Source organism: Rhodanobacter thiooxydans LCS2, from assembly GCF_000264375.1.
GTDB classification, from domain to species: domain Bacteria; phylum Pseudomonadota; class Gammaproteobacteria; order Xanthomonadales; family Rhodanobacteraceae; genus Rhodanobacter; species Rhodanobacter thiooxydans.
In genome coordinates, this window is the sequence record NZ_AJXW01000003.1 from 56,138 (window position 1) to 111,145 (window position 55,008).

The window sequence follows — 55,008 nt, forward strand, 5'->3', positions numbered from 1 at the left end:
CCGGCAGCGACTTGGAAATGATGATCTCCGGCGTCGAGGTGGGCGACACCAGCAACTGGTCGAAGGTGCCCAGCTCGCGTTCGCGCGCGATCGACAGCGACGTGATCAGCAGCGCGCTGAACAGCGCCAGGATGCCGGTCAGCCCCGGCACGATGAACCAGCGATAGACCAGGTTCGGGTTGAACCAGTGGCGCACGACCACCGGGTTCGGCGCCTGCGCGCCCGGTACGACCGCGGCGCCGACCTCGGCGGCAATGGTCGAGAGATAGGCGACGGTGATCTGGCCGGAGTTGCTGCGCCGGCCATCGACCAGCACCTGCGCGCTGCCGCTGCCGCCGGCGGCGATCGTGCGCGAGAAATCCACCGGAATGGCCAGCGCCGCGATGACCTCGCCGCGGTCGATCAGTTCGTGCAGCTGCCGCTGGCTGTCCACGCGCCGGACGTGGGTGATGAAGCGGGCGCTGTTCAGCCGCTGCACCAGCTCGTGCGACCAGCGGCCGGCGTCCTGGTTGTAGACGGCGATATCGACGTTGCGTACTTCGAGCGTGGCGGCGAACGCAAACACCAGCAGCTGCAGGATCGGCGGCACGAACACCACCATGCGGCTGCGCGGGTCACGCAGGATGCTGAGGATTTCCTTGACGAACTGCGCGCGCAGGCGGGTGAAGCTGAGCAGGGAACCGGACACGGGCGCTACTCCAGGTTCTTGCGCGTGGCGCGCTTGGCCAGCAGGAAGAACACCGCGCCGATCGCCGTCATCGCCAGCAGGTTGGGCACGAATACCGCCCAGATGTCTCCGGCCAGGAATACCGTCTTCAGCGATTCGACGAAATAGCGCGCCGGGATCAGCCTCGTCAGGGCGCGGATCGGCGCCGGCATGGCGTCGATTTCGTATAAAAAACCCGACAGCATGAAGGCCGGCAAGAAGCCGGTGAACAGTGCTATCTGTGCTGCCAGGAACTGGTTGCGTGCCAACGACGAGATCAGCAGGCCCTGACCCAGCGCTGGCACCATGAATACCGCCGACAAGAGCAGCAATGCTGCCAGTGAGCCGTGCAGCGGCACGCCGAACACGAATACGGCCAGCGCCGCCGCGCCCAGCGTGGAAAGCATGCCGAGCACGAAATAGGGCAGCAGCTTGCCGATCAGGATCTCGGCCACCGAGGCGGGTGTGGAGAGCACCGCCTCCATCGTGCCGCGCTCCCATTCGCGCGCCACCACCAGTGCCGTAAGCATGGTGCCGATGATGGTCATGACGATGGCGATGGCGCCGGGGATCAGCGCGCGGCGGCTCTCCAGTTCGGGGTTGAACCAGTAGCGCGGCTCCAGCACCACGGCCTGCACGGGCGATGCGGCGCCGAGCCCGGCGCGCCAGGACTGCACCACGCCGCGGGCGTAGTTCTCGACGTAGTTGGCGGTATTGGGGTAGGAGCCATCAGTGATGATCTGCACCAGCGGCTCGCTGCCGCGCCGGGCCAGGCGCTGCTCGAAATCCTGCGGAATCACCACGTAGCCGCGCAGATCGCCGGAGACCAGCTGATCGGCTACTTCGCGCCGGTCCTGCACGATGCGCGCATTGAGGAAACGGGTGCCCGTGAAAGCGGCGGCCAGGGACTGGGCGGACGCGCCGGGCGATTCCAGCACCACACCGATGCGGACTTCCTTGGCATCCAGCGATACCGCATAGGCAAACAGGAACAGCAGCACCACCGGCAACACGAACGCGATCAGCAGCGTCGACGGGTCGCGCAAGGCCTGGTGGCTTTCCTTGGCAACCAGGGCCATGAGGCGGTGCAGGTCGAAACGACGCAACCCAGCCGACATCGCGCCATTCCCGTCGTTGCGCTTTTCGGCGGTGTTCATGCGGCAGCCTCCGCTTCGCGCTCGGTGGATTCCACCAGGTGGATGAAGGCGTCCTCCATGGTCGGATCGGGCCGCTGTGGGCTGACGGCCATGCGTTTGAGCGCATCGGGCGTGTCCAGCGCGATCAGTCGCGCACGCGAGAGCATCGCGACCCGGTCGCAGTATTCGGCCTCGTCCATGAAGTGGGTGGTGACCATGATGGTCACGCCCTTGCGCGCCAGCCCGTTGATGTGGGTCCAGAATTCGCGGCGGGTGATGGGGTCCACGCCCGAGGTGGGTTCGTCCAGAAACAGCACGGGTGGTCGATGCATCAGCGAGCAGGCCAGGGCGAGGCGCTGCTTGTGCCCGAGCGGAAGGGAATCGGGCGTGGCGGACAACCAGTCGCCCAGGTCGAAGGTCGCGATCATCTCCTCGATGCGCTCGCGTCGCGTGTTGCCTTCCAGCTCGTACACGCCGGCCGAGAACTCCAGGTTCTGCCGCACCGAAAGCAGGCCGTAGAGCGAGAACTTCTGCGCCATGTAGCCCAGCCGGCTCTTGGCCGCGCCGGTAGCGTGGCGCAGGTCGAGTCCCACCACATGCGCCTCACCCGCGGTCGGCTTGAGCAGGCCGCAGAGCATCTTGAAAGTGGTCGACTTGCCGGCGCCGTTGGGGCCGAGCAGCCCGAAGATTTCGCCCTTGTGTACCTCGAAACTGACGCTGTCGGTCGCGGTGAAGGCACCGAAGCGCTTGGTGAGATTGCGGCAGGACACGGCAATGTCGGAGCCCAGTTCGACCGGAGGCAGGCGCTCGGCCAGGGTCGAGGTGCCGCCGGGACCGCCGCCGAGCAGGTCGATGAAGGCATCCTCGAAGCGCGCCGGCACCGGCGCCAGCTCTACCTGCGCCTGATCGGCCAGTGACTGGATCTGCTCCGTGCCGGCGCCTGCGCGCAGCACCACGCGCACGCCGGCGCCCTGGATCACGCCATCGCTCACGCTGGGCAGGTCGAGCGCCTCGGTCAGCACCGCCCGGCGCTCGGCGCCGACGTTTTCGAGGCGGAAGCTGCGGCCTTCGAGCTGCGCAGTGAGTTCCTGCGGCGGGCCATCGAACAGCAGCTTCCCCTGATTCAGCAGCAGCACGCTTTCGCAGCGCTCGGCCTCGTCGAGATAGGCGGTGGACCAGACCACGGCCATGCCCTCGTCGGTCAGCGCCTGCACCATGCGCCACAGGTCCTGGCGGCTGACCGGGTCGACGCCCACCCCGGGTTCGTCCAGCAGCAGCACCTTGGGCCGCGCCATCAGCGCACAGGCCAGGCCGAGCTTCTGCTTCATGCCGCCGGAGAGCTTGCCGGCCAGACGCGTGGTGAAGGGCCCGAGCCGGGTGAAGTCGAGCAGCTCGGCGAACAGGTCGGCGTTGCGCTCCGCATCCATGCCGCGCAACTGCGCGTACAGGCGCATGTTCTCCATCACCGACAGGTCTTCGTACAGACCGAAGCGCTGCGGCATGTAGCCGCTGGCGACGTGGATGGCGTCGTTGTCCTTGACCACGTCGAAGCCGGCCAGGGTGACGCTCCCGGCGTTGGGGACGAGCAGCCCGGTCATGATCCGCATCAACGTGGTCTTGCCGGCGCCGTCCGGACCGACCAGGCCAGTGAGGCGGCCATAGCGGATCGTGGCGCTGAGGCCGCGCAGCGCGTGGACTTCGCCGAAGCGCTTGCCGACGTTGTCGAGCACCACGGCGGCGGCGTCGCCATGCTGGCGCGAAGTATCGCTGGCTGGCTGCGGGCTCATCTCAGCTTCCACGCGCGGGTTTGCCGGCCGCGCCAGTGGTGTCGACGTCGATCGTCACCGGCATGCCCTGGCGCAGGCCCTGGTCGGCATCGGACACCACCACGCGCAGGCGGTAGACCAGATCGGTGCGCAGGTCGGCGGTCTCCACCGTCTTCGGCGTGAATTCCGCGCGCGGCGAGATGAAGCCGATCTGGCCGTGATAGACGGTAGCGGAGGAATCGGTGTGGACGCGTACTTTGGTGCCCGGTGCGATGCGGCCCAGGTCCGCCTCGTCGACGTACGCCCTCAAATACACCGGATCGCGCAGGCTCAGGCTGTACACCGGCGTGCTGTTAGCCACCATGCTGCCCGGTTCGCGCACGCGGGAGATCACGATGCCGTTGCTGGGGGCGACCAGCGTCGCGTCGGCCACCGCGGTGCGTGCCTGGGTCAGGGCGGCCTCGGCCGCGGCAACGCGTGCCTGGCCGGCGTCGATGTCCTCGCGGCGGAAGCCGGCGGTGGCCAGCGACAGCGATGCCTGCGCCGCGGCCAGATTGGCGGCGGACTGGTCGCGGGCGGCGCGTGCGGCGTCGACCAGGCGCTGACTGCTGGCGCCCGATGCGAGCAGGGTGTTCTGGCGCTCGAAGTTGCGCGCAGCCTCGTTGGCGCTTGCCTGCGCCTGACGCACCTGCTCGCGGGCCTGGGCGATTTCCTGCGGGCGGTTGCCGCTGTGCAGCTTGTCCAGCTGCGCCTGCGCCGCCTGGAGCTCGGCTTCGGCCGCCGCCAGCTTCTCGTGGTACGGCGTGGCGTCGAGCTGCGCCATGACTGCGCCGGTGGTGACGGCGTCGCCTTCGTCGAACGCCATGTGGGTCAGGCGGCCGGGCTGGCGAAAGGCCAGCTCCACCTCGCGGATGTCGACGTTGCCGTACAGGCGCAGCGTATTTTGGTCGCCATGGTCGTGCAACCGCCAGAACGCCAGTGCGCCACCGATGGCGATCACGACGACGGCGATCACGATCCAGCGGGTCTTTCCAGTGGGAGGGCTCGGAATTTTCATCGCGACGGGGTTCCGCTTGAGAGGGGGTGTTCAGTGCGCGGGGCCGCCGGCGCAGCGGCTGCTGCCAGGCGCTGGGCCAGGATCGCGATGCCCATCCACACCATCGTGCGCAGGGTCATGGCGATCGGCGTGCGGTGCTCCCAGGCGCCACCCAGAGCCACATGCATGGCAAAGGCGAGGAACACGAGCGCTGTGACGACGGCGATGGCGAGCGCCAGCCGTGCCGCCCAGCGCCGACGCAGCCAAAGCCCGATGCCAGCGACGACGTAGGCGAACCCGGCCAGGAAATTGAACCAGACCACGAACGGCACGTAGTGGCCGGCGGCGTGACGCGCGGCGCCGTCGACAAACAGCACCGCGCCGCCTTCCCGGAGGGTCAGCAGGCCGAAGCCGATGGCGAACAGGGACATCAGCCATGTCCAAACGCTGCGTTGCGGGTGAGCAGTCATCTTCATGGTCCTCGGTTCGCCGGGGGGGTGCCCCGGCTGCAGGATGGAAAACGCTTCATGCGGCACGCGCGATGCCGCGTCGGTAGATCGCAAACGCGCCTGCCGCTTCCTGGCGCATATGGCGGGTATCGCCAGCCAGCAGCGCCTGCATCACCAGGCCCTGGATGCTGCCGATGAACAGCGTAGCCGCCGCGGCCGGGTCCAGCTGCGGGTCCAGTTCGCCGGCGGCCTTGCCCTCCTCGATCAACGTGTGCAGGCGCTCGCCGTAGCGACGGATCATGGTCTGCACCATCCGCTTGGCGGCAGTGTCCTCGGCCCGCTGCAGCTCGCCGAACAGCATGCGCGGCACGCCGGCGTGTTCGGCGACAAAGACAATATGCGCCATGAACATCGCCTCCAGCGCAGCCAGCGGGCTGGCGGCATGGCGGGCAGCGCGCTCGACCCGCGCCAGCAGGTGGTTGGCCACCCATTCCATCGCCGCCTGCCAGATCGCGTCCTTGCTCGGGAAGTGGCGGAACAGGGCGCCCTGGGTCAGCTTCATCGAGGTGGCGATCGCCGCGGTGGTGATGTCGCTGGGGTTCTGTTCGGCCGCCAGCTTGATGACAGCCTCGATGGTGACCGCGCGGCGTTCGTCCGCAGGCAGATGTTTGCGCTGGGTGTCCATGGTCATGGTTCGTACCAGTAAGTAATCAATTACTATCTTACGCGGACCGCAGCCGTTGTCAACAACAGAAGTGACGCGGCTTTTCAGTGGAAGGTTTCTACCGGGTCACGGTGCCGCTGCAGTCCGCATGCGCGTGCTGCGCGGCGAGCCGGTGGCCCGGATGGCACAGTGGCGAGCCGGATCGCCTTTCGGTGGCGCGATGTCGCGCGCTTCAGCGCGCCGCGGCCTTTCGTGCCGTTCCGCGCGCCCTGCGGCGCAGCAGTTCCAGCCAGACGACGGCGGCAGCCAGCATGCCGATGGTGGCGAGCAGCGCGAGTGCGCCCGGTACCGCCAACCCCATCACCCCGCGCAGGAACGGCAGCCCGACCACGGCCGCCAGCATCAGCGCCACGGCGCCGAACATCCGCGGCAGCCAGGGATTGCGCGCCGGCAGGCGGGCCAGCGCCGGACGGGACAGGTCGCGGTTGGCCAGGGTCAGCAGGAACAGGCCGAGCACGAGCGCGATGAACACCGCGCTGCGGCTTTGCGCGGCATCCAGGCCCTGGTCGAGCAGCAGGCCGTAGCCGAGTAGCAGGATGGCGGCGAAACCCAGCCCCTGGATCACTGCATGGCGCAGGTTGGCGGCGGCGAACGGCGAGTCCGACGGCGCGCGCGGCGGCCGCCGCATGATGTCGTCGGCGGCGGGGTCGGCCTCGTACACCACCGAGCAGGCCGGGTCGATCAGCAGCTCCAGCAGCACGATGTGCACCGGCATCAGCAGCACCGGCCAGTGCAGCAGGGTAGGCACCAGCGCCAGCGCGATGATCGGCATGTGCACGGCGAACACGAAGCGGGTGGCCTTGGTGATGTTGTCGTAGATGCGCCGGCCCTGGCGGATCGCGCTGACGATGCTGGCGAAGCTGTCGTCCAGCAGCACCAGCGCGGCCGCTTCGCGCGCCACGTCGGTGCCGCGCTCGCCCATCGCCACGCCGACGTCGGCGGCCTTCAGCGCGGGCGCGTCGTTGACGCCGTCGCCGGTCATCGCCACCACCTCGCCGTCCTCGCGCAGCAGCCGCACCAGGCGCAGTTTCTGCTCGGGCTTGAGCCGCGCGCACAGGTCGACATGGCGCAGCCGTTCGCGCAGTGCGGTGTCGTCGAGCGCATCCAGCTCCGCGCCTGTGATGACTTCGGCGCGTTCGCTCAGGCCCACCTGGCGGGCGATCGCCTGCGCCGTGGCGGGGTGGTCGCCGGTCATCATGATGACGCGTACGCCGGCACCGCGGCACTCGGCGATCGCCGCCGGCACCTCCGGTCGCGGCGGGTCGACGAAACCGACCAGACCGAGGAAGCGGAAGTCGAAGTCGTGCTGGCTGCGCGGCCACGCCGCACCCTGCCACTCGCCGCGGGCCACGCCGAGCACACGCAGGCCGCGTTCGGCCATCGCCTCCACCTGGCGCAGGATCGCCGCTGCCTCGGCATCGGGCAGGTGGCACAGGTCGATCACCGCTTCCGGCGCACCCTTGGTGGCCAGCAGATGCGCATGGCGCACGTCGCCACGGAACACATGGGTCATCGCCAGGATGTCGGGCGACAGCGCGTACTCGAACTCGGGCGCCCACTCGGCGTGCACGTGCTCGGTGTCGGTGAGCCAGTGCAGACCGAACTGCTGGATCGCCTTCTCCATCGGGTCGAACGGGTCGGCTGGCGTGGCCAGCATGGCGAACTCCACCAGCTCGTGGAACAGCTCGGGCAATTCGGTGGCGCCTTCGCCGTGCGCGCTGTCGTCGGTCAGGCGCAGCTCGGCCACCTGCATGCGATTCTGCGTCAGCGTGCCGGTCTTGTCGGCCGCCAGCACCGAGATGGCGCCCAGCGCCTCCACCGCCGGCACGCGGCGGGTCAGCACCTTGTGCTTCGAGATCCGCCACGCGCCCAGCGCGAGGAACACGGTGAGGATCACCGGAATCTCCTCCGGCAGGATCGCCATGGTCAGCGCGATGCCGGCCAGCACGCTCTCGAGCAGGCCGTGGCCGTCCCATAGCCAGCCGAGCAGTGCGTAGGCCGTGGCCAGCAGCAGGCCGCCGACGGTGAGGTTGCGGATCAGGCGGCGCGAGGCCAGTTGCAGACCGGACACCGGCTCGACCGTATCGGCCAGTGCCTGGCCGATGCGGCCGACCGCGGTGGCGCCGGCGATGGCATGAACCTCGGCGACGCCGACGCCCTTGGTCACCACGGTGCTGGCGAACAGCTGTCCGGCCTCCCTGCCTGCCAGCTTGGTGACCGGCACCGCTTCGCCGGTGAGCAACGACTCGTTGACGTCCAGATGGCCGTCCAGCAGCACGGCATCGGCGGCGATGCGGTCGCCTTCGTGCAGCACCAGCAGGTCGCCGACCACCACTTCGCGGCCGGGCACGCGGATCTCCTCGCCGCCACGGACCACCAGCGCGCGTGGTGCGGACAGCTCGCGCAGCGACTCCAGCGCGCGTTGGGTCTTGTGCTCCTGCGCCAGCGTGATGCCGATGACCACGAACACGAACGACAGCAGGAACGCCGCCTCGGCGCGGTCGCCCAGCGCCAGGTACAGGCCGCCAGCCACCAGCAGCATCAGGAACATCGGCTCCAGCAGCACGCCGGCAACCATCGACCACAGCGTGCGCGGCGCGCTGCCCGGCAGCAGGTTTGGTCCGTGCTCGGCCAGCCGGCGCGCGGCCTCGGCCGGCTCCAGTCCGGCCAGGCTGGCGGGCTGCGGCGACCGAACAGTGCTCATGCGTGTGCCTGCGGCGCGCGTCGGGCGAGGTGCAATGGACGGGAGCGCGTCAGCGCCAAACCAGCACCGGCACGTCGCCGTTGAGGATCACCTTGTGCGTCTCGCTGCCCAGCAGCAGGCGGTCGAAACCGCGCCAGCCGTGCGAGGCCATCACGATCAGGTCGCACTGCTGCTTGCGGGCGGCGCCGACGATGGCCGAGTAGGGGCGTGCATCGATCTCGTAGCTGCCATCGCTGGGAACGCCGGCGGCCTGCGCACGTTGGTGCACGTCGGCCAGATAGCGTTCGGCGTTGGCGATGGCCTCGCGAGTGTAGCTCGGCTCGTTGGCCACGACGAACTCGGCAAAGTAGACCGAGGCGGGGAACGGCGCGATGACGTGGAATGCGTACACGCTGGCGCCCAGCTTGGCGGCCAGTTCGATGCCGGCGTCGACCGCACGCAGGGACAGTTCGGAACCGTCGGTAGGCAGCAGGATGTGCTTGAACATGGTGAACTCCTCTTGCGCGGGGTGATCAGCGGCAGGTGTAGCCGCCGTCGATGACCAGCTCGCTGCCGGTCACGAATTTCGATTCGTCGGAAGCCAGATACACCACGCCCCAGGCGATGTCGTCCGGTTCGCCCAGGTGGCCCAGCGGATGCAGCGCGCCGGTATCGCGGCGGTGCTGCTCGGGGTCGCCGCCCATCGCGGCCAGGTGCTGTTCCACCATCGGCGTCCGGATGAAGCCGGGGTGCACCGAGTTGACCCGGATGCGGTCGGCCGCATAAAGCATGGCGTCGGTCTTGCTCATCAGCCGCACCGCTCCCTTGGACGCGTGGTAGGGCGGCGAGTCCGCCGCGCCGACCAGCCCGTAGATCGACGACAGGTTGATGATGCTGCCGCCGCCGGCGGCGCGCAACGGCCCGATGGCGTGCTTGGTGCAGAAGAATACGCCCTTCACGTTGATCGACTGCACCCGGTCCCATTCGGCCTCGGTGAGTTCGTGGGTCGGCTTGTTCGCGCCGGCGATGCCGGCATTGTTGACGAGGACGTCCAGCCGTCCAAACGCGGCCACGGTGGCGGCCACCGCCGCGGCCACCTCGGCTTCCACTGAGACGTCGGCATGGAAGTAGCGCGCATCGTCGCCGAACTCCGCTGCCAGCCGTTGCCCCGGTTCGTCGTGCAGGTCGACCAGGGCCACCCGCGCGCCCGCCTCCAGCAGCCGCCGCGTGCAGGCGGCCCCGATACCCACGGCGGCGCCGGTCACCAGTGCCACTTTGCCGCTCAATCTGCCCATGGTCGTGTCTCCTCGGGAATCGAACCCTAGCATGGGTGCAGCGGCACATGCCGGTGTTGACTGGAGTCAAGGGAACGCCATGCCGCCACGTGGATGGCGCCGCCGCGATTCAGTTCAGCTGGGCGCAGCTGGCGATCTGGGCAGCGTTGGCTGGGGCGCCGCGGACGCGACCGGCAATGGAGACGGCCACGGTGAGCGCGTCCTTCGCGTTGGAGGGCTGACAGAACAGCAGGGTGATGTTGCTGCCCCCGGCGCTGCCGTCAGGGCGGAAGCGCACCTGCTGTCGGCCGTTGCTGCTGCGGATGATCAGCTTGCCGTCGTAGCCGCTGCCGACGTGCAGGGGGCGATCGTCGGGCTGGTCGTCGCCGTCGCCGTCGCGGCCGAGCAGCCAGCCGCTCTCCCACTGGGCGCCACCGCTGCAGCGGCTGCCATCCCGGCTGGGGCAGAACAACGTGCGCTTGCCGCTCATGACGGCGGCTTCGCGGGCGTGGTGCAGGGCGGCGATGAAGTCGGTCTGCGCGACCCGCAGCGCGTTGCGGCCCAGCAATTGCCGCAAGGGCGGCGTGGCGATGCCGAGAAGCACCGTGATGATGGCGAACACCATGATCTGCTCGATCAGGGTCACGCCGCGCTGCCTGCGCAATGGACCGGCATTCCTCGAAGTCGACACGGCATCGCTTCCGGCGGGGTCATGGACCTGCATGCTAGGACGCCGCTTTCGCCCGGGCAGCCGTCCGCCCGCCATCCGCATGTCGGTGCCTGCTGACGCGTACTGTCAGCAGGGGCGATTTAGAATGGCCCTTCCCGCCCACATCTGTAGCCGATGACCGACCGCTTCCAACTCGCTGCCCCCTACCAGCCTTCCGGCGACCAGCCGCAGGCGATCGCCCGGCTCGCCGAGGGTTTCGAGGCCGGCCTGGCCGCGCAGACCCTGCTCGGCGTGACCGGCTCGGGCAAGACCTACACCATCGCCAACATGATCGAGCGCGTGCAGCGCCCGACCATCGTGATGGCGCCGAACAAGACGCTGGCGGCGCAGCTGTACGGCGAGTTCAGGGAATTCTTTCCGCACAACGCGGTGGAGTACTTCGTCAGCTACTACGACTATTACCAGCCGGAAGCCTACGTGGTGGCGTCGGACACCTTCATCGAGAAGGACGCTTCGATCAACGAGCACATCGAGCAGATGCGGTTGTCCGCGACCAAGGCGCTGCTGTCGCGGCGCGATTCGATCATCGTGGCCACCGTGTCAGCGATCTACGGCCTGGGCAATCCGGAGGATTACCTCAGCCTGCGGCTGATCCTGGCCACCGGCGAGCGCATCGACCAGCGCAAGCTGATCCACCAGCTGACCGAGTTGCAATACACCCGCAACGAGACGGAACTGCGCCGCGGCACCTACCGCGTCCGCGGCGAGATCGTCGACGTGTTTCCCGCCGAGTCCGAAACCGAGGCGCTGCGCATTGAGCTGTTCGACGGCGAAGTGGAGAAGATGGCGCTGTTCGATCCGTTGACCGGCGAGACGATCCGCAAGGTGCAGCGCTACACCGTCTATCCGCGCACGCACTACGCCAGCACGCGCGAGAGCGTGCTCAACGCGATCGAGACGATCAAGGTCGAGCTGAAGGAGCGGCTGGAATATCTCTACCGGGAAAACAAGCTGGTCGAGGCGCAGCGGCTGGAGCAGCGCACCCGCTTCGACCTGGAGATGATGGCCGAGGTGGGCTACTGCCAGGGCATCGAGAACTACTCGCGCCACCTGACTCGGCGCGCGCCGGGCGAGCCGCCGCCCACGCTGTTCGACTACCTGCCGGCCGACGGCCTGTTGGTGGTGGACGAGTCGCATGTCACCGTGCCGCAGCTGGGCGCGATGTACAAGGGCGACCGCTCGCGCAAGGAAACCCTGGTGGAGTTCGGCTTCCGCCTGCCGTCGGCGATGGACAACCGGCCGCTGCGCTTCGAGGAATGGGAGGCTCGCGTGCCGCGTGCGATCTACGTCTCCGCCACCCCGCGCGACTACGAGCTGCACAAATCCGGCGACGCGGTGACCGAGCTGGTGGTGCGCCCGACCGGCCTGGTCGATCCGGAAGTGGAGGTGCGCCCGGTGCGCACCCAGGTCGACGACCTGCTCAGCGAGGTGCACAAGCGCGTGGCGATGGGCGACCGCGTGCTGGTCACCACGCTGACCAAGCGCATGGCCGAGAACCTCACCGAGTACCTGGCCGAGCACGACGTGAAGGTGCGCTACCTGCACTCGGACATCGAGACGGTGGAGCGCAGCGAGATCATCCGCGACCTGCGCCTGGGCGAGTTCGACGTGCTGGTCGGCATCAACCTGCTGCGCGAGGGCCTGGATATGCCCGAGGTGTCGCTGGTGGCGGTGCTCGACGCCGACAAGGAGGGCTTCCTGCGTTCCACCGGTTCGCTGATCCAGACCATCGGCCGCGCCGCCCGCAACGTGCGCGGCAAGGCGATCCTGTATGCCGACAACGTCACCCGCTCGATGCAGGCGGCGATGGACGAGACCGCCCGCCGCCGCGAGAAGCAGGTCGTCTTCAACGAAGCGCACGGCATCACCCCGAAAACCGTGGTGCGGCGCATCGCCGACATCATGGAAGGCGCGCGCAGCGAGGTGGGCAATCGCCGCGGCGGCAAATCCTCGACGCGCAGTCGTGCCGCGGTGGCCGAGCCTGCCGCCGAGTACGCCGGGCTCAGTCCCCAGCAGGCGGCCGGTGCGATCAGGAAACTCGAGGCGCAGATGTACAAGCACGCGCAGAACCTCGAATTCGAGGATGCCGCCCGGCTGCGCGACCAGATCCACCAGCTGCGCGAACAGGCCCTGCGCTGAGCCGGCGATGACGTTGCCCCTTGCGGGATATTGTCGAGCGTCGGCGGCTCCCGTATACTGCGCGGCTCGCGTAGTCGGTACATCGGCGCGAAGCGGGCGGTTAGCTCAGCGGTAGAGCACTACCTTGACATGGTAGGGGTCACAAGTTCGATCCTTGTACCGCCCACCAATTAGAATCAAACAGGGAGCCATCTTTCGGGGTGGCTCCTTTCTTTTGCCCTCAGAGAACGTGCACAAATCAGCCCCTCGTGCACTAGTTCCCACGGCGGTCGCCATCATGCCGGTGACAGCCTGGCGTCACTCACGAGCCACAGTGCTTAAACCGGAAGGGTCGCTCAGCGGGCTACGAAGGGTGCTGACGGTTGCTAGTGCCGAACACTGGACATAGCTGACACGCAAGGTGTTCCTATGGGTTAGGATGCCTCTCACAGGGGAGGGCAAGGTATTGGCCATTAACTCTAGATTGCCGCTTAAGCAACGGCTCTTTACTTGAGTTCGGGCGGCGGCTGGTTCGATGCGGTCGAGCAGGTGTACGACACTGCCCAGGCCGATGCCGCGATCAGCGTGGACCTGTTCGATCAGCAGGTGGCTGCGCTGGCCGGTCCACTCGATGCGCCGCGACCAGCGGCGCCGGCATTTCTGCGCGGCATCGACTGGAACGCGGCAAGCCGTTGGCACCTGCCGCTCCCGGCCAGCATCGCGGCCGCACCCTTCCTGGACGAACCATGGACGCGCCTCGCGTCGCCGTCGACGCCTGCGGCATGGCTGCCAGACGACCTCGAACTGCTGTCCGGCCTCGGCGTGGCCACGGTGGCGCGGACTTCGCCGGTGGCGTTGGCCGGGCAGGCGGCTGCAGCCCTGCTTCGCGAACGAGGCGGCGCCCCCGACGAACATCGGCGGCGATGGCGATTTCGACGACCTGCTGTTCAGTCGCGCACCGCTGGCGCCCGGACTCGGCGCGGCAGTGCCGGCGTGCGGCGAGGTGCTGTGCACCGCCGAGGCTGGCGACCGCATGCTGCTGCTGGCCACCCAGCCGCTGCTGCAGCTTGCGCCGGACGTGCTGGCCCGCGGCCTCGCGCTGCCGTCCGGCGACGAGGCCTGCCGGTACATCGCCACGGCGGCGCTGGGCACGGACGCGGCCCGCTGGCCGCTGGCGATCATCGAGGTTGATGCATGACGACTCGATACGTTTCCGCCGGGCGCACGGTGACCGGAAAGGTGCGCAAGCACAACGAGGACGCCATCCTGGTACGCGACGAAGTGGGCCTGTGGGTCGTCGCCGACGGCCTCGGCGGTCACTCGGCCGGCGACTACGCCAGCAACCTGATCATCGAGCGGCTCGGCGCGCTGCCACGGCCGGGCAACGCCGTCGACTTCATCGAGACGATCGAGGATGCACTGGTGCAGATCAACGCCGACCTGCTGCAGGCCGCCGCCACGCGTGGCGTCGACCTGATCGGTTCGACCGTGGTGGTGCTGGTATCCGACGCCGACTACATGTTGTGCGGCTGGGTCGGCGACAGCCGCGCCTACTGCTTCGAGGATGGCCGGCTGCGCCAGATCACCCGCGACCACGTGCATGGCAACGACGGTGACGACATCACCCATTTCGGCGCCGCGCCGGCGCCGCAGGCCGGCTCCGGCGTGCTCACGCGCGCGGTCGGCGCCGAGGAGAGCCTGTTCGTGGACTGGGTCGTCGCCGGCAACCGGCCAGGCACGGCGTTCGTGCTTTGTTCCGACGGCATCAACAAGGAAATGTCCGATGCCGAACTCGATGACGAATGTCGCCGCAACCCGCAGCCGCAGGATCTGGTTGCCAGCCTGTTCGACCTGGCGATGAGCCGCGCCGGGCGCGACAACATTTCCGCCGTGGTCGTACGTATCCAAGAATGATGAAAAGCCCCCAGTCATGAATGCCATCGCCGAACTGGTCAGCGCCTACCAGGCCGACAAGCTCAAACTTCCCGCCGTGTTCGATGCGCTGGGCGCGCGCGGTGCGCTGCCCGAAGCCGAGTACCAGGCCGAACGCGAATGGCTCGAACAGCAGCGCGACGCCGGCGCGCGCGACCCGATGATCGCCAAGGCGCTGCTGGCCAGGCTGGCGGCGGTGCAGACACCGCTGGTGCCCGCGGCGCCCGGTGGCGACGTCAGCATGATCAAGCCGGCCACCCAGCGGCTGGTCGCGCCGTCGACGCCGCCGCCAGGCACCGACGACGAGGCTGCCCGGGTGCAACCAGTCTCGCGCGCCGCGCCGCTGGCAGGCGACGACGTGGACGACGCCACCGTGGTCAAACTGACCTCGCACCCCGCGTCGCCGCCGGTCGCGGACGAGGCCACCATCGTCAAGCCGGCTTCGGGCACGCCGCGGTCGGCGCCCGAGGGGCATGCCATCTGTGCCACCGGCACGCAGCAGGGCAGGGCCGGCGCCAGCTCCAGCATGAACAGCTCCAGCTGGAACCACATCGCTGACGCCGAAACCGCCGACTTCGTCACCGTCGGTTCGCTGCTCGAGGGCCGTTTTTACCTGGAGAAGGAGATCGGTCGCGGCGGCAGCGTGATGGTGCGCGGCCGCAGCTACAGCTACAGCTACAGCACTACTGGTCCGACTGCAATGTCGACGCGAAGCCTGCAGATGGCGGTTCGCCGCAGCGGGATGTGGGTTTCCGGGTGCTCAGGGAACTGAAATGACCGAACGCGAACGTGCCATCAATCGGGATCTGCATGTGCTGGACGAAGCGCATCGACTGGGCCGGCTCTCGCGTGCGGAATACCGTGCCCGGCGCCGTCGCGTGCTGCAGGCGCTGCGCGACGGCAACAGCATCGTCATCGCGTGCAGGACCCTGGCGCCGTCGGACGCCATCACCACACCGCGCGCGTGTCGCGCCCATGTCATGTCGGCGGGCGACACTTTCGCCGATACTGGACGGGCGTTGACGATATTGTTGTCGATACGTCCGGCGATGGCCTGGAAGCCGCTGCTCGCCATCCTGGCGGGCGTCATCCTGCTGGTGCTGGCGGTGGGCTGGTTCGTCTTCGCGGGGTAGCACATCGGTCGCCGCCGCGAGAGCGGGTTTCGTGTATGGCGATCATTCGATGACCGGCGCGCGGTGACAGCGCACGTCTCGCGGCAAACGCGTTCGGCCTTCGGTGCGGCGGCGCGTTCGAGTGCAAGAAACTCCGGGGGCGGCTTCCAGCTCGTTACCTGCGGGAGATTCGTCCCCGATCGGTGCCAGCAAAGACTCAGGATCGTATTGCGTCATGGTTCGCACCGCCTTCCAGGCGCGGTTCCTCCCATTGTCACCGATTATCTGCGCAAAACCAGCCGGCGGCCGGCCTGCATCGGGGGCGCGCGCCGGTCGGGCAGCGGTTTTTCAGCCCTTGCCCCGCTGCGCGCGGCGGGACTGTTTCCATCGCACCCAGCACCGTTCCATCCACAGCAGAGCCCGCCGCATCGGGCGGCGCAGGAATGGCAGGTCCTGGGCCAGCAGCAGCAGCCCGAACGGCAGCATCCAGAAGCCCAGCACCGGCAGGATGCTGAAGATGCCGCCCACGATGAACAGCAACCCTGCAGGAATGCGTACCCAGCGTGCCGACGGTCCGCGCAACCAGCGCAGGCTTTGCCCGACACTCCGCGGCAGCTCTCGCTCGAAGCGATCGAGTCGCCGGTTGAGCCCGTCTACGTCTTTGTCGGTCATGCTGCGCGGGCAAGCCTTCCACGGAAACGCCCATCGTATCTGCAAACCCACGCCTGCCGTCGGTGGCGGGGCACACTCCCTATTCATCCTCCGACGAGGGCGAGGTGTAGGTCGGATCCTCCGAGTCGCGCGCATGGCGGATGGCGTTGCGCAGACGCAGGTCGAGATGGTCGAAGTCGAGGACGACCTTGCCGGAGTGGACCGCCTTGACCGCCGACATCGGCACCACGAAGTCGCCGGCGTTCTCGATGTAGACGAGCAGTTCGGGCAGTCCGTGCCGGATTTCGCGGACGGAACCGATGCCATCGCTGCCGTCGGCGACGAAAACCATGGAACCCTCGTTGATCTGTTCGTGCATGTGATTTCCCAGGGCGGGTTGGCGGAGGGGGCCCCGCCCGGCGGATGCATGGCGGGCCGCGGCGCATGATGGGCATAGCCGTCGTCTTGAAGTGGTGAAAAACATGTCTCGCGTCGGGCCGATTGCGACGTGATTCACAGCTTCCGGGCCGGCTGTGGAAGAATGGAGAACCTGCCGCCGCGGATGGCTGGTTCCAGCCCGGGACGCCATTGCCGCGGCGCATACTCCCGCCGCATCCGGCGGCTGCCACAGACGAACGAGTCCCATGCAAGCCATCGAAACCCTGATCGACGACGCCTTCGAGCGCCGCAACGCACTCACCCAGGCCGAGATCGAGACGCGCCTGCGACCGGCCATCGACCAGGTGCTCGACCTGCTCGAGTCCGGTGAGCGCCGCGTCGCCGAGCCAGACGGCCACGGCGGCTGGACGGTGAATCAGTGGATCAAGAAGGCGGTGCTGCTGTACTTCCGCATCAACGACAACCGCGTGGTGAACGGTGGCGCGGCGCAGGCCTTCGACAAGGTGCCGCTGCGCTTCGCCCACGGCAATGACAGCGAACTGCAGCAGCTCGGCGCACGCGTGGTGCCCGGCGCGCTGGTGCGCCGGGGCGCGCACATCGCGAAGGACGCGGTGCTGATGCCCAGCTACGTCAACATCGGTGCCTTCGTCGGCGCCGGCAGCATGGTCGACACCTGGGCCACGGTCGGCTCCTGCGCGCAGATCGGCGCAGGCGTGCACCTTTCCGGCGGCGTCGGTATCGGCGGCGTGCTGGAGCCGCTGCAGGCCAACCCCACCATCATCGAGGACGGCTGCTTCATCGGCGCGCGCTCGGAAGTGGTCGAGGGCGTGGTGGTGGAGAAGGGCAGCGTGATCGGCATGGGCGTGTTCCTGGGCCAGTCCACCCGCATCTACAACCGCGCTACCGGCGAGGTCAGCTACGGCCGCGTGCCCGCCGGCAGCGTGGTGGTAGCCGGCAGCCTGCCGGCGAAGGACGGCAGCCACAGCCTGTACGCCGCCATCATCGTCAAACAGGTGGACGAGAAGACACGCGGGAAGACCTCGATCAACGAACTGCTGCGTGCCGCCGTGTAGGAACCCGCTTGCGGGCGATGACTTTGGCGGGATTCGGGATTCGCAAGAGCAAGAGCATCGCCCGCGAGCGGGCTCCTACAGGAAGGAAAAACCGGGATGACGACTCTGTACGGACTGCCCACCTGCGACACCTGCCGCAAGGCGCGCAACTGGCTGGCCCGCTTCGAGGTGGCGCACGACTTCGTCGACTACCGCGCCAGCCCGGTGCCGGCGGCGACGCTGAAGGACTGGGCGGCGCAGCTCGGCGGCTGGGAGAAGCTGGTCAACAAGTCCTCCACCACCTGGCGCAACCTGCTGCCGCAACGCAAGAACCCCGGCAGCGATCCGGAATGGACGTTGCTGCTGAAGGAATGCCCCGCGCTGATCCGCCGCCCGGTGGTGGTGCAGCCGGACGGCTCGGTGAGCGTGGGCTTCACCGACAACGGCTTCAAGAAACTGTTCGGGCGCTGACCTGTCGATGCGCCTCTCGAAGGCCGCGCTGGCGGCGACGATCGCGCTGTGGCTGGCGCTGGTCGCGTTCGGCAACATTACCGATTACGGCAGCAACCTCGCCTTCGTGCAGCACGTGCTGGCGATGGACTCGGTTTTTCCCGACGCCGGCATCCGCTACCGCGCGATCCATGCGCCTCTGCTGCAGCATGCCGCGTACGTGTTGATCATCGCCGCCGAAACGCTGGCCGCCGTGCTGTGCGGCATGGGCGCCTGGCGCATGTGGGCTGCGCGCCGCGCGTCTGCGGCGGCGTTCCGGCGGGCCGGGCAGCTGGCGGTGGCCGGACTCACGCTCGGCGTGCTGCTGTGGCTGGGCGGATTCATGGCGATCGGCGGTGAATGGTTCGGCATGTGGATGTCCACGCAGTGGAACGGCCTGGCCAGCGCCTTCCGCTTCGTGGTAGTGCTGCTGGCCGCGTTGCTCTACCTGGGCCAGCGCGACGCGGAAGGCGACAGCTGAAGGCGCTGCCGCGTGGTGCGCTTGCTATGCTGCACCGGTGCCTGCCGCCTGTTCCATGAACCCCATGCCCGATGTCCTCGAACTCACCCGTGACCTGATCCGCCGCCGCTCGTTGACGCCCGAGGATGCCGGTTGCCTGCCGCTGATCGGCGGGCGGCTGGCGCGCGCCGGCTTTGCCGTCGAGTACCTGCGCTACGGCGAGGTGGACAACCTGTGGGCCACGCACGGTACGGGCGAGCCCACGCTGATCTTCCTCGGCCATACCGATGTAGTGCCGAGCGGGCCGGAAGTCGCGTGGCAGAGCCCGCCGTTCGAACCGACTCTCCGCGATGGCCGTCTATACGGCCGCGGCGCCGCCGACATGAAAGGCTCGGTGGCAGCGATGGCGGTGGCGCTGGAGCAGTTCGTGGCGGCGCACCCCGGCCATCGCGGCCGAGTCGGCCTGCTGCTGACCAGCGACGAGGAAGGCCCGACCAACCTCGACGGCGTGCGCCGGGTGGCGGAACGCTTCCGCACGACCGGCGAGCGGATCGACTGGTGCGTGGTCGGCGAGCCGTCGGCAAGGGAAAGGCTCGGCGACCTGATCCGCGTGGGCCGCCGTGGCTCGCTTTCCGGCACGCTCAGCGTACGCGGCGTGCAGGGCCACGTGGCCTATCCGGAGAAGGCGCTGAACCCGATCCACGCGTTCGCCCCCGCGCTGGCCGAACTGGCCGCCACGCGCTGGGACGACGGCAACGCCGATTTTCCGCCCACTTCGTTCCAGGTTTCCAACCTCAACGCCGGCACCGGCCCGAACAACGTGATCCCCGGCGAGCTCACCGCACTGATCAACTTCCGCTACTGCACGGCCAGCCGCGCCGACGACCTGCGTGCACGCACCGAGGCGATCCTGCAACGGCACGGCCTGGACTTCGCGCTGGACTGGAATCTCTCCGGTGAACCGTTCCTCACCCCGCCCGGCGGCGTGCTGCGCGAAACCGTGGTGGCCGTCTGCCGCGACCTGTGCGGCATCGACCCCGAGCAAAGCACTGGCGGCGGCACCTCCGACGGCCGCTTCATCGCGCCGCTGGGCGCCGAGGTGGTCGAGCTTGGCCCGGTCAACGCGACCATCCACAAGGTGGACGAGTGCGTGGATGTAGCGGAGCTGGAGAAGCTACCGGCGATGTATCGGGCGGTGTGCGAGCGGCTGTTGGCCGGGACCTGACCGGGCGATGACGCTTCAGCCGGCAGTTGCCGACCGCCGTCGCGGTGCCCGCACCAGGTAAATCAGTGCATCAGTGTCGTTGTTCGGCATCGACATCCAGCCGCACCGCCTGCGGCACGGTCTCGTCCGGCTGGCCGTGCTTGAGTCCCTTGCGGAAATCGGCGATGGCACCGCCGAGGTCGCGGCCAACGTTGCGCAGCTTGCCGGTACCGAATACCAGCAGCACCAGTACCAGCAGCACGATCCAGTGCGAAAAACTGTTCAGTCCGAGCATGTTCCGGATTCCTGTTACGGATGTGGGTGTGGGTGAGCCGGCTGCGGTTGCGGCGCCGGAGGAAACGTTGGTTGCGGATGGGCCGGCAGGCCGAGGGACGACGCCGGCGGAGCCAGGCATTGCTGCGGGCCTTGACTGCCGGCAGCCTGGGCGGGACAACGGTAGTTCAGCGTGGCCACCAGCGCAGGCGTGATCTCGTCGAAACCGAGCACGGCCCCGCCGTGTTCGTGCACGAAGGCTTCCGCCGCTGCGCGGGTGGCGAACGGCGCCAGGGTCGGCCCCATCGAACCGGCCAGCGGTTGCCAGGCTACGTAGAAGGCACGACGCGCGTCGATGAAGCTGACCGCGGCGTGGCTGGGCCGCTGCCAGTCGATATGGGCGCTGTCCTGCACGTACAGCTCCTGCAGCGCGGACTGGTTTTCCGGCTGCAGCACGTAGGCGAAGAAGTCGCGGGTGGAGTCGAACACCAGCGGCTTCGCGCGGCCGCTCACCCAGGCTTGCGCGCGCGGGCCCGGCGAGCCGTCCAGATACATGCCGCACACGGCGCAGGCATCGTCTGGATGGGTGTCGACAGCGTGCTGCGCGGGCGCGTGGCCGCCGCCGCAGCCGGCGAGCAGGGCCAGCGCAAGGACCAGCACGGCCGGGCGAACGGAGCGGAGCGTGGGGCGGATGTGCATGCGGTTCTCCTCAAACTTCCTTGCGCCGGAACGCGAGCATCGCCCACGCGAACGGCAGCACCGCCCAGGCCAGCATCACCAGGCCCAGCAGCAGCGGCGGGTAGCTGTGGTGGGCGGTCATGCCGGTGAGCAGGTCGTTGCCGGCGCCGTCGCCGAGCGCGGTGAGGTTGACCAGCCGGAACACGTCGACCGGGTTGAGCAGCAGCAGGTACGGATACACCGCCCGCTCCAGCGGATTGCCGCCGCTGACCACCAGCAGCGCCAGCAGCGCGAGGTCGAACAGCACCACGCTGAGCAGCCAGCCGATCAGCGCCAGGCCGGCGGCGCGCGACTTGTCGGTGGTCTGCACGCTGATCAGGCAGGCCAGCCCGACGAAGCAGGCACCCAGCAGCGAGGCGCTGAGGATGAAGCGGCCGATGTGCAGCCACGCCTGCAGCGTCTGCGCGGGCGGCTGCATCCACTGCATGATCGCCACCGCCAGGCCGAAGCCGACCAGCGTGGCGGCAGCCAGCGCGCCGCAGTGGCCGAGGAACTTGCCGGCTACCAGCTGGCCGCGCGCCAGCGGGTAGCTGAGCATCAACAGCAGGGTGCCGTCGTCGCGTTCGCCGACGATGGTGTCGTAGGCAATCAGCAGGCCGATCAGCGGGATCACGAACGCGCCCAGCGTGGTCAGGCTGGCCAGCGTGGCGTCGAACGAGGTGAAGCCCACGCGCCCGGCCGCGGCGCTGCCGAACCAGGCGATGCCCAGCGCCAGCAGCGCGAACAGGATGGTCAATGCGACCGTCCAGCGGTTGCGGAAGTCGTCGCGGAATTCCTTGGCGGCGACGGTGAGGATCGGGTTCATGCGGCCACCTTTGCGCCGGATTGCGGACCGGCGCCGAGCCAGTCGTAGAGTTGCGCCAGGGTGGGTTCGCGCACGTCCAGGTCGACGATCGCGGGATCGGCCAGCAATTCGCGCAGCATGTGCAGTTTGCTGGCGCGCGGCACCTGCAGTTCCAGCCGGCCATCGGGACGCGGTTGCGCGGACAGGCCGCCCGTTTCGAGGCGCGCAATCAGTTCGGGCATCGCCTGCTCGCGCGGACGCACCAGCACCTGCGCCGGCAGCGCGGCCTGCTCGCCCAGCGTGTGCAGGCTGCCGGCCGCAAGCAACCTGCCCTGGCGCAGGATCAGCGCACCGTCGATATGCGGCTCCAGCTCGGCCAGCAGGTGCGAGGAGAGCAGCACGCTGCGCCCGTCCGCGCGCAACTCGCCGACGATGCGGTACAGCTCGCGCGAGGCCTGCGGGTCGAGCCCGGTGGTCGGTTCGTCCAGCAGCACCAGCTCCGGCGAACCCAGCAGCGCCTGGGCCAGGCCGAGGCGCTGACGCATACCCTTGGAGTAGGTGCCGATGCGCCGGTCGGCGGCGTGCGTCAGGCCGACGCGTTCCAGCAGCGCCGATACCTGGCTGCGCGATGCCTGCTTCAGCCGGGCCAGGTAGTCGAGCAGTTCGCGGCCACTGAGGCTGGCGTAGAAGGTGGCGCTCTCGGGCAGGTAGCCGATGCGCCGGCGCAGCGCATGCGCGCGCCACGGCGACTGGCCGAGCACCTCCAGCCGGCCGCCGCTGGGCGCAATCAGGCCGAGGATCAACTTGATCAGCGTGGACTTGCCGGCGCCGTTGTGGCCGAGCAGGCCGATCACCTGGCCGCGTGGCACGCAGGCGCTGACGCCGTCGAGCGCGGCGAGCGCGCCGTAGCGCTTGGTCAGTGCCTCGAATTCAATCGCGTGGTTCATGGTCGGACCGGAGGGGAGTTGGGGCCTTCATCAGCGGGTGGCTGTCCTGCACCGACGGCGGCGTGAACACCGGAAACGCGCGCTGCACGTAGCGCAGCAGCAGCACCGAGGGGCTGGACATCAGGTTGCGCGCGGAAGGGTATTTCCACAGCAGCACGTCGACGCCGTCGTTGGGGCGGAACGGCACGTCGCCGATGCCGTCGGCGTCCAGGTCCCAGCCGAGGTAGTCGCTCCAGAAATTGCCGCGGCCGTGCGCCGACCATTCCTGGGCGAGGTTCTGCACATATTTCACCTGGATGCGGTTGTCCACGAAGCGATTGCTCCACAGGCGGTTGTTTTCCGAGCCGGCGGTCACGTGAATGCCGATCTGCGAATCGGCGACGAGATTGTCGTGGAAGTCGTTGAGCTGCGACAGGTAGACGAACAGGCCCTTGCCCTCGGTGCCGTCGATCGTGCCGCCGGCGTCGTCGCTCTGGCCGTTGACGCGATGCACGCGGTTGCCGGCGATCTCGCTGTGCGAGATGTAGTTGAGCAGGAAGCCGTAGGATTTCTCGTCCTCCGAACTGTTGCCAATCACCTTCAGATGGTGCGAGGACATCAGCGCGTAGCCGGCCAGGTTGCCGCGGCTGACGTTGTCCAGCAGCACATTGTCCTGGGAATACATGTAATGGATGCCGTAGCGCACGTCGTGCACCACGTTGCGCGCGATCGTGTTGTGCGGGCTGACGTAGACGTAGATGCCGTCGCGCGAACCGGCCACGTCGTTGCCCTCGATGGTGCAGCCGGTGTCGTTCCACAGGTGGATGCCGTCACCGCGGTCGGCCACGCGCAGGTTGCGCATGCCGCGGATCACGTTGTGTGCGACGCGCACGTTGGCCGCGCCGTCGAGGTAGACGCCGAACAGGCTGTCCTCGATGCGGTTGCCGCTGATGACGATGTCGTGCGCCTGGCGTTCGACAAAGATGCCGGAGTTCATCGCGGTGAGGTCGGTGCCGCTGCGGCGCACGGTCAGGCCGCGCACGGTGACGTTCGACGCGCGGATGCGCACGACGTCGCCGCTGCCGCCGCCGTCGAGGATCGCGCCGGGCTCGCCGATCAGCGTGATGGGTTTGTCCAGCCGCAGGTGCACGGCATGCACGCCGGCCGGCACGCTGACCGTGGCGCCTGGCGGCGCCGCGGCTACGGCCTGTTCCAGCGATTCGCCCGCGTGTGCCGGCAGCGCCAGCAGCGGCAGCAGCAGGATCGCAAGGCGACGAAGCATATGCATGGCAATGGAAGACCCGGCCGTACCGTCGCGCGCATTGCGCGACGGCACGGCACGGCTCAGGCCTCCACCAGCATCCGCCCGCTCATCTCCATGTGCATCGCATGGCAGAAGAACGTGCAGTAGTACCAGAACACCCCCGCCTTGTCGGCGGTGAAGGTGGCCGAGGCGGTGGCGCCGGGGCTGATCTCCATGTTGATGCCGTAGTTGACGATGCAGAAGCCGTGGCTCACGTCCTCCACCGCGTCGATGTTGGTCACCACCACGGTTACCTCGTCACCCTTCTTCACCTTGAAGCTGCCCATGCCGAAGATCGGCGCGGCCGAGGTCATGTACACGAACACCTTGCGGCCTTCGCGGATGACCTTGCTGTCGGACAGCACGTTGACACCGTGTTTCTTGGCCATGGCCACCGTCTCGGCGAAGAACGGGTCGTCGCGGTCCCAGCTCTTCTTGACCTTGTCGATCAGCTGCCGGCGGTGCAGCAGGATCACGTCGTGCGGCTCGGCGTAGACCGGGCCGTCGGCGACCAGCTTCATGGTCTCGCCGGAGATGTCGATCAGCTGGTCGTTGTCCGGATGCAGCGGGCCGGTCGGCAGGAAGCGGTCCTTGGAGAACTTGTTGAGCGACACCAGCCATTTGCCGTCGGCGTCGCGCGTCTCGCCCATCGAGGTGTGGCAGTGGCCGGGCTGATAGGCCACATCGATCTTCTGGCGCAGGTAGTTCACCTTCTTGCCGTCGTGGGCGGCGATCGCGTCGGCGATGTTCCACTTGGCGATCTGGCTGTCGATGAACAGGGTGGTGTAGCCGTTGCCGCGGCCGTCGTAGGCGGTGTGCAACGGGCCCAGGCCCAGCTCCGGCTCGGCCACCACAGTGTCGCGCGGGTCCTTCAGCTTGCCGTCGAACCAGTCGTCGATGCGGCTCCACTCCATCACGGTGACGGTGGGCGAGAGCTTGCCGTTGGCGACCACGTACTTGCCGTCCGGGCTGGCGTTGATGCCGTGCGGGTTCTTCGGGATCGGGATGTACAGCGTGAACGAGGAGCCGTGGCGGCCGTCCAGCACCGGCACCTTGGAGCTGCCGATGGTCTTGAACTCGCCCTTCTTCACCGCCTCCTCGATGCGTGGGATGTTGAACACCACCACCCAGTCGCGCTCGGCCTGCATCGTGCTGGGCAGGTCCATGCCCTTCTCGCTGTTGTAGCAGGTGGAGATGGCGTACTTGCCGGCGTAGTCGGCCTCGGTATTGTCCAGGTTGCCGTCCACCAGCACCTGCCAGGCGACCTCCATGGTGTCGCCGTCGAGCGCGCTGAACATGGTCTGGTACTTGTCCGGGTCGTCCAGGTCGCGGCCGTCGTTCGGCGCCGGGATCAGGAACTCGCCGTTGGCGAACACGTAGCCGGTGCGCGGTGCGCGCTGCACGCGCAGGCCGTGGATCGACTGCACGTTGGGCACGTCGGTGATGCGGTCGGTGCGCATCACGTCGCAGCGGATGCGCGCGACGCGGGTGTGCGCCTTGTCGTTGATGAAGATGTAGCGGCCGTCGTAGTGGCCGTCGGTCTGGCTCATGTGCGGGTGGTGGCAGTCGCCGCCGGGCGGGAAGTTCGGCCCGAGCACGCGCTTGCTCTCGTTGGTGACGCCCCAGCCGATGGTGAAGTCGGGATTGAACACCGGGATGCGCATCAGCTCGCGCATGGAGGGCACGCCGACCAGGCGCACCTCGCCGGACTGGCCGCCGCTCCAGAAGCCGTAGTACTCGTCGAGCTGGCCGGGCGGCACGTGGTCGGAGAGTTCGCCGGCGGCCGAGGCCGCCTTGGCCGGGCCGGCGGCGGCGCCGGCCGCGCCGGCGGGCTCACCCTTCTTGCCGCAGCCCGCCAGTGCCAGTCCCGCCGCGCCGGCGAGGCCGGCCAGCGCGCTGTTCTTCATGAAGTTGCGGCGCGCGGGGTTGCCCGGTTCCGCGGTCTGGCCGGACTGGCCGGTCGGGTTGCTCGATTCGTCGTGCATGGCATTCATCCGTTCGGATCGTGGTGGGTCAGTCGGCGACCTTCGCCGGCTCGTGGGTTTCCGGCGTCGCCGCCGGGGTGATCGTCAGTACCGGGGTGGGCAGCGGCCGCGCGGCGCGTTCACGCTTCTTGCGGCGCTCCACCAGTGGTGGGCATTTCTGGTCGTTGGCGTAGGTGACCTGGCAGTCCAGGCAGTAGTGGCATTCGTTGAAGTTGATCTGGCCGATCGCGTTGATCGCCTTCACCTCGCACTCGTTGGCGCAGATCTGGCACGGGCGACCGCACTCCTTGCGCCGGAGCAGCCACTCGAACAGGTGCCAGCGGCCGGACACCGCCAGCCCGGCGCCCAGCGGGCACACGTAGCGGCAGTAGAACTTGTTGTTGAACGCCGACACCGCCACCAGCGCCACCGCGTAGAGCACGTAGCTCCAGGAGCGGGCGAAGTGCAGGGTGATGGCGGTCTTGAACGGCTCGATCTCGGCGTAGTGCTCGGCCATGTTGAGCGACTGCAGCGACATCCCGAACAGCACCAGCAGGATGATGTACTTGATCGCCCACAGCCGTTCGTGCAGGTATTGCGGCACCTCGAACTGCGGCACGTGCAGCCGGCGCGCCAGCTTGTTCACCAGCACCTGCAGCGCGCCGAACGGGCACAGCCAGCCGCAATAGATGCCGCGCCCGAGCAGCAGCAGGGTGGCGGCCACGAACACCCACAGGATGAACACCAGCGGGTCCATCAGGAAGGTGGACCAGTGGAAGCCGTGCAGCATCGCCTGGATGAAGGTGAGGATGTTCACCACCGACAGCTGCGCCAGCCCGTACCAGCCGATGAACACCAGCGTGTAGATCAGGAAGCCCACGCGCAGGCGTTCGAGCAGGTGCGGGCGCGTCACGATCCAGTCCTGGAACATCAGGATCAGCGTGAGCACCGACAGCCCCGCCACCAGCAGCGCGATGTCCAGCCGGCGCCCGTGCCACACCTTCTGCCACAGCGGCGCGTCGGCCGGCAGCGCGTCGGTGTCCGCCACGGCCGCCACTTCCGGACGCGTGGTGTAGACCGCCGGCATGCGGTAGTCGCGGGTGAAGGTGTGGTAGATGCTCTGCAGCGGGCCGACTTGGCGGTTCACCAGCAGCTGCAGCGTCCATGGCCGGGTGGCGTCGAAACCGCTGCCGCCGTTGCGCACGATGAAGATCGCCTGCTCGGCGAAGGCCGGCTTGCCGCGCAGCGGGGTGTCGTTCAACTGCACCAGGTCGCTGTCCTTGAACAGCACCAGTTTGCCGTCCTGCAGCAGGTGTACGCGGTCGAAGATGCCGCCGCGCACGTAGCCCACGCCCTTGAACGAGTAGATGCCGTTGGCCATCACCGCGATCGCCGAGTCGCCGGGCTTGAGCTGCTTCATCAGGTCGGCGTGGGCGGTGGGGCCGAGTAGGTTGCGGCCCACCGTGGGCGGGGTGACGTCGGCGAAGTACAGGTCGATGAAGGTGTCCGCACCGTGGCCGGGCGCCGGCGCGGTGGGGTCGTCGACCAGGCCGCTTTCCGGCTGGCCCTTGAAGGCGTCGGTGATCGCCTGGCGCGCCAGCTGCAGGTGGCCGATCGCGCCGTTGCCGGTCAGCGTCTGCCAGTCAGCCGGCACGAAGTAGTCGGCGCGTACCTGCGCGGTAGCCGCGCCGGTGTCGGCCACGCCGGCGATCAGCTTGCGCGAGGCCGCCACCTTCAGCGCCGAGTTCATGATCGTCTCGTTGGCCACCATCGAGGTCACCGTGGCGCTGCTGATCGCGTCGATGCGCACGCTGCCGCTGCCGCCGCCGCCGACCACGATCTGGTCGTCCACACGGTGGCCGATGTAGCGGGCCACGAAGTCGTACAGCTTCTGCACCGGGATGCCGACAAGCAGGATCGGCTCGTGCTGCTCCAGCACGCGCGCGTCGCGGATGGTGCCGTCGGTGCCGATCGACACCAGGATGTTGATCGGCGCGCCGGAGTAGGCCGGCACCGGCGCCACCATCACCGTCTCGAACACGTAGCCGATCACCTTGTCGCCGTGGTACACGGCCGCCGCAGGCGGGGTGCCCTCGATGTCGCCGTAGCGCTCGGCCTCGGGGAACACCTGGTGCAGCTGCGGATACTTGGCGTCGATGCCGGCCAGCGCCACGGAGGCGGGCGCCAGCAACAGCAGCGCGAGCAGCAGCCTGGTGATCAGGGAGAGTGGACGTGTGCCGCGCATCAGACCAGCTCCGCCGTGCCGGCGACCAGCGGCAGCTCGCGCGAGCGCCAGCGCTGCTCGCCGCTGCGCGAGAACGCCAGCCACTGGTGGTCGCGCGCCGCCATCAGCGCGGACAGCTGCGGCAGCTCCAGCGAGAACGCCGCCGTGCTCATGCCGTCGGCCAGCACCGAGCGCCGCGCCACCACGGTCACGCTGGAATAACTCTGCGGCGACCAGCCGGTGCGTGGATTGACGATGTGGAACAGGCGCCGGTCGCTGGAGAAGAACACGCGGTAGTTGCCGGAAGTGGACAGCGCCGCGTTGCGCAGCTGCACCACCGCCGCCACCCGGCCCGTGTCGCGCGGGTCGACGATGCCCACGTTCCAGTGCCGCCCGGGATCGTTGCCGCTGATCGCCTGGATGTCGCCGCCGGCGTCGATCAGGGCGTACTCGATGCCCGCCGCGCGCAGCGCCGCGATGCCCTGGTCGACCACGTGGCCCTTGGCGATGCCGTCCAGGGTGATCGCCATGCCCGGCCGCAGCAGACGCACGCCGCGAGCGTCCAGCACGAGGTCGCGATAGCCGACCAGTGCGTCGCGGTCTTCGGCCACGCGCTGCTCGCGCGCATCGGTACCGGCGACGCCGCGCAGCGTCTCGAAGTAGCGCAGCACCGGCAGCACGGTGACGTCGAACGCGCCGCCGGTCAGCGCCGACAGCGCCAGTGCCTCGCGCAATACCACGTGCAGGTTCGACGGCACCAGCGCCAGCCGGCCATCACGGTTCAGCCGCGACAGCGGGCTGACCGGATCGAAGCGGGTCAGCTCGGCCGCCGTGGTGGCCATGCGCGCGAACGCCGCCTCGATCGCCTCGCCTGCCGCCTGCACGTCGTCGCTCAGGCAGGTCACTGCCACCGAGGTCTGCATCAGCGTGCGCTCGCGGCGCACCTGCCACAGGTTCTGCTTGCGCTTGAGCACCGCCCAGCCGCCCGCGGCCAGCAGGCCGCCGGCGATGGCGAGCTGGCCGGCCTGCCGCAGCAGTCGCCGGCGCTCGGGCGAGCGCGGTTCGGTGGGTTCGATGGAGCGGTGCATGGGAGGACCTCCCGGTGGTGCGAATGCGAAAAGGTATGGAGCGTCAGGCCGCGCTGGCTTCGACCCGTGGCGACGGTTGTGCCACGACGTCGGCGCCTTTGGCATCGCGCACGCCCAGGCGCCGCTGCAGTGCCGGGCTGGTGGTCGTGTACTGCAGGTTCACCTTGTCGCCTGGATGCAGGTGCGCATGCGCGGCGAACGCGCACAACGCGGTTTCGTGGAAACCCGACAGGATCAGCTTCTTCTTGCCGGGATAGGTGTTGATGTCACCCACCGCGAACACGCCGGGCACGGAGGTCTCGAACGTCGATGGATCGACCACCAGCTGCTGACGCTCCAGCGCCAGTCCCCAGTCGGCGATCGGCCCCAGCGCCGGATGCAGGCCCCAGAACACCAGCAGATGCGACGCCTCGATGCGCTGGACCATGCCGCTGCGTGTGCGCACGCGCACCTGCGACAGCGCGCCATCAGCCGTCTCCAGCCCGACGATGTCGCCTTCGCTGAACTGCATGCAGCCCTCGTCGCACAGCGCCTGCATGCGCGCCACGCTGGCGGGTGCCGCGCGAAAGCTGGACGAGCGATGTACCAGCACCAGGCTGCGTACCCGCTCGACCAGAGCCAGCGCCCAATCCAGCGCCGCGTCGCCGCCGCCGGCGATCACGATGTCCTGGTCGTCGAACAGGGCTGGCTGCGTCACCTTGTAGTGCAGCGTGCGGCCCACCAGCGGCGCGGCTTCCGGCACGTCCAGCGTGCGCGGCGCGAACGCGCCCAGGCCGCCGGCGATGATCACCGCGCCGGCGTCGAACGCCAGGCCGCCACTGGTCTGCAGGTGAAAGCGGCCGTTGTCCATGCGCTGCAGCGAGGTGACGGTGTGGCCCAGGTGGAACTGCGGCGCGAACGGGCGGATCTGCTGCTGCAGGCGCTCGATCAACTCGCGCCCGCTGCACACCGGCAGCGCCGGGATGTCGTAGATCGGCTTGTCCGGATACAGCTCGACGCACTGGCCGCCGGCATGCGGTACGGCATCGATCACGTGCGCATCTACCCCCAGCAGACCCAGCTCGAAAACCTGAAACAGACCGACCGGGCCGGCCCCGATGATGATGGTGTCGCAGCTGATCATGGATGAATCCGCCGTGTGAACGGAGGGGATCATGCGCGCCCATGAGGGCGGTGTTTTTGATTTCGATCAGCTGCGCCGGCGGCGATTTGTGTGGTCGAATGCCGCATGGGCGGCCGCTCGGTCGACGCCGGTCGGCGCGTCAGCGTGCGACCGGTTGCAGCACCAGCGTGTGCTGCGGCAGTCCCGGCAGCAGCGGCGTTGGTCGACCGGCGACCCAGTCCGCGTGGCCCGCGCCGAAATACGGCGACAGCGGGTGATCGCTCTGGCCGCCGGGCATGTTGAGGATGCCGTGGGCCTCCTGGCCGGGAGCCACGACCAGGTGCTCGGAGGCACCGAAGCCGGGCGCGGCGACGTGCGGCATATTGTTGTCGCCTGGCATCGGCTGGTCGGGCATGTCGATGAAGCGGGCCAGCCACGATGGCAGCGCGGCGGACAACGGGTGGCGGATGCCGGCGCGGTTGTGTTCGCCCCAGCTGCGCGCAGCGAGGCCGCCGGATTGCTGACCGAGTTCGTCCGCCACCCGCTTCGCCGCGTCGATGAGCAGGGCGTGCCAATCCGGATATTTCGGATCGAGCCATGCCATCGGCTGCTGACGGACCAGGGCCCACACCGCCGCCTCGGCGCTGGTCTCGCGGGGCCAGCTGAAATCCGCGTAGCGCTGCTGCACCCGGGCGGCGAGCGGCGCCAGCACCGCTTCGCCGACCTGGTTGCGGAAGGCGCGCACCAGTCGGTAATCGACGCTGTCGACGGCGGCGCGGCCGCCCCATGCAGCGGTGAGCCGGCGCAGCTGCTGCAGTGACGGGTCGCGGTTGTCGGCCAGGGTGTCCTGCAGCAGGCGTTGCCAGCGGGCGAGGAACAGCGCACGGTCGTCCAGCTGGATGTCGAGCAGGGCACCGGGGGTGAAGCTGGCGCGGGCACGCAGGTCGTCGCGGATCTGCTGGGCGCGGGCGCCGACGTCGTGGCCGCCGTTGCCGAGCAGAGCCAGCGCGTCGCCGTCGACGGTGCGGTTGTTCGCCGTCCACAGGCGGCCATCGGCGGGGTTCTCGATGCGCGGGTACTGCGCGGGCGCGGCCCAGCCCTGCCAGCCGCTGCCGGGCGCCGACCAGTCCGACGGCAGCAGCCGGTCGATGCCGGCGCGCAGCGGGATGCTGTTGCCGGCGATGGTCCAGCCGATGTGGCCGGCGCGATCGGCGACCAGCAGGTTCTGCGGCGGTATGCCGAGCCGCGGCGCCAGCTCGATTGCCGCGGCCACGTCGGGTGCGCGTTCCAGCTGCATCAGGTCGAGGTTGTAGCCGTGCGCGCGGCCGCCGATCCAGGCCAGCGCCAGCGGCGTGCTGTCGATGTCGCTGCCCATGATCGGGCCCCAGCGGGTGTCTTCGACCTTGAGGATGGTGTCGGGCTGACCCTTGACCCGGATGTGCTCCTCATGGGTTTCGATGCTTGCCCAGCCGTTCGCCACCTTGTAGCGGGAAGCATCGGCCGGATCGCGCAACACGCGTACCCAGTCCTGCCAGTCGCCGTAGCTGTTGGTGAAACCCCAGGCGATCTGGCCGTTGGAGCCGACGATGATCGCCGGCGTGCCGGGCAGGCTGACGCCGTTGATGTCACGCTGGCTGCCCGGCGCAGTGGGATCGGGATAACGCAGGCGGGTACGGAACCAGATGTTCGGCACGCGCAGGCCCAGGTGCATGTCGTTCGCCAACATCGCTGCGCCGTTGCCGGTGAGCGTGCCGGCCACGGCGAAGTTGTTGCTGCCGGGGCGCGGCGTATCCAGTGCCGGCACCAGCGCGGCAGCCAGGCTGGTCGAGGCCGCAGCGGTTGGCAGCCGACGCAGGTCGAACACGTCAGCGTCCGGAACCACCGGCGGGCGCGACAACCAGCCGCTCAGCGGTGCCTCCCAGTCGGGGTCGGGCGCCAGCAGGAAATCCACCAGTGCGCCGGGCAGCACCGCGCGCATCTGCGCCATGCGCAGCTCGCGTTCGTTGCGGCCGCCGCTGTTCAAGTCCAGGTACATCGCGGCGATCACCAGCATGCTGTCTTCCGAACGCCACGGCTGCGGCCGACTGCCCAGCAACAGGTATTCCCACGGCCGCACGCGCAGGTCGGCCAGGCCGGCGTTGACGCCGTCGCGGTAGCGGTCCAGCTGGTGCTGTTTCGTGGGCGTCAATTGCGCATAGGCGGCCGCGACCACGGCGCGCAGGCGGTGGCGGCGATGGTCCAGATCGGTCTCCAGCGCGGCCGGCCCGACCAGCGCGGACAATTCGCCGGCGCTCACGCGACGCATCAGGTCCATCGCGAAGAAGCGCTCCTGCGCATGCACGTAGCCCAGCGCGTAGCTGAGGTCGGTGCGGCTTTTCCCAACGAGGGTGACCGTGCCCAGCGCGTCGCGGTCGAGGCTGACCGGCGCCGTCAGGCCAGCAGCCTGGCGTGTGCCGTCAAGCTGCGCACGGCTGCCGGCGAGCAGCCACCCCAGCACGATGAAGGCAACCGCCAGCAGCGCCAGCAGGACCAGCGACAGGGCGCGCAGGAGGCGCCAGCGGGATTTCCTCCGTGAGGTTGCCGTCATGGTCTGGCGAACACCGCGAAGATGCCCGCGTACGGCTTGACCATGAACGCCGGCGCGCCGGCATAGCCTTCGCCGTCCACATACAGCTGCGAGATGCTGCCGTCCAGATAGAGGGCGTCGCGGCAACCCAGCTTGTCGCGGAACAGCCGTCCGAACGCGTGGAAGTTCACCGGCGTCTCGCTCACCGCGAACACCACCTCGGTGGGCGTGCGTGCGCATACGCCGCTGCGCCATTTCATGCTGGCGGAGTCGTCGACGAACTGCTCGTTGAGCTTGCCGTCGATCAGCAGCATCGGCCCGGACTGGGTCGCCCACTGCGCGCTCTTGCCGTCGGCCTTGAACGCGGCGCTGGTGCGTACCGCGGCATGGCCGTCCGGGTACACCGCGAACACGCCATTCGGCAGCAGCGAGAAATTGCCCGAAGCCGGGTTGCCGTGCGCCAGGTTCAACGGCACCACCGTCTTGCCGTTCTCCACGTGCAGGCCCAGCGGCGCGAACTTGTGATCGTAGATGCCCGCATTCGCCGCGAACAGCAGGTGCTGGCCACGGGCTTCGCCCCACTGGCGCAACGCCTCGATGCTGCCGAACGGCTGGCCGCTGGCGGACTCGCGCCAGTGCAGGCTCAGCTGCTCGCGCTTCAGGTTGATGTGCACCACGCGGTAATTCTGGCCTTCGAACGCCAGCTCTCGGCTGTCCAGCGCCCGTGCGCCCGGGGCGCAACCGCCCACGCCGGCAAGCAGCAGGAACAGCAGCGCGGGCAGCAGCACGCGCCGCGGTGGCCGGATCGGAAATGGTCGGGGCGGGAAAACGGAGGCGCGCATCCGTCGATGGTCGCCGGCCGGCCGTGCCGGTGCAAGTCCGTCCCTGCGCCACGCGCCCGCTGCCGCTAAACTGGGTCCTTTTCGCGGTGCCCGCCCATGCCCTATACCCCGATAGTGGCGACGCTCGGCTACGTGCTGTCGCCGGATCGCAGCGAAGTGCTGATGATCCACCGCAACGCCCGCCCGGACGACCTGCACCTGGGCAAGTACAACGGCCTCGGCGGCAAGATGGAGCCGGGCGAGGACATCGCCGCCTGCATGCGCCGCGAGATCCGCGAGGAAGCCGGCATCGAATGCGAATCGATGCAGCTGCGCGGCACCTTGAACTGGCCCGGCTTCGGCAAGCAGGGCGAGGACTGGCTGGGCTTCATCTTCCTGGTCGACGGCTTCAGCGGCGAACCGCACCAGGGCAACCACGAGGGCACGCTGGAGTGGGTGCCGCGCGCGCGCCTGATGGAACTGCCGATGTGGGAGGGCGACCGCCACTTCCTGCCGCTGGTGTTCGACGCCGACCCGCGCCCGTTCCACGGCGTGATGCCGTACAAGGACGGCCGCATGCAGTCGTGGTCGTACAGCCGGTTGTGAGTGAAGCGTCGGAGCTGTCGCCCTCGCTCACGCCACGTCGGTAAGCCACGCCGGACTGCCGAACTTGCCTTGTGCGAGCGCTTCGGCCTGAGCCAGTTCCTCGGCGCTCAGGTAGTCGTCGGTGAGGCCGTGCAGGCGGCGGAAGGTGGCGGTCATGCGCTCGATCACCGCCTCGCGCGGCAGGCCGGTCTGGCTGCGCAGCGGATCGACCCGCTTGGCGGCGCTCTGGGTGCCCTTGTCCGACAACTTCTCGCGGCCGATGCGCAGCACCTGCAGCATCTTCGCCGCGTCGATGTCGTAGGCCATGGTGACGTGGTGCAGCACCGCGCCGCCGCGGTGCACCTGCGCGGCGCCGGCGATCTTGCCGCCCTCGGAAGTGATGTCGTTGAGCGGCTGGTACCACGCCTTGATGCCCAGCTCGGCCAGCGCTTCCAGTACCCACTCGTCGAGGAAGGCATAGGCTTCCTGGAACGACAGGCCCTTGACCAGCGACTGCGGTGCGTAGATCGAGTAGGTGATGGTGTTGCCGGGCTCGATGAACATCGCGCCGCCGCCGGAAACCCGGCGCACCACCTCGATGCCGTGGCGCCGCGCGGCCTCGCCATCCACCTCGTTGCGCAGCGACTGGAAACGGCCGATCACCACGGCCGGCGACGCCCATTCCCAGATGCGCAGGGTGGGTGCGCGGCGACCGGCGCCGACCTCGTGGGTCAGCACGTCGTCCAGCGCCATGTGCAGGGTGGGTGATTGCGGTGCGGTGTGGATCAGCTGCCAGTCGTGGTCGCGCCAGTCGGTACGCATCATGCAGCAGGTTCCTTGTGCAGGGCGCGGCGCACGGCCACCGCGATGGCTTCCGGAGAAATACCGTACATCATGACGTCGGCAGCGAGCGCGTCGCGCACGGCGGCGGCGAGCGCGGCTTCGTCGGCATGCCCGGGCTGGCCCGTCAACGCGCCGTTGATCGCCTGCAGCGCGCTGTCCGGTTCGAGGAAGAAATCGCCGCTGAGCTGCACCTCGGCAAGGCGGCCGTCGCGCAGCTCAAGGTCGATCACCACCAGTTTGCCGCCGGGCATCTTGTATTCGCCGTGCATCGAGATGCGTCCCTTGCGTGATCCTGCGATTATAGCTTTGCCCGGTCAGTGGCCGCGGTCGTGGAAGTGGCCGCTGCCGGCGCCAACCGAGATGCTGACGCCGCCGGTGGGGTGGTCGCAGCTGCCGAACGCCTGGCTGAGGTTCACCGTGCCGGTCTGGTAATTGCCGCTCACGTGATTACCGCCCACCACGCCCATGCCGACGCTGCCGTGCATCTGCGGCTGGTTGTAGGTGGAATCGTCGCAGTCGGGGCGCTCGCTGCTGGCGACGTCGGCGTTGCCCATGCGCCCGCTGGTGTCGCCGTAGTACGTGCCGGGCGCGTCGCGGGTCGGTGCGGCAGCGGTGCTGCTGGCGGCAGGGAGGTCGCCGGGCGGCAGTTTCAGGTTCAGGGGCTTGCCGGCGCTCTGCGCCCCGGCCGGCGCGGCGAGCAGCATGGCCAGCAGGGCGGGAAGAAAACGTGGGATGTTCATGCGTGCTCCGAGGCTGTCACGTATCCAACGCGCGAGCTGCGTCGGCGTGTACATCCCTGTTGGAAAGGTCGCGCGCCGACAAGTTCCTGCCTCTCGCCGTAGGGCGGGCAATGCCCGCCGCTGTTGGCCGCGATGTCTGTCGAAGAGCCGGCGGGCATTGCCCGCCCTACGAAGCCGTCCTGCGGATGGAATGCGGGTTGGCTCAGCTCAGCCACTGGTCTCGATCCGTTCGACGCGGCGCAGGCCGCGCGGCAGCAGGCCGCCGCGGGTGGCGCGGGTGCCGCCGTATTCGACCAGGTCGGCCCACTTCAGGGTGAGCTTGCGCGCGCCGGCGTACATGGTGACCTCGCCCTTGCCCTCGCTGACCACCGCCACGCCAGCCACGCGCTCGCCTTCGGCCAGCTGCTTCTTCGGAATCTCGATCAGCTTGTTGCCCTTGCCCTTGTCCAGTTCCGGCAGCTCGGCCACCGAGAACATCAGCAGGTGGCCCTCGGTGGTGACCACCACGATGCGGTCGCGTGCCGGGTCGGCGCTGGCCTGCGGCGCCAGCACCTTCGCGCCGTCGCTGAGCGAGATGATCTGCTTGCCGGCCTTGTTGCGGCCGGTGAGCGCTTCGAAGCGGGTGACGAAGCCGTAGCCGAAGTCGGTGGCGAGGATCAGCCGGGTGTCGTTGTCGCCGGCGATCAGCGCGTCGAAGCTGGCGCCCGCGGCCGGGCTGAAGCGGCCGGTCAGCGGCTCGCCGTTGCCGCGCGCCGAGGGCAGGGTGTGCGCCAGCGTGGAGTAGGCGCGTCCGGTGGAGTCGATGAACGCCACCTGCTGGGTGGTGCGCGCCTTCACCGCGGCGAGCGGGCCGTCGCCCTCGCGGTAGTTGAGGCCTTCGGCATCCACATCGTGGCCCTTCGCGGCGCGCGCCCAGCCCTTCTGCGAGAGCACCACGGTGACCGGCTCGCTGGCCACCAGCGCACTCTCGTCCAGCGCCTGGGCGGCCTCGCGCTCGACCAGCGGCGATCGGCGGGCGTCGCCGAATTTCTCGGCATCCGCGCGCAGCTCGTCCTTGATCAGGCCTTTCAGCTTGGTCGGCGATTTCAGCAGTACGTTGATGCGCGCGCGCTCCTCTTCGAGCTGGTCGCGCTCGGCGTTGATCTTCATCTCCTCGAGGCGGGCCAGCTGGCGCAGGCGGGTCTCCAGGATGTAGTCGGTCTGCTCCTCGCTGAGCTTGAAGCGCGCCATCAGCACCGGCTTGGGCTCGTCCTCGCTGCGCACGATGCGGATCACTTCATCGAGGTTGAGGTAGGCGATGCGCAGGCCTTCCAGCAGGTGCAGGCGGCGCTCGACCTTGGCCAGGCGATGGTTGAGCCGGCGGGTGACCGTGTTGGTGCGGAACGCCAGCCATTCGGTGAGGATCTTCTTCAGGTCCTTCACCTGCGGCCGGCCGTCCAGGCCGATCATGTTGAGGTTGATGCGGAAGCTCTTTTCCAGGTCCGTGGTGGCGAACAGGTGCTGCATGGTCTCGTCGGCGTCCACGCGGTTCGAGCGCGGCACGATCACCAGGCGGGTTGGGTTCTCGTGGTCGGACTCGTCGCGCAGGTCCTCGATCATCGGCAGCTTCTTCGCGCGCATCTGCGCGGCGATCTGTTCGAGGATCTTCGACGGGCTGACCTGGTGCGGCAGCGCGGTGATCACGATGTTGCCTTCCTCGCGCCGGTACACCGCGCGGGCGCGCACCGAGCCGCCGCCGGTCTGGTACATCATCAGCAGGTCGGCGCGCGGGGTGATGATCTCCGCCTCGGTCGGGTAGTCCGGCCCGCGCACGTGCTCGCACAGCTGGGCGACCGTGGCGTCCGGCTCGTCCAGCAGGCGGATGCACGCGCTGGCCAGTTCGCGCAGGTTGTGCGGCGGGATGTCGGTGGCCATGCCCACGGCGATGCCCATCGAACCGTTCAGCAGCACGTGCGGCACGCGCGCAGGCAGCCAGCTCGGTTCCTCCAGCGTGCCGTCGAAGTTCGGCACCCAGTCCACCGTGCCCTGGCCCAGCTCGCCCAGCAGGGCTTCGGCGATCGGGCTGAGCTTGCTCTCGGTGTAGCGCATCGCCGCGAAGCTCTTCGGGTCGTCCGGCGAGCCGAAGTTGCCCTGGCCGTCGACCAGCGGGTAGCGGTAGGAGAACGGCTGCGCCATCAGCACCATCGCCTCGTAGCACGAGGAATCGCCGTGCGGATGGAACTTGCCGATCACGTCGCCGATGGTGCGCGCCGACTTCTTCGGCTTCGCGGTGGCGGCCAGCCCCAGCTCGCTCATCGCGTAGATGATGCGCCGCTGCACCGGTTTCAGGCCGTCGCCCACGAACGGCAGCGCGCGGTCCAGCACCACGTACATCGAGTAGTCGAGGTAGGCCCGCTCGGCGTATTCCTTCAGCGGGATCTGTTCGTAATTGGCTTGCGGGTTCATGGATTACATCTTGGAAAGGGGCGCACGCGGCGGGATAACCGGTCGATGGTGCCAGAAAGCGGCGGGCTCTTGTAGGCGCGGTTTCGCCCGCGATCTGCTATGGCACGCTGGCCGGCAGCGGCGGCGCGCGCAGCGGCACCGGGGTGGATTGCACGATCGAGGTGGTGGTCTGGCCGTAGCGCAGGAAGCGGTCGAGGATCAGGTCCAGGTGCTCCAGCGCGTCCAGGTGCACCTTGATGATGAAGCAGTCCTCGCCGGTGACGCGGTGGCACTCGACCACCTGCGGGATCTTCTGCGCGAGTTCGGCGATTTTCGGCAGTTGCCCCGGCACCGGGCGCACGCGCACGTAGGCGGTGACCGGCCAGCCCAGCGCCCTGGGGTCGAGGTCGAGCCGATAGCCGCGGATCACCCCGCTTTCCTCCAGCCGGTTCAGGCGTTCCTTCACCGCCGGCGCCGACATGCCGACGCGGCTGGCAAGCCGGGTGACGGGCTGGCGCGGGTCTTCCTGCAGCGCCTGCAGCAGGGCGATGTTACGGGGGTCGGACAGCAAACTGGAAATCTGAGGCATGGGATGTCACCGGGCTTTCAAGTCAGGAAATATTGGTCGTTGATTCCTTCTTTTCGGGATGGATCATGCGCCGATCGTTTGCAAAAGTGGCTGCATGAACCATGCATCCGATTCCGCCACGCTCGAGCCGCGGTCGCTATCCCTTGCCGCTGGCAAACGGGTGCCGCCCTCGCTGTACTTCATGGTCAGCGCGGTCTTCCATTACCTGGGGCCCGCGTTTGCGGTGCTGCTGTTCGCCCACGTCGCGCCGCTGGGCGTGGCCTGGCTGCGGATCGCCAGCGCAGCGCTGATCTTCGCGCTGTGGCGACGGCCCTGGCGCTATTTCACACAGCAGAGCGCCGCGGTGCGCTGGAACAGCGTGGCGCTGGGCGCGGTGCTGGGCGGCATGAACGTCTGCTTCTACCTGGCGATCGACCGGTTGCCGCTGGCCACGGTGGGCGCGATCGAGTTCCTCGGCCCGATCGCGCTGGCCTTGGCCGGCCTGCACAGCCGCCGCAACGTGGTGGCGCTCGCCGTGGCGGCGGCCGGCGTGACCATGCTGACCCACGCGCGTTTCGCCGGTACGGCCACCGGCTTTGCTTTCGCGTTCGCGAACTGCGCGCTGTTCATGCTGTACATCGTGCTCAGCCATCGCATTGCCGGGGACGGCGGCGGCCATGGCATCGACCGGCTGGCCGCGGCGATGCTGGTGGCGCTGCTGGTTGTGATGCCGCTGGGCTGGCGCGAGGCGGCGGTGGCCTTCACCCATCCCGGCCTGCTGGCCGCAGGCATCGGCGTGGGCGTGTCGTCGTCGGTGATCCCGTACGTGTGCGACCAGTTGGCGATGGCGCGGTTGCCGCGCGCCACATTCGCGCTGATGCTGGCGCTGCTGCCGGCCACCGCCTGCGTGATCGGCATCGTGGTGCTGCACCAGTGGCCGGGCCCGGCCGAGCTGGCCGGCATCGCCCTGGTCATCGCGGGCATCAACCTGCACCGGGCGGCGCCGCGCTGAACCTGCATCGACATCCGAACCCTGAAGGAGAACAGCATGGACTACATCAATCTCGGCCAATCCGGCCTCAAGGTCTCGCGCATCTGCCTGGGCTGCATGAGCTATTCGGCAATGCCCACCGAGGCGCGGCCATGGACGCTGGACGAGGAGCACAGCCGGCCGTTCATCCGGCGCGCGCTGGAACTGGGCATCAACTATTTCGACACGGCGAACATGTACTCGGGTGGCGGCAGCGAGCAGGTGCTGGGGCGCGCGTTGCATGATTTCGCCCGGCGCGAGGAGGTCGTCATTGCGACCAAGGTGTTCTACCCGATGCGCGCCGACGCGAACGGCGGCGGCCTGTCGCGCAAGGCGATCATGACCGAGATCGACGCCAGCCTGCGCCGCCTCGGCACCGACTACGTCGATCTCTACCAGATCCATCGCTGGGACGCGGCCACGCCGATCGAGGAAACGCTGGAGGCGCTGCACGACGTGGTGAAGGCGGGCAAGGCGCGTTACCTGGGCGCCTCGTCGATGTCGGCGTGGCAGTTCGCCCAGGCGCTGTACACCGCCGACCTGCGCGGCTGGACGCGCTTCGTGTCGATGCAGCCGCACTACAACCTGCTGTATCGCGAGGAGGAGCGCGAGATGCTGGCGTTGTGCGCCGACCAGGGTATCGGCGTGGTGCCGTGGAGCCCGCTGGCGCGCGGCCGCCTGGCGCGGGCGTGGGAGGACAAACCCAGCACGGTGCGCGGCGGCTCCGATCCGTGGGGCGATGGCGTGTACGCCGCGAGCAAGGCGGCGGACAAGGCCGTGGTGGACCGCGTCGGCGAGGTCGCCGCGCGGCTCGGCGTGCCGCGCGCGCAGGTGGCGCTGGCGTGGCTGCTGCACCAGCCGGTGGTGACGGCGCCGATCGTGGGCGCGACCCGGCCGCACCACCTGGAAGAGGCGGTGGCGGCGTTGGCGGTCAGGCTGCCGGCAGCGGAGATCGCGGCGCTCGAAGCGCCGTACCTGCCGCATGCTGTCGCCGGCATCGACTGATCAGGGCAGGCGTTCGACCGGCACGCCCAACTGCCGCAGCTGTACCTGCACGCTGTCCGGCCCGGCCAGGTGGGCGGCGCCGACCGCGATGAAGGTGGTGCCCGGCTGCTGCAGCATGGTGGCGATCTTTGTCGCCCAGGCCTCGTTGCGTTGCACGAGCAGCAGCTGGTAGAGCTTCGGTTCGTGCTGGCGCATGTCGTCGTTGCCGATGCGGGCGATGGTGTCCACGTCGCCGGCCTTCCAGGCGTCGATCAGTTCGGTGAACAGGATCGAACCCATGTCAGCATCGCGCATGGTCGAGCGCAGCAACGCCAGTTCGACGGGGCGCGGCATGTCGGCGAGAAAGCGGATCTGCCGCTCGGCGGTTTCCAGCCCCAGCACCGGCTTGCCGGCCGCGCTCATCTGCGCCTTCAACTGCTTGTCCACGCCGTGCTCGGGGTCGAGCCCGGCCTTTTGCAGCGGCGTCACCGCCAGCGTCAGCGCGGCCAGCCACGGACGCATCACGTTCAGCGTCTGCATGCCGCCGGGCACGCCGAGCTTGTTCGCCAGCAGGTCAAGTCGGTGCGCCTCCGCCGGGCTGAGCTGGCTGGAGAGGGGGTGCGCCACGTCCATCCCGTAGCGCAATACCAGCGCCGCCATGTTCGCCGGGTCGTCATCGGTCAGCTCGATGTACAGCGTCTGGCTGTCCGCCAGCGCCTGCTCCAGCGCGGCGTCGTGCCAGCCGGCGTCGCGCGGCATCAGGTGCACGGTGCCGAACAGGTAGATGGTGGTATCGGCATCCTTCACCACCCACAAGGCCGGTTTCGCCAGCACCGAAGTGCAGGCGAACAGCAGGGCGAGGCTGGCGAGCAGGCGCAGGGTGAGCGTGGTCTTCATGCCGGGAGTGTCGCGGCTGGCCGCGGCCGGTTCAATCCCGGCGAGATGACCATGGCGTGGGCCGTTGGCCTGTGGAACCGCGAGGTCGGGATGGCGCGGGTGCCGGCCGGCAAGACTCCCGCATGCCATGGCCGTGGCCATCCGCGTCGCCGTTGGCGCGAAAAGCATTGCGGGCATCTGCCGGGAGAGCTGGACCGGGCCGTCGTGGACGTGCGCCGGATGAGGCTGCCGGGGTGCGTGCTACAGGCCAAGCAGCAGCCAGGTCCAGTAGAGGCCGATGCCCATCTGCACGGCGAAGGCGGTGAAGCGGGCATTGACGGCGATGATGCTGGTCGAGGCCAGATGGATGCCGGACTGGACGATCCGGGCGCCCAGCAGCCAGGGCGCAAGCGTATCCGTGACTTCCGCCCGGCCCAACACGATGGCGACCAGCAGCAGGCCGCCGAAGACCGGCAGGCTCTCGACGCAGTTTGCGTGTGCGCGGGCAAGCCGCTGCATGAACGGCGAAAGATTCGAGTTGTCGGGTTTGAACTCGTTCGAACGGACGTGGCCCGTGACAACGAGGTAGCCGCGCAGCGCCTCCATGACGGTCAGCAGGAGCAGCGTCCAGGCAAGGAACAGGGTGAGTACCAGGGCCGAGGTGGTCATGTTCGGTCTGCGATTCGCGTGTGGTGATGTTTCGGGGGTGCAGGTGATTGAATCAAATTGATCACTTGCCTCTACTTTGCTCGAAGCTCCGACTTGATTTCCTCCGTTCCGTTATTTCAGCAGCGCCCGGCAAACCATGCCACCCAGTAACGCAGGGCGTTGGCGTAGCTTCACGCGGTATTGGCCGACGCGGCTTCTGCCAGGATGTCGTGCACGGCTGTCGCCGCGCTGGCGTCCAGCATGGCCGGATCCAGCATGGGAAGGGCATCGGCGGGCGGCAACAGATCGTGTGACGTCATACATCGATCATCTTGGCGCCCTGACCACCGCGTCGGTCCACGAAGCGGATGCCTCGCCCGAGGTGGCCGGGTGTACGCGCCGCAGCGGGCCATGCCGTTCCCGCAGCGGCGACCCGCCCCCGCGCGAGCGCGTCGTTGCGTCGGAGCTACACCATCGAACTGATGTCGGAGGCGAAGCTCGGGTACGCAAAGATGGTGGCCTTGATCTGCTTCGCGGTCAGGCCCGCGCCCATCGCCATCGCGAACAGGTTGATTTGTTCCTCGGCACCGGGCCCCATCACATGCGCGCCCAGGATCAGGCCCGTCCCGTGCTCGACGAGCGTCTTGAAAGCGCTTCTGCGTGCCCCGACGCGCAGCGAGGAATACCAGCCACTGGTTTTCTCGAATTTGACGTCGAACTGGAGGCCGCGCTCGCGCGCCTCGGCTTCGGACAGTCCGACGGCGGCCACCGGCGGCAACGTGAACACGACACTCGGGATCGGCGGGTATTGGATCGCGTGCTCGTCCTTGCCGGCCAGGAGGTTCTTGCCCGCAATGCGTGCCTCGTAAACCGAAACCGGCGTGAGGTTCGGACCGCTATCGGCGCAATCGCCGGCGGCGAAAATCGCGGGATTGGTGGTTCGCATGTAGGGACTCACCGTGATGCCGCGCCGACCGCTTTCGACGCTCGCCGCCGCCAGATTCAGGTGCTCGATGTTCGGCACCCGGCCGCCGCCATGCACGACACGCCCGCAGGTGAGGGTCCTGACGCCAGAGGGCGTTTCATAGGTCACGGTATATGCCTCGCCGGTCTGCTCGATCTTCCGGACCTTGGCCTGGGTTTGCAGATGGATGCCCAACTCGGTCGTGGCATCGGCTAGGAGATCGACCAGATCCGGATCGAAATTGCTCAACGGGCGCTCGGCCATCTCCAGCACGGTGACTTCGCTGGCTCCCGCCCGCCGGGCCACATGGGCGAACTCCATGGCGATGAAGCCGCCGCCGACGAAGACGACCTTCTGCGGCGCCTCCGGCAGCTCAAGAAACCCGGTGCTGGTGAGCAGCAGGTCTTCGCCGGGGATGTTCAGCGTCATCGGCCGTGCGCCGGTGGCCAAGTGGAAGTGCTTCGCACGCAGCGTGGCGCCGTTGACCTCGACCGTATCCGGACCGGTAAAACGCACGTCGCCGTGCAGCGTGGCCACTCCTGCGCGTTGCATTGCCGCCTCGATTCGTGACGGCATGACATCGGTGAAGGTACGCTTGAACGCCATCATGGCGGGCCAGTCGATCGACGTGTGGGCGTCGAACCCTTTGCCCTTCATGTTGTGCGCCCATCCCACGCCTTCGGTGACGGCGATCAGCATCTTTTTGGGGTCGCACCCGCGCAACGTACAGGTGCCACCATAGGGTAGGCTGTCGATGATGGCGACGTTCCAGCCCGCCGTCGCGACCCTCCGGGCGACGCCATTGCCACCGGTGCCGGCGCCGATCACGAGCAGGTCATAGTCGTATGCATCGGTCATGGCGTTCTGTCCGATCCCGTCTGGTTATCTAGTCGTAGTCGCCCAACAGAGAGCTCGCGCCGTTTCTGACGCCACGCTTGCAGGGGCGTCTTGTGCCCGGGGCTTTCCGGGCAGATGGTCATCGTACATCGCCACGCGGCTGCCGTTCGGGCGTGGCAGGAACTGGCCATATAACGTTTCTTCGCCATGCGGGCCGCGCGGGCAACCGCGCGGCCGGCTCAGCGCGGCACGCGATACCCGCCGGACACCCCGTGCGGGCTAAGCACCAGTTGCCACAGCTGGTCGCGACGGCAGCGGAACACCGCGGCGGAGGCGGCGAGGTAGTAGCGCCACATGCGCCGGAAGCGTTCGTCGTAGCCGGGCGGCAGGCCGGGCCAGGCGGCCTCGATGTTGGCGCGCCAGGCGGTGAGCGTGCGGTCGTAGTCGGCGCCGAAGTTGTGCCAGTCCTCGACCACGAACAGGTCCTCCAGCGCGGTGGTGAGCTGGCTCGCGGCGGGGATCATCGAGTTGGGGAAGATGTACTTCTCGATCCACGGATCGGGCTGCGCCGGCGCGCCATTGCTGCCGATGCAATGCAGCAGCGAGAGGCCGCCGTTCTTCAGGCAGCGGCGCACGGTTTCGAAGTAGGCGCGGTAGTTCCTGCCGCCGACGTGCTCGAACATGCCGATCGAGTACACCGCGTCGAACTGTTCGTTGACCTCGTGATAGTCCTCGAGGCGGATTTCGATCGGCAGGCCGGCGCACAGCTCGCGCGCGTAGTCGGCCTGCTGCTGCGACACGGTGATGCCGACGCCCTCCACGCCGTAGCGTTCGGCCGCGTATTTCAGCGCCTCGCCCCAGCCGCAGCCGATGTCCAGCACGCGCTGGCCGGTCTTCAGCTGCAGCTTGCGGCAAACCAGGTCGAGCTTGGCCGCCTGTGCGTCGTCGAGATTGTCGGCCTTGGCCCAGTAGCCGCAGGAGTACACCAGGCGCTTGCCCAGCATGGCCTGGAACAGGTCGTTGCCGAGGTCGTAGTGCGCCTTGCCGATCTCGAACGCGCGCTCGCCGCGCTGCAGGTTGATGAAGCGCGCCTTGAGGTGGGCGAGCAGGGTGTCGAGCGTGCGCAGCTCCTGGTCCAGTCCGGCGCCGAGCAGGCGGGTGAACAGCGCGGACAGGTCGTCGGCGTCCCACCAGCCGTCCATGTAGGCCTCGCCCAGGCCCAGCGAGCCGTGCGCGAACACACGCGCGTACAGGCGCTCGTCGTGCACGCGCAGGTCGGTCGGGGCGCCGCCGTCGATGCGGATGCCAGCCTGTTCGAGCAGTTCGCTGGCGCGGTTCTTCAGATCGTCCTGGCTCATGCGGGTCCCCGTGGAAGCGTGGCAGTCAGTGGCCACCAAGCACGGCAAAGTCTGCCGGCGAACGTGCATACGTCGCGTCGACACCGGCCTGGCGCACCAGTTGCAGCAGCAGTTCGGCCTGCTCCTCGCGCAGCAGGAATTCGATCTTCACCGGCAGGTCGTCGGCCAACTCGAAGAACTGCTCCTCGTGCAGCACGCCGTGGCGGCCGAAGCCGGTGATGGCGCGGAACACCGAGCCGCCACCGATGCCATGGGCCCTGGCCTGTTCCAGCAGCCACTCGGACAGCAGCATGCCATCGTGCTTCGCGCGCGAGTGGCAGTAGAAGGTCAGGTGTACGCCGTGCTGCAGGGTTTCCTGGTTCATTGGGTGCTCCAGGGTTCAGTGGCGCAGCAGGCTGCGGGTGAGCGCGATGCCGAGCACGGTCATCGCCAGCGAGCCGGCCACGTGCACGGCCACGTGGCCGCTGAACCACAGGTATTGCTGGCGCAGCAGCAGCGTGGCCGATTCCGCCGAAAAGGTGGAGAACGTGGTCAGCCCGCCGAGGAAGCCAGTGAACACGAACAATCGCAGCGCCGGCGACAGTGCCTGGAAGTGGTCGAACAGGCCCATCACGCAGCCCATCAGCAGGCCGCCGGCCAGGTTCGCCGCCAGCGTGCCCAACGGCAGGGTGGGGAAGACGGGGTTGAGCAGTACGCCCAGCCCCCAGCGCAGCCAGCAGCCCAGCGCGCCGCCGATGCCGATTGCCACAAATCCGTTCAAGCCCACGTGCGTGCCTCCCGACAGTGAAAGTGTCCGGTTGCCGCGGCAGGCGCGCCTGCGCCGCCGGGAACCGGAGGTGCAGGCATCATCAGCTTCAACGCAGGATCGCGAGTAGCGGTTTGTCCCGGCGCGCCGAAGGTGCCGGAACGGGAGGCATGCCATCTCCGAGCGGCCATCCTAATGGATCGGGCCGGTCGATCGTCAAGCGCAGCGGCTCTATACTGCGCGGCCCCATGTAGCCACCGTGCCGCCATGAGCCCAGCCCATCGTCCCGTGCGCCGCAGCCTGCCGTGGCTGCTGGCCGCGCTGTCGATGATCGGGCCGTTCTCGATCGATGCGGTGTTCCCGGCATTCCCGCTGGTCGGCGCGCGCTTCGGCGTGGACGCCGCGGCGTTGCAGCAACTGATCAGCGTGTACCTGGCCACCTACGCCGCGATGAGCCTGTTCCATGGCGCGATCTCCGACGCGGTGGGGCGCAAGCCGGTGATTGTCGCCGGCCTGCTGGTGTATGCGGCCGCATCGGTGGGCGCGGCAGTATCCAGCTCGTTCGCCATGCTGCTGACGTGCCGCGCGCTGCAGGGCATGTCCGCCGGCGCCGGGCTGGTGGTGGGCCGGGCGGTGATCCGCGACAGCCTGCAAGGGCCGGCAGCGCAGCGGCTGATGTCGCAGGTGATGATGATCTTCGGGGTGGCGCCGGTGATCGCGCCGATGGTCGGCGCGCTGCTGCTGTCGCTCGATGGCTGGCACGGCATCTTCTGGCTGCTGGCCGTGTTCTCGCTGTTGCTGGCGCTGGCCCTGCAGCGGTTCCTGGACGAAACCCATCCGCCGGCGCAGCGCACGCGGTTTGCGCCGCGGCCGCTGCTGGCAGGCTACCTGTCGTTCGGCCGCGACCGGGTGTTCTGGCCGCTGCTGGTTTCCAGCTCGGTCAATTTCGCCGGCCTGTTCCTGTACATCGCCTCGGCGCCGCACATCGTGCGCGGGCTGCTGCAGCTGTCGGCGCAGGGTTTTCCGTGGTTGTTCGTGCCAGTGGTGAGCGGGCTGATCGGCGGTGCCTGGCTGTCCGGCCGGATGGCCGGGCGGTACAGCGCGAAGTCCACGGTGAGCCTGGGTTATGCGGTGATGCTGCTGGCGTGTGCGGCGCACCTGCTGCTGGCGCTGGCGCTGCCTGCACCGCGGCTGCCGTGGTCGATGCTGCCGCTGATCCTGCACGGCATCGGCGTGCAACTGGCGTTCCCCACGCTCACGCTGCTGCTGCTGGATCGCTTCCCGCACCATCGCGGCGGGATCTCCTCGGTGCAGGCCTGCGCCAGCCTGATGCTGTGCAGCTTCGTGGCGGGGGTGATGTCGCCGCTGCTGTCGGGCGACATGCTGCAGCTGGCGTTGGGCGCGTCGGCGCTGACCCTGCTCGGCGTGCTTGCGTGGTGGTGGTACTACCGCATCACGCGCCGGGCGCTGGGGCAGCCGCTGGCCGGCGTCGATACGGCTGCCGGGATCCAGGCGGGGATCGCCGAGCCGCGCTGAGAGGTTGTGATTTTTCCAACCTCTGAGGCCGGCCACGGCGAGGGCATGGATGCCCGAGTTGAGGCAACGCAGGGAGCGGTTGCCCGATGCCCGAGTTGAGGCAACGCAGGAGCGGTTGCCCGAGGGCCGGGCATGAAACAGTCACACCAGTGACTGTTTCATGTGAGCGAGTCCGGGCGTGTACCGGACTCGCGACTGAAGAAAACCGCAGGAAGTGGTTTTCTTCACAAGCTCTGAGGCATCGCCGCATCGGCTACGCCGGTGAATCCGGCATGGCCGCGGGGACGCGCGCCACGGCATCCGCCAATACCAGCGCACTGCTGTCGGCCAGCGCCCTGACCAGTGAAGGTGAGCGATAGCTGCCGTCGGCGAGCCAGCGCTGCCATACCGAACCGTCGATCTTCTCGTTGACGCCGGTGCCGAGCATGCGGTCGAACGGCGGCTTGAATTCCTTGTAGAGGCCGTCCATGAATTCCGCGTACGAATTGCGCGTCACGCCGCTGGCGGCGTCGTCTTCCGGCATGAACAGCGCATGGCAGGCCAGCCCGGCGGCGATCGCCTTGCGCTGCAGCCAGGCCAGCGGCAACCCGGGCAGAGGGTCGGGGCGGCGCCCGGCGCCGTCGCAATCGTTGCCGCCGCCGACGTCGGCGTGCGCGCCGATGAACCAGCGCTGCTCGATCTCGATCTGCTCGGCCTTCTTCGAGGTCAGCGTTTCGCCGGGCTTCACCGTGTACGGGTTGCGCGTCCATACCGTGGGCGCGAAGTCGGCGCGGTGCTCGTCCAGTGCCAGCGCCTGGTAGGCGTATTTCACGATCCTGCTGAGTTCGGTGTCGTGGAACTGGTAGCGCTTGCGCGCGTAGGGAAACCACGAGGCGGTGCCCGGGATGCCGAGCGAGCCGACGGTATCCCATACGCCGATGAAGTGGATGTCGACCACGATCGAATGGTCGGCGCGGAATTCCACCGCGACTGGATCGTCGGGCTTGCAGCGGGTGTCGCGATAGACGTCGTACGCGGCGGCGACGTCGGCCCTGGCCACGCTGCCGTGGCTGTCGCAGCGGAGCAGGCCGCATTTGCGGATCATCCCGCCAAGGCTGCGCGCGGTATAGGCGCCGCGGCTGAAGCCGAACAGGTAGAGCAGGTCGCCGGGCTGCCAGGTTTCGCACAGCCAGCGGTAGCCATCGAGCACGTTGCCGGACAGGCCGTAGCCGAACGCGCCGCCGAGCAGATGGGCGATGCCGCGCGTTACGCCCACGCCGGGAATGTAGTTGACCAGCTGCGCATGGCCGCCCGCATCGCGCGGCGCGATCAGCCGGCGCAGGCGCTCCACGTTGGTGTCCGACTCGGGCTTGTTCCAGGTGCCGTCGAACAGCAGTGCGAGCCGGCGTGCGGTCATGGTGCCTCCAGCGGGATTGCGCAGGGCAACTCTAGGCCTCGGTGCTGCGCCGGGCCAGTGCCTGGCGCAGCCCACGGGTGTACCCTATGCGCCCTGACAACAGGCGATGGCAGACACTACGGTGGACAGGCAGGTCGACAAGGCGCACGCGTTCCGTCGGATGCACGAGCGCAGCGCGATCCTGCTGCTGCCGAACGCCTGGGATGCGGGCAGCGCGCGGCTGTTCGCGCAGCGCGGCTTCGCGGCGATTGCCACCACCAGCGCCGGCATGGCCTGGTCGCTCGGCTACGCCGACGGCGAGCAGGCACCGCTGACCGAGGTGTTGGCGGCGATCGCGCGGATCGTGCGGGTGGTCGACCTGCCGGTGACGGCGGACATCGAGACCGGCTATGGCGAGACGCCGGAGGCGGTCGCCGCCACGGTGCGCGCGGCGATCGCGGCCGGCGCGGTCGGCATCAACCTGGAAGACGGCCGCCCCGGCCACGGCCCGCTGCGCCCGGTCGAGGAGGCCGCGGCACGCATCCGCGCCGCGCGCGGGGCGGCAGAGGCGGCCGGCGTGCCGATCGTGATCAACGCGAGGGTGGACAACTGGATGCAGCACGTCGCCGATCCGGCCGTGCCGCTCGCCGACGCCGTGCAACGCGCGCAGGCCTACCTGGCGGCGGGTGCCGACGGCATCTATCCGATCGGGCTGGGTGACCGCGCCACACTGGCCGCGCTGGTGCGCGCGGTCGACGCGCCGGTCAACGTGGCCGCCGGCCCCGGCATGCCCGACCTGGCCGAGCTCGCCGGGCTGGGCGTGGCCCGCGTCAGCACGGCCACGCGTTTCGCCACGCTGGCGCTGGCGGCGGTGGATCGCGCGGCGGCAGCGCTGCTGGAGAGCGGCCGCTTCGACGGTTTGGCCGCCACCTTCACCTATGCGGACGCGCAGCGGCTGTTCGAGCGCGGCTGAGCGGCGCAGCAGTTTTTTCATCGAGGAGTCTGTAGTGAGCAAGCGTATCGAGTACGGCAAGGTGGCACCCGCGGGCCTGAAGGCCATGCTGGGCATGGAGATGTATGTGCACGGCTCCGGCCTGGAGCATTCGCTGATCGAACTGGTGAAGATGCGGGTGTCGCAGATCAACGGTTGCGCGTACTGCCTGGACATGCACAGCAAGGACGCGCGCGCCGCCGGCGAGACGGAGCAGCGCCTGCACGTGCTGGCGGCGTGGCGCGAGGCGCCGTTCTACTCGGCACGCGAGCGGGCCGCGCTGGCCTGGGCCGAGGCGGTCACCCTGGTGTCGACGAATGAACTGCCCGATGCCCTGTACGAGGAGGTGCATGCGCAGTTCGACGACAAGTCGATGGTCGACCTCACCCTGGCCATCATCACCATCAACGGCTAGAACCGCCTGGCGATCGGTTTTCGTGCGGACGTGGGCAGCTACCAGCCGAAGTCGGCGGCCTGAGAGTGGCGCCGCTGCTGCCCCGCCGCAGGCCGGCAGCGGCGTTCGTGCCGCGGATGCGCGAGTATGCCTGACCGGCCCGTGGCGCTGGGTCGCGCCTTCTACCGGCGCGACCCGCGCGCGGTCGCCCTCGACCTGCTGAACAAGGTGCTGCTGAATGCGGATGGCCGCAGCGGCCGCATCGTGGAAATCGAGGCCTACTGTGGAGCGGCGGATGCGGCCGCACATTCCTGGCGCGGTCGCACAGCGCGCAATGCGACGATGTTCGGTGCGCCCGGATTGCTCTATGTGTACTTCACCTATGGCATGCACTGGTGCTGCAACCCGGTCTGCGGCGAGGAGGGCGAAGGCGTTGCGGTGTTGCTGCGCGCGCTGGCGCCGCTGACCGGGTTGGCCGCGATGCGTACGGCGCGACCGGGTTGCCGCAGCGATCGCGACCTGTGCCGGGGACCGGCACGATTGTGCCAGGCTATGGGCATCGGCCGCGCGCAGGACGGCATCGACCTGGTCGGTGGCGCCGGCGGCTTCAGCATCGTCGACGACGGCGTGCCGCCGCCCGCCGCGCCGGTGGCCACCACGCGCGTCGGCATCACCCGCGCGGCCGACGAACCCTGGCGCTGGTACGTGCCGGGCGAGCCGCACGTCTCCCGTCGCTGAACGGCGTCGCCGTGTTGGCGCGGCGAGCACGTACGGTTGACGGCGGCTTGATCGCGCATGGCCCACGCTGCTTGGCATCACTCGTCCATTGCGGGGTCCGTGCCATGCCTTACGCATCCATCGGTGAACTGCCCGACAGCGTGCGCAAGCACGTGCCGAAACACGCGCAGGAAATCTACAAGGAGGCGTTCAACAGCGCCTGGGACGACTACGCCGACAAGGATGAACGCCGCGGCAGCGAGTCGCGCGAGGAGGCCGCGCACAAGGTGGCCTGGGCCGCGGTCAAGAAGAAGTACGAGAAGGGTGGCGACGGCGACTGGCATGCCAGGTAGCCGGGATTCGGGATTCGCGCGTCAAGCGTGCGGCAGGCTGCGTGCCTTGAGAAAGTCGCGGGCATTGTCGGCGTCGCGCTCGAACCAGGCGCGCGCGGAGCCGAGCCGGAACGTGTAGCCCCAGGCATCCATGTCGCGCATCAGGCGGTCGCGCCCCACGCCGGGCAGTTCGCCGGCCAGCACAATCTGCAGGCAGCAGGTGGCGTCCTCCTCCTCGATCGAATCGGTGGCATCGGTATGGACGTCTGGACGTCTTTCCGGTGGCAGCACGATCAGGTGGCTGGCCTCGTGCAGCAACGAATGCACCGGGGTGTCGTCGCGGGCGTAGACGGTGCTGCCGATGATACCGGCCTCCTCGTCGCCCCAGAAGCTGCCTGGAATCGGTTCGCCCGGCGCCACGCGCTGGAGCTTGAGGCCGAAGCGATCGAGCAGGGAAGCAGGCGCATCGAAGCCGATCTGGCCCAGGCGCAGCACGCTGCTGGCCGGGTCGTCGCCGCAGGCGAGAGGAGTGTCGGGGGACATGGGTGTGCGCGACGGACGCAGGTGGCTTCGATGGCGAGAAAGGACCGGGCGACGCGGCGTCGTCCGGGGACGGAATGGCGCTGGCTCAACCGGCTCTCAGCCGGTCTTGGCTTCGCCCTTGGTTTCGCTCCTGGCGGCTTGCTTGCCCTCCGGCAGGGTGACCGAGAGTTCGAGGATCTCGTGGCCGCTGTCGCGCTCGAAGTTGATGCTGATCGCCTCGAGGTCGACGTGGACATACTTCTTGATCACTTCGAGCAGCTCGTTGCGCATCATCGGCAGGTAATCCGGCGCACCGCGGGTGGAGCGCTCCTGCGCCACGATGATGCGCAGGCGTTCGCGCGCCACACTGGCGGTGGCCTCGGGCTTGCGCTTGAGGAAATCGAGAATACCCATCGTGATCAACCTCCGAACACGCGCTGGAGAAAGCCTTTCTTCGGTACGTCGATGAAGCGCAGCGGGCGCTCTTCGCCGAGGATGCGGGCGACCGTGTCGCTGTAGGCCTGGCCAGCCTGCGAGGCCGCGTCGACGATCACCGGGATGCCGTTGTTGGAGGCGGTCAGCACGTTCTCCGATTCGGGGATCACGCCGACCACCTCGATGCCGAGGATTTCCTCGACGTCCTTCACGCTGAGCATCTCGCCGATCGCCACGCGCGCGGGGTTGTAGCGGGTCAGCAGCAGGTGCTGGGTGACCGGGCTCTCGCCCTTCTCGGCGCGCCGGGTCTTGCTGGCGAGCAGGCCGAGGATGCGGTCGGAGTCGCGCACCGAGGACACTTCCGGGTTGACCACCACCACCGCGTGGTCGGCGAAGTACATCGCCAGGTGGGCGCCCTTCTCGATGCCGGCGGGGGAGTCGCACACGACGTACTCGAAGCCCTCTTCGGACAGGCCGTCGAGCACCTTTTCGACGCCCTCCATGGTCAGCGCGTCCTTGTCACGGGTCTGGCTGGCGGCCAGCACGTACAGGTTGTCGTAGCGCTTGTCCTTGATCAGCGACTGCTTCAGCGTGGCCTCGCCGTGCACGACGTTGACGAAGTCGTACACCACGCGCCGCTCGCAGCCCATGATCAGGTCGAGGTTGCGCAGGCCGACGTCGAAGTCGATCACCGCGGTTTTCTTGCCGGCCATGGCCAGGCCGGTGGCGAGCGAGGCGCTGGTCGTCGTCTTGCCGACGCCGCCTTTGCCGGAGGTGACAACGATAATCTCAGCAGTCAAGGGCCCATCTCCGCGTGGTTGTTCTTGTTGTGGGTGGCTACAGTCTGGCAATCAGCAGCTTGTCGCCTTCGAGCCAGCATTGCACGGACTGGCCCTCGAGGTCGCCGGGAATCTGTTCGAACACGCGATACTGCCCGGCAATCGCCACCAGCTCGGCGCGAAAGTCGGAGACGAAGATGCGCGCCTTGCCGTCGCCCTGTGCGCCGGCCATGGCGCGGCCGCGCAGGCTGCCGTAGATGTGGATGTTGCCGTCGGCGATCACCTCGGCACCGTTGGCGACGGCGCCGGTGATGATCAGGTCGCGCTCGCGCGCGTAAACCTGCTGGCCCGAACGTACCGAGCCGGCATGGTGCTGGGCGCCGTGCATGCCATCGGACGGTGGCGCGGACAGGATCGGCTCGCGCTGCACGGTCGGGGCCGCTTCGGCGCGCGGCGCCGGTTCGGCGGGTGACGTGCTGCCCGCGGCCGGCTCGTAGGCGGCGCGGAACTTGGCGATCAGCGGCAGGCCCATGCGTTTGGCCAGCGCCTCGGTCTCGCTGGTGCCGTAGGCCAGGCCCACCGGCAGCATGCCGGCGCTGCGCACTGCCTCCAGCAGCGCGTCGACGGCGCCGTCGTCGGGCAGGTTGGACAGGTGGCTCAGGTCCAGTACCACGGCAGCGCGGGCGAACATCTGCGGGGCGGCGCGCACGCGGCGCTCCAGTTCGTCGCACAGCGCGGCGGCGTCGACCCGGCGCACGCGCACGCAGGCAATACCGACCTGGCCGAAGCGCAGGTCGCAGGCATCGGTGACTTCTGCTTTTGCATTCACGGGCGCCGCTCTCCGGCGAGGCGGCGCGGGGTGGTGGCGTCGTGCAGGGCAGGGCGCTCGCGCTCGGCCAGCCACGGCACGTCGGGCAGGCCGCCATGTTCGAGCCAGGTGTCGCGCACGTAGGCGTAGCTGGGCAGGTCACGGGCCAGCAGGCTGACCTGCGGGCCGTGCTCGCCCATGCGCTGCTGGCCGACTTCCTGGAAGCCATAGGTGCCGTGGAACAGCACCACCACGTCGTCGCGCGGCTCCAGGAACACCTCGCAGGTGAGCAGTGGCACGCGCACCTCGGCGTAGCTGTGCACGTCGCAGTAGAAGATGCGGCCCAGGCCGTGGCGGCGATAGGCGTTGGCGATCACGATGCGGTCGATATAGACGAACTGCGGGTAGTGTTCGGCGAACCAACGGTAGTTCGGGCTGGCGTAGTCACCGCCTTCGCGCAAGGCGATCAGGAACCCGGCCAGGTGACCGTCGATCTCGGCCACGCGGAAATACTCGGCGTGCTCGTAGAAATAGCGCAGCTGGGCTGCATCGAGGGCGAGGATGGAGCGACCGGCGGCATTGTTGAGCGCCAGTACGGCATCCAGGTCGTGCTCGCGCACGTCGCGGATGGCAAGGGCCATTCGTTGCTCCGCAATGGTGGATTCGGGCGCGAGGTCGGGCCACAACCTCGCGCAATGGCCCATTATGACATGCGGCCGGGGGCCTTACATCTCGCAAGGGCACATGTAAAAGCTTCGTAAAGCCGGCATCGTCGCCCGCGCCATGACTTCCCGCGCATTGCACGAA

The 55,008-nt window shown here is 68.5% G+C and carries 58 protein-coding genes, 1 tRNA gene and 1 riboswitch (1 of these 60 running past the window's edge); of the genes, 18 read left to right on the forward strand and 41 right to left on the reverse strand.

The window, feature by feature from the left end:
* The 10 genes from UUA_RS00590 to UUA_RS00635 form a co-directional block, all read right to left on the reverse strand.
* Positions 1-688: the 5' portion of an ABC transporter permease gene (locus UUA_RS00590; RefSeq protein WP_008433359.1), read on the reverse strand. 431 nt of this gene lie to the left of the window's left edge; the window shows 688 of its 1,119 coding nt (coding positions 1-688); its start codon is at positions 686-688; its stop codon lies off the left edge, out of view.
* A gap of 5 nt (positions 689-693) precedes the next feature.
* Positions 694-1,863 carry an ABC transporter permease gene (locus tag UUA_RS00595; protein WP_008433360.1) on the reverse strand — a complete coding sequence of 390 codons (1,170 nt, stop codon included), beginning with the start codon at positions 1,861-1,863 and terminating at the stop codon, positions 694-696.
* Complete coding sequence (locus UUA_RS00600; RefSeq protein ID WP_008433362.1) at positions 1,860-3,629, reverse strand: ATP-binding cassette domain-containing protein; 1,770 nt, start codon at positions 3,627-3,629, stop codon at positions 1,860-1,862. The genes UUA_RS00595 and UUA_RS00600 overlap by 4 nt, the downstream gene beginning before the upstream one ends.
* Position 3,630: 1 nt before the next feature.
* Positions 3,631-4,665: a secretion protein HlyD gene (gene hlyD / locus UUA_RS00605; protein WP_039953318.1), complete on the reverse strand. Its 1,035-nt coding sequence runs from the start codon at positions 4,663-4,665 to the stop codon at positions 3,631-3,633.
* Entirely contained in the window at positions 4,662-5,075 is a 414-nt protein-coding gene (locus tag UUA_RS00610) for a hypothetical protein (RefSeq protein WP_008433367.1), read from the reverse strand. The genes hlyD and UUA_RS00610 overlap by 4 nt, the downstream gene beginning before the upstream one ends.
* Before the next feature lie 94 nt (positions 5,076-5,169).
* A complete protein-coding gene (locus tag UUA_RS00615) occupies positions 5,170-5,784 on the reverse strand; it encodes a TetR/AcrR family transcriptional regulator (RefSeq protein WP_235605855.1) in 615 nt (204 codons plus the stop codon).
* Between the two features lie 205 nt (positions 5,785-5,989).
* The gene (locus UUA_RS00620; protein ID WP_008433370.1) at positions 5,990-8,521 is read right to left on the reverse strand and encodes a cation-translocating P-type ATPase; all 2,532 of its coding nucleotides are present in this window, start codon (positions 8,519-8,521) and stop codon (positions 5,990-5,992) included.
* A gap of 49 nt (positions 8,522-8,570) precedes the next feature.
* Positions 8,571-9,008, reverse strand: coding sequence for a universal stress protein (locus tag UUA_RS00625; protein ID WP_008433372.1), 438 nt, complete (start codon positions 9,006-9,008; stop codon positions 8,571-8,573).
* A 25-nt stretch (positions 9,009-9,033) separates the two neighbouring features.
* Complete coding sequence (locus tag UUA_RS00630) at positions 9,034-9,795, reverse strand: glucose 1-dehydrogenase (protein ID WP_008433374.1); 762 nt, start codon at positions 9,793-9,795, stop codon at positions 9,034-9,036.
* Between the two features lie 109 nt (positions 9,796-9,904).
* Positions 9,905-10,465, reverse strand: a complete 561-nt coding sequence (locus UUA_RS00635) for a GspH/FimT family pseudopilin (protein WP_193385116.1) — start codon at positions 10,463-10,465, stop codon at positions 9,905-9,907.
* Between the two features lie 153 nt (positions 10,466-10,618).
* Between UUA_RS00635 and uvrB the strand changes: the two genes are divergently transcribed.
* The 6 genes from uvrB to UUA_RS00665 all read left to right on the forward strand — a co-directional run bounded on the left by uvrB (position 10,619) and on the right by UUA_RS00665 (position 15,687).
* Positions 10,619-12,643: an excinuclease ABC subunit UvrB gene (gene uvrB, locus UUA_RS00640; RefSeq protein ID WP_008433378.1), complete on the forward strand. Its 2,025-nt coding sequence runs from the start codon at positions 10,619-10,621 to the stop codon at positions 12,641-12,643.
* A gap of 94 nt (positions 12,644-12,737) precedes the next feature.
* Positions 12,738-12,812, forward strand: a tRNA-Val gene (locus UUA_RS00645).
* Between the two features lie 813 nt (positions 12,813-13,625).
* Positions 13,626-13,820: a hypothetical protein gene (locus UUA_RS00650; protein ID WP_153022832.1), complete on the forward strand. Its 195-nt coding sequence runs from the start codon at positions 13,626-13,628 to the stop codon at positions 13,818-13,820.
* Positions 13,817-14,536 (forward strand): PP2C family protein-serine/threonine phosphatase, encoded by a 720-nt coding sequence (locus UUA_RS00655; protein WP_039953320.1) that lies wholly within the window; start codon positions 13,817-13,819, stop codon positions 14,534-14,536. The genes UUA_RS00650 and UUA_RS00655 overlap by 4 nt, the downstream gene beginning before the upstream one ends.
* A gap of 16 nt (positions 14,537-14,552) precedes the next feature.
* Positions 14,553-15,326 carry a hypothetical protein gene (locus tag UUA_RS00660; RefSeq protein WP_008433382.1) on the forward strand — a complete coding sequence of 258 codons (774 nt, stop codon included), beginning with the start codon at positions 14,553-14,555 and terminating at the stop codon, positions 15,324-15,326.
* Position 15,327: 1 nt separating this feature from the next.
* A complete protein-coding gene (locus UUA_RS00665; protein ID WP_008433383.1) occupies positions 15,328-15,687 on the forward strand; it encodes a hypothetical protein in 360 nt (119 codons plus the stop codon).
* A gap of 327 nt (positions 15,688-16,014) precedes the next feature.
* Here the strand turns inward: UUA_RS00665 and UUA_RS00670 are convergent, their stop codons facing one another.
* Together UUA_RS00670 and UUA_RS00675 are read right to left on the reverse strand one after the other, a co-directional pair.
* On the reverse strand, positions 16,015-16,338 hold the full coding sequence (locus tag UUA_RS00670; protein WP_039953322.1) for a hypothetical protein: 324 nt from the start codon (positions 16,336-16,338) through the stop codon (positions 16,015-16,017).
* 79 nt (positions 16,339-16,417) lie between these two features.
* Positions 16,418-16,696, reverse strand: a complete 279-nt coding sequence (locus UUA_RS00675; protein ID WP_008433387.1) for a hypothetical protein — start codon at positions 16,694-16,696, stop codon at positions 16,418-16,420.
* 154 nt (positions 16,697-16,850) lie between these two features.
* Between UUA_RS00675 and dapD the strand changes: the two genes are divergently transcribed.
* From dapD to dapE, 4 genes are all read left to right on the forward strand, one after another.
* Entirely contained in the window at positions 16,851-17,789 is a 939-nt protein-coding gene (gene dapD, locus UUA_RS00680; RefSeq protein ID WP_425476869.1) for a 2,3,4,5-tetrahydropyridine-2,6-dicarboxylate N-succinyltransferase, read from the forward strand.
* A 96-nt stretch (positions 17,790-17,885) separates the two neighbouring features.
* Entirely contained in the window at positions 17,886-18,239 is a 354-nt protein-coding gene (locus tag UUA_RS00685) for a Spx/MgsR family RNA polymerase-binding regulatory protein (RefSeq protein ID WP_008433392.1), read from the forward strand.
* 7 nt (positions 18,240-18,246) lie between these two features.
* A complete protein-coding gene (locus UUA_RS00690) occupies positions 18,247-18,738 on the forward strand; it encodes a DUF2165 family protein (protein ID WP_008433393.1) in 492 nt (163 codons plus the stop codon).
* 64 nt (positions 18,739-18,802) lie between these two features.
* Positions 18,803-19,942, forward strand: a complete 1,140-nt coding sequence (dapE, locus tag UUA_RS00695) for a succinyl-diaminopimelate desuccinylase (RefSeq protein WP_008433395.1) — start codon at positions 18,803-18,805, stop codon at positions 19,940-19,942.
* 70 nt (positions 19,943-20,012) lie between these two features.
* On the opposite strand, the gene tatA is transcribed toward dapE, so the two are convergent.
* From tatA to UUA_RS00750, 11 genes are all read right to left on the reverse strand, one after another.
* A complete protein-coding gene (gene tatA, locus UUA_RS00700; RefSeq protein ID WP_008433397.1) occupies positions 20,013-20,216 on the reverse strand; it encodes a twin-arginine translocase TatA/TatE family subunit in 204 nt (67 codons plus the stop codon).
* Between the two features lie 14 nt (positions 20,217-20,230).
* Positions 20,231-20,893 carry a nitrous oxide reductase accessory protein NosL gene (locus tag UUA_RS00705; RefSeq protein WP_008433399.1) on the reverse strand — a complete coding sequence of 221 codons (663 nt, stop codon included), beginning with the start codon at positions 20,891-20,893 and terminating at the stop codon, positions 20,231-20,233.
* Positions 20,894-20,903: 10 nt separating this feature from the next.
* Positions 20,904-21,737 (reverse strand): ABC transporter permease, encoded by an 834-nt coding sequence (locus UUA_RS00710; protein ID WP_008433401.1) that lies wholly within the window; start codon positions 21,735-21,737, stop codon positions 20,904-20,906.
* Positions 21,734-22,663: an ABC transporter ATP-binding protein gene (locus UUA_RS00715; protein ID WP_008433403.1), complete on the reverse strand. Its 930-nt coding sequence runs from the start codon at positions 22,661-22,663 to the stop codon at positions 21,734-21,736. Before UUA_RS00715 ends, UUA_RS00710 begins: the two co-directional genes overlap by 4 nt.
* The gene (locus UUA_RS00720) at positions 22,647-23,924 is read right to left on the reverse strand and encodes a nitrous oxide reductase family maturation protein NosD (RefSeq protein WP_008433405.1); all 1,278 of its coding nucleotides are present in this window, start codon (positions 23,922-23,924) and stop codon (positions 22,647-22,649) included. The genes UUA_RS00715 and UUA_RS00720 overlap by 17 nt, the downstream gene beginning before the upstream one ends.
* A 62-nt stretch (positions 23,925-23,986) precedes the next feature.
* Positions 23,987-25,930 (reverse strand): TAT-dependent nitrous-oxide reductase, encoded by a 1,944-nt coding sequence (nosZ, locus tag UUA_RS00725; protein WP_039953375.1) that lies wholly within the window; start codon positions 25,928-25,930, stop codon positions 23,987-23,989.
* Positions 25,931-25,958: 28 nt separating this feature from the next.
* Positions 25,959-28,154, reverse strand: a complete 2,196-nt coding sequence (locus UUA_RS00730) for a NosR/NirI family protein (RefSeq protein ID WP_008433409.1) — start codon at positions 28,152-28,154, stop codon at positions 25,959-25,961.
* Positions 28,154-29,221 carry an FAD:protein FMN transferase gene (locus UUA_RS00735; RefSeq protein WP_008433410.1) on the reverse strand — a complete coding sequence of 356 codons (1,068 nt, stop codon included), beginning with the start codon at positions 29,219-29,221 and terminating at the stop codon, positions 28,154-28,156. The genes UUA_RS00730 and UUA_RS00735 overlap by 1 nt, the downstream gene beginning before the upstream one ends.
* A gap of 43 nt (positions 29,222-29,264) precedes the next feature.
* Complete coding sequence (locus UUA_RS00740) at positions 29,265-30,344, reverse strand: NAD(P)/FAD-dependent oxidoreductase (protein WP_008433412.1); 1,080 nt, start codon at positions 30,342-30,344, stop codon at positions 29,265-29,267.
* A gap of 139 nt (positions 30,345-30,483) precedes the next feature.
* Positions 30,484-32,910: a penicillin acylase family protein gene (locus UUA_RS00745; RefSeq protein ID WP_008433413.1), complete on the reverse strand. Its 2,427-nt coding sequence runs from the start codon at positions 32,908-32,910 to the stop codon at positions 30,484-30,486.
* The gene (locus UUA_RS00750; protein WP_425476870.1) at positions 32,907-33,731 is read right to left on the reverse strand and encodes a phosphodiester glycosidase family protein; all 825 of its coding nucleotides are present in this window, start codon (positions 33,729-33,731) and stop codon (positions 32,907-32,909) included. The genes UUA_RS00745 and UUA_RS00750 overlap by 4 nt, the downstream gene beginning before the upstream one ends.
* A gap of 96 nt (positions 33,732-33,827) precedes the next feature.
* On the opposite strand from UUA_RS00750, the gene UUA_RS00755 reads away from it, so the two are divergent.
* The gene (locus UUA_RS00755) at positions 33,828-34,316 is read left to right on the forward strand and encodes an NUDIX hydrolase (protein ID WP_008433416.1); all 489 of its coding nucleotides are present in this window, start codon (positions 33,828-33,830) and stop codon (positions 34,314-34,316) included.
* Between the two features lie 27 nt (positions 34,317-34,343).
* On the opposite strand, the gene UUA_RS00760 is transcribed toward UUA_RS00755, so the two are convergent.
* The 5 genes from UUA_RS00760 to UUA_RS00780 form a co-directional block, all read right to left on the reverse strand.
* Positions 34,344-35,120: a lipoate--protein ligase family protein gene (locus UUA_RS00760; protein WP_008433418.1), complete on the reverse strand. Its 777-nt coding sequence runs from the start codon at positions 35,118-35,120 to the stop codon at positions 34,344-34,346.
* Positions 35,117-35,407, reverse strand: coding sequence for a lipoate-protein ligase small subunit (gene lplB / locus UUA_RS00765; RefSeq protein WP_008433420.1), 291 nt, complete (start codon positions 35,405-35,407; stop codon positions 35,117-35,119). The genes UUA_RS00760 and lplB overlap by 4 nt, the downstream gene beginning before the upstream one ends.
* 45 nt (positions 35,408-35,452) lie before the next feature.
* Positions 35,453-35,878, reverse strand: coding sequence for a hypothetical protein (locus tag UUA_RS00770; protein ID WP_008433422.1), 426 nt, complete (start codon positions 35,876-35,878; stop codon positions 35,453-35,455).
* Positions 35,879-36,085: 207 nt separating this feature from the next.
* A complete protein-coding gene (gene parC, locus UUA_RS00775; RefSeq protein ID WP_008433424.1) occupies positions 36,086-38,323 on the reverse strand; it encodes a DNA topoisomerase IV subunit A in 2,238 nt (745 codons plus the stop codon).
* A 97-nt stretch (positions 38,324-38,420) separates the two neighbouring features.
* Complete coding sequence (locus tag UUA_RS00780) at positions 38,421-38,891, reverse strand: Lrp/AsnC family transcriptional regulator (RefSeq protein WP_008433425.1); 471 nt, start codon at positions 38,889-38,891, stop codon at positions 38,421-38,423.
* A 94-nt stretch (positions 38,892-38,985) separates the two neighbouring features.
* Between UUA_RS00780 and UUA_RS00785 the strand changes: the two genes are divergently transcribed.
* Both UUA_RS00785 and UUA_RS00790 read left to right on the forward strand, forming a co-directional pair.
* Positions 38,986-39,882 (forward strand): EamA family transporter, encoded by an 897-nt coding sequence (locus UUA_RS00785; protein ID WP_008433426.1) that lies wholly within the window; start codon positions 38,986-38,988, stop codon positions 39,880-39,882.
* A gap of 36 nt (positions 39,883-39,918) precedes the next feature.
* A complete protein-coding gene (locus UUA_RS00790; RefSeq protein ID WP_008433428.1) occupies positions 39,919-40,905 on the forward strand; it encodes an aldo/keto reductase in 987 nt (328 codons plus the stop codon).
* On the opposite strand, the gene UUA_RS00795 is transcribed toward UUA_RS00790, so the two are convergent.
* From UUA_RS00795 to crcB, 7 genes are all read right to left on the reverse strand, one after another.
* Complete coding sequence (locus UUA_RS00795; RefSeq protein WP_008433431.1) at positions 40,906-41,781, reverse strand: TraB/GumN family protein; 876 nt, start codon at positions 41,779-41,781, stop codon at positions 40,906-40,908. It lies immediately after the preceding gene.
* Between the two features lie 240 nt (positions 41,782-42,021).
* Entirely contained in the window at positions 42,022-42,429 is a 408-nt protein-coding gene (locus UUA_RS00800) for an MAPEG family protein (RefSeq protein ID WP_008433432.1), read from the reverse strand.
* Positions 42,430-42,599: 170 nt separating this feature from the next.
* The gene (locus UUA_RS20175) at positions 42,600-42,728 is read right to left on the reverse strand and encodes a hypothetical protein (RefSeq protein WP_268793776.1); all 129 of its coding nucleotides are present in this window, start codon (positions 42,726-42,728) and stop codon (positions 42,600-42,602) included.
* Positions 42,729-42,874: 146 nt separating this feature from the next.
* Positions 42,875-44,230 (reverse strand): dihydrolipoyl dehydrogenase family protein, encoded by a 1,356-nt coding sequence (locus UUA_RS00805; protein ID WP_008433434.1) that lies wholly within the window; start codon positions 44,228-44,230, stop codon positions 42,875-42,877.
* 218 nt (positions 44,231-44,448) lie between these two features.
* Positions 44,449-45,567 carry a cyclopropane fatty acyl phospholipid synthase gene (gene cfa, locus UUA_RS00810; protein WP_008433435.1) on the reverse strand — a complete coding sequence of 373 codons (1,119 nt, stop codon included), beginning with the start codon at positions 45,565-45,567 and terminating at the stop codon, positions 44,449-44,451.
* A gap of 25 nt (positions 45,568-45,592) precedes the next feature.
* Entirely contained in the window at positions 45,593-45,931 is a 339-nt protein-coding gene (locus tag UUA_RS00815; RefSeq protein WP_008433437.1) for a DUF190 domain-containing protein, read from the reverse strand.
* 15 nt (positions 45,932-45,946) lie between these two features.
* Positions 45,947-46,333, reverse strand: a complete 387-nt coding sequence (gene crcB, locus UUA_RS00820; protein WP_008433439.1) for a fluoride efflux transporter CrcB — start codon at positions 46,331-46,333, stop codon at positions 45,947-45,949.
* Positions 46,334-46,399: 66 nt separating this feature from the next.
* A riboswitch (Fluoride riboswitch) is annotated at positions 46,400-46,502 on the reverse strand.
* 77 nt (positions 46,503-46,579) lie between these two features.
* On the opposite strand from crcB, the gene UUA_RS00825 reads away from it, so the two are divergent.
* Positions 46,580-47,848, forward strand: coding sequence for a multidrug effflux MFS transporter (locus tag UUA_RS00825; protein ID WP_039953329.1), 1,269 nt, complete (start codon positions 46,580-46,582; stop codon positions 47,846-47,848).
* A 253-nt stretch (positions 47,849-48,101) separates the two neighbouring features.
* Here the strand turns inward: UUA_RS00825 and UUA_RS00830 are convergent, their stop codons facing one another.
* Positions 48,102-49,244: a DUF2235 domain-containing protein gene (locus UUA_RS00830; protein WP_008433442.1), complete on the reverse strand. Its 1,143-nt coding sequence runs from the start codon at positions 49,242-49,244 to the stop codon at positions 48,102-48,104.
* Between the two features lie 106 nt (positions 49,245-49,350).
* Here UUA_RS00830 and UUA_RS00835 point away from each other — a divergent pair, with 106 nt between their 5' ends.
* The 4 genes from UUA_RS00835 to chaB all read left to right on the forward strand — a co-directional run bounded on the left by UUA_RS00835 (position 49,351) and on the right by chaB (position 51,678).
* On the forward strand, positions 49,351-50,196 hold the full coding sequence (locus tag UUA_RS00835) for an isocitrate lyase/PEP mutase family protein (RefSeq protein ID WP_008433444.1): 846 nt from the start codon (positions 49,351-49,353) through the stop codon (positions 50,194-50,196).
* 34 nt (positions 50,197-50,230) lie between these two features.
* Positions 50,231-50,629 (forward strand): carboxymuconolactone decarboxylase family protein, encoded by a 399-nt coding sequence (locus UUA_RS00840; RefSeq protein WP_008433445.1) that lies wholly within the window; start codon positions 50,231-50,233, stop codon positions 50,627-50,629.
* Between the two features lie 126 nt (positions 50,630-50,755).
* Positions 50,756-51,346, forward strand: coding sequence for a DNA-3-methyladenine glycosylase (locus UUA_RS00845; RefSeq protein ID WP_008433447.1), 591 nt, complete (start codon positions 50,756-50,758; stop codon positions 51,344-51,346).
* Positions 51,347-51,450: 104 nt separating this feature from the next.
* Entirely contained in the window at positions 51,451-51,678 is a 228-nt protein-coding gene (gene chaB, locus UUA_RS00850; RefSeq protein WP_008433449.1) for a putative cation transport regulator ChaB, read from the forward strand.
* A 21-nt stretch (positions 51,679-51,699) separates the two neighbouring features.
* Here chaB and UUA_RS00855 read toward each other — a convergent pair whose 3' ends face one another.
* From UUA_RS00855 to UUA_RS00875, 5 genes are all read right to left on the reverse strand, one after another.
* Positions 51,700-52,200 (reverse strand): hypothetical protein, encoded by a 501-nt coding sequence (locus UUA_RS00855; RefSeq protein WP_039953333.1) that lies wholly within the window; start codon positions 52,198-52,200, stop codon positions 51,700-51,702.
* A 96-nt stretch (positions 52,201-52,296) separates the two neighbouring features.
* Positions 52,297-52,593, reverse strand: coding sequence for a cell division topological specificity factor MinE (gene minE / locus UUA_RS00860; RefSeq protein ID WP_008433452.1), 297 nt, complete (start codon positions 52,591-52,593; stop codon positions 52,297-52,299).
* A gap of 5 nt (positions 52,594-52,598) precedes the next feature.
* Entirely contained in the window at positions 52,599-53,414 is an 816-nt protein-coding gene (minD, locus tag UUA_RS00865; RefSeq protein WP_008433453.1) for a septum site-determining protein MinD, read from the reverse strand.
* A gap of 37 nt (positions 53,415-53,451) precedes the next feature.
* Positions 53,452-54,222 (reverse strand): septum site-determining protein MinC, encoded by a 771-nt coding sequence (gene minC / locus UUA_RS00870; RefSeq protein ID WP_008433454.1) that lies wholly within the window; start codon positions 54,220-54,222, stop codon positions 53,452-53,454.
* A complete protein-coding gene (locus UUA_RS00875; RefSeq protein ID WP_008433456.1) occupies positions 54,219-54,842 on the reverse strand; it encodes a GNAT family N-acetyltransferase in 624 nt (207 codons plus the stop codon). Before UUA_RS00875 ends, minC begins: the two co-directional genes overlap by 4 nt.
* Positions 54,843-55,008 lie beyond the last annotated feature (166 nt).

Bases quoted from the DNA above. Each gene is read 5' to 3' on its own strand.
- UUA_RS00595 (WP_008433360.1), bottom strand. From the start codon at position 1,863: ATGAACACCGCCGAAAAGCGCAACGACGGGAATGGCGCGATGTCGGCT.
- UUA_RS00600 (WP_008433362.1), bottom strand. From the start codon at position 3,629: ATGAGCCCGCAGCCAGCCAGCGATACTTCGCGCCAGCATGGCGACGCC.
- hlyD (WP_039953318.1), bottom strand. From the start codon at position 4,665: ATGAAAATTCCGAGCCCTCCCACTGGAAAGACCCGCTGGATCGTGATC.
- UUA_RS00610 (WP_008433367.1), bottom strand. From the start codon at position 5,075: ATGTCCCTGTTCGCCATCGGCTTCGGCCTGCTGACCCTCCGGGAAGGC.
- UUA_RS00615 (WP_235605855.1), bottom strand. From the start codon at position 5,784: ATGACCATGGACACCCAGCGCAAACATCTGCCTGCGGACGAACGCCGC.
- UUA_RS00620 (WP_008433370.1), bottom strand. From the start codon at position 8,521: ATGAGCACTGTTCGGTCGCCGCAGCCCGCCAGCCTGGCCGGACTGGAG.
- UUA_RS00625 (WP_008433372.1), bottom strand. From the start codon at position 9,008: ATGTTCAAGCACATCCTGCTGCCTACCGACGGTTCCGAACTGTCCCTG.
- UUA_RS00630 (WP_008433374.1), bottom strand. From the start codon at position 9,795: ATGGGCAGATTGAGCGGCAAAGTGGCACTGGTGACCGGCGCCGCCGTG.
- uvrB (WP_008433378.1), top strand. From the start codon at position 10,619: ATGACCGACCGCTTCCAACTCGCTGCCCCCTACCAGCCTTCCGGCGAC.
- UUA_RS00655 (WP_039953320.1), top strand. From the start codon at position 13,817: ATGACGACTCGATACGTTTCCGCCGGGCGCACGGTGACCGGAAAGGTG.
- UUA_RS00660 (WP_008433382.1), top strand. From the start codon at position 14,553: ATGAATGCCATCGCCGAACTGGTCAGCGCCTACCAGGCCGACAAGCTC.
- UUA_RS00665 (WP_008433383.1), top strand. From the start codon at position 15,328: ATGACCGAACGCGAACGTGCCATCAATCGGGATCTGCATGTGCTGGAC.
- UUA_RS00670 (WP_039953322.1), bottom strand. From the start codon at position 16,338: ATGACCGACAAAGACGTAGACGGGCTCAACCGGCGACTCGATCGCTTC.
- UUA_RS00675 (WP_008433387.1), bottom strand. From the start codon at position 16,696: ATGCACGAACAGATCAACGAGGGTTCCATGGTTTTCGTCGCCGACGGC.
- UUA_RS00685 (WP_008433392.1), top strand. From the start codon at position 17,886: ATGACGACTCTGTACGGACTGCCCACCTGCGACACCTGCCGCAAGGCG.
- UUA_RS00690 (WP_008433393.1), top strand. From the start codon at position 18,247: ATGCGCCTCTCGAAGGCCGCGCTGGCGGCGACGATCGCGCTGTGGCTG.
- dapE (WP_008433395.1), top strand. From the start codon at position 18,803: ATGCCCGATGTCCTCGAACTCACCCGTGACCTGATCCGCCGCCGCTCG.
- tatA (WP_008433397.1), bottom strand. From the start codon at position 20,216: ATGCTCGGACTGAACAGTTTTTCGCACTGGATCGTGCTGCTGGTACTG.
- UUA_RS00705 (WP_008433399.1), bottom strand. From the start codon at position 20,893: ATGCACATCCGCCCCACGCTCCGCTCCGTTCGCCCGGCCGTGCTGGTC.
- UUA_RS00710 (WP_008433401.1), bottom strand. From the start codon at position 21,737: ATGAACCCGATCCTCACCGTCGCCGCCAAGGAATTCCGCGACGACTTC.
- UUA_RS00715 (WP_008433403.1), bottom strand. From the start codon at position 22,663: ATGAACCACGCGATTGAATTCGAGGCACTGACCAAGCGCTACGGCGCG.
- UUA_RS00720 (WP_008433405.1), bottom strand. From the start codon at position 23,924: ATGCTTCGTCGCCTTGCGATCCTGCTGCTGCCGCTGCTGGCGCTGCCG.
- nosZ (WP_039953375.1), bottom strand. From the start codon at position 25,930: ATGCACGACGAATCGAGCAACCCGACCGGCCAGTCCGGCCAGACCGCG.
- UUA_RS00730 (WP_008433409.1), bottom strand. From the start codon at position 28,154: ATGCGCGGCACACGTCCACTCTCCCTGATCACCAGGCTGCTGCTCGCG.
- UUA_RS00735 (WP_008433410.1), bottom strand. From the start codon at position 29,221: ATGCACCGCTCCATCGAACCCACCGAACCGCGCTCGCCCGAGCGCCGG.
- UUA_RS00740 (WP_008433412.1), bottom strand. From the start codon at position 30,344: ATGATCAGCTGCGACACCATCATCATCGGGGCCGGCCCGGTCGGTCTG.
- UUA_RS00745 (WP_008433413.1), bottom strand. From the start codon at position 32,910: ATGACGGCAACCTCACGGAGGAAATCCCGCTGGCGCCTCCTGCGCGCC.
- UUA_RS00750 (WP_425476870.1), bottom strand. From the start codon at position 33,731: ATGCGCGCCTCCGTTTTCCCGCCCCGACCATTTCCGATCCGGCCACCG.
- UUA_RS00755 (WP_008433416.1), top strand. From the start codon at position 33,828: ATGCCCTATACCCCGATAGTGGCGACGCTCGGCTACGTGCTGTCGCCG.
- UUA_RS00760 (WP_008433418.1), bottom strand. From the start codon at position 35,120: ATGATGCGTACCGACTGGCGCGACCACGACTGGCAGCTGATCCACACC.
- lplB (WP_008433420.1), bottom strand. From the start codon at position 35,407: ATGCACGGCGAATACAAGATGCCCGGCGGCAAACTGGTGGTGATCGAC.
- UUA_RS00770 (WP_008433422.1), bottom strand. From the start codon at position 35,878: ATGAACATCCCACGTTTTCTTCCCGCCCTGCTGGCCATGCTGCTCGCC.
- parC (WP_008433424.1), bottom strand. From the start codon at position 38,323: ATGAACCCGCAAGCCAATTACGAACAGATCCCGCTGAAGGAATACGCC.
- UUA_RS00780 (WP_008433425.1), bottom strand. From the start codon at position 38,891: ATGCCTCAGATTTCCAGTTTGCTGTCCGACCCCCGTAACATCGCCCTG.
- UUA_RS00785 (WP_008433426.1), top strand. From the start codon at position 38,986: ATGAACCATGCATCCGATTCCGCCACGCTCGAGCCGCGGTCGCTATCC.
- UUA_RS00790 (WP_008433428.1), top strand. From the start codon at position 39,919: ATGGACTACATCAATCTCGGCCAATCCGGCCTCAAGGTCTCGCGCATC.
- UUA_RS00795 (WP_008433431.1), bottom strand. From the start codon at position 41,781: ATGAAGACCACGCTCACCCTGCGCCTGCTCGCCAGCCTCGCCCTGCTG.
- UUA_RS00800 (WP_008433432.1), bottom strand. From the start codon at position 42,429: ATGACCACCTCGGCCCTGGTACTCACCCTGTTCCTTGCCTGGACGCTG.
- UUA_RS20175 (WP_268793776.1), bottom strand. From the start codon at position 42,728: ATGACGTCACACGATCTGTTGCCGCCCGCCGATGCCCTTCCCATGCTG.
- UUA_RS00805 (WP_008433434.1), bottom strand. From the start codon at position 44,230: ATGACCGATGCATACGACTATGACCTGCTCGTGATCGGCGCCGGCACC.
- cfa (WP_008433435.1), bottom strand. From the start codon at position 45,567: ATGAGCCAGGACGATCTGAAGAACCGCGCCAGCGAACTGCTCGAACAG.
- UUA_RS00815 (WP_008433437.1), bottom strand. From the start codon at position 45,931: ATGAACCAGGAAACCCTGCAGCACGGCGTACACCTGACCTTCTACTGC.
- UUA_RS00825 (WP_039953329.1), top strand. From the start codon at position 46,580: ATGAGCCCAGCCCATCGTCCCGTGCGCCGCAGCCTGCCGTGGCTGCTG.
- UUA_RS00830 (WP_008433442.1), bottom strand. From the start codon at position 49,244: ATGACCGCACGCCGGCTCGCACTGCTGTTCGACGGCACCTGGAACAAG.
- UUA_RS00835 (WP_008433444.1), top strand. From the start codon at position 49,351: ATGGCAGACACTACGGTGGACAGGCAGGTCGACAAGGCGCACGCGTTC.
- UUA_RS00845 (WP_008433447.1), top strand. From the start codon at position 50,756: ATGCCTGACCGGCCCGTGGCGCTGGGTCGCGCCTTCTACCGGCGCGAC.
- chaB (WP_008433449.1), top strand. From the start codon at position 51,451: ATGCCTTACGCATCCATCGGTGAACTGCCCGACAGCGTGCGCAAGCAC.
- UUA_RS00855 (WP_039953333.1), bottom strand. From the start codon at position 52,200: ATGTCCCCCGACACTCCTCTCGCCTGCGGCGACGACCCGGCCAGCAGC.
- minE (WP_008433452.1), bottom strand. From the start codon at position 52,593: ATGGGTATTCTCGATTTCCTCAAGCGCAAGCCCGAGGCCACCGCCAGT.
- UUA_RS00875 (WP_008433456.1), bottom strand. From the start codon at position 54,842: ATGGCCCTTGCCATCCGCGACGTGCGCGAGCACGACCTGGATGCCGTA.